Annotated in this window: 50 protein-coding genes and 1 pseudogene (1 of these 51 cut by a window edge); 25 read left to right on the top strand and 26 right to left on the bottom strand. The window is 66.4% G+C overall.

Annotated elements, in window-relative coordinates:
- Positions 1-78: 78 nt before the first annotated feature.
- A pseudogene (locus tag BDI24065_RS25325) lies at positions 79-510 on the bottom strand (GntR family transcriptional regulator); the annotation flags it as partial.
- 218 nt (positions 511-728) lie between these two features.
- Here BDI24065_RS25325 and glcD point away from each other — a divergent pair.
- The 8 genes from glcD (at position 729) to BDI24065_RS25365 (ending at position 11,534) form a co-directional block, all read left to right on the top strand.
- Positions 729-2,228 (top strand): glycolate oxidase subunit GlcD, encoded by a 1,500-nt coding sequence (gene glcD, locus BDI24065_RS25330; RefSeq protein ID WP_175033561.1) that lies wholly within the window; start codon positions 729-731, stop codon positions 2,226-2,228.
- Complete coding sequence (gene glcE / locus BDI24065_RS25335; RefSeq protein WP_175033562.1) at positions 2,228-3,304, top strand: glycolate oxidase subunit GlcE; 1,077 nt, start codon at positions 2,228-2,230, stop codon at positions 3,302-3,304. Before glcD ends, glcE begins: the two co-directional genes overlap by 1 nt.
- A 24-nt stretch (positions 3,305-3,328) precedes the next feature.
- Positions 3,329-4,549, top strand: a complete 1,221-nt coding sequence (gene glcF, locus BDI24065_RS25340; RefSeq protein ID WP_175033563.1) for a glycolate oxidase subunit GlcF — start codon at positions 3,329-3,331, stop codon at positions 4,547-4,549.
- 20 nt (positions 4,550-4,569) lie between these two features.
- Positions 4,570-4,974, top strand: coding sequence for a GlcG/HbpS family heme-binding protein (locus tag BDI24065_RS25345; RefSeq protein WP_175014904.1), 405 nt, complete (start codon positions 4,570-4,572; stop codon positions 4,972-4,974).
- 42 nt (positions 4,975-5,016) lie between these two features.
- Positions 5,017-7,191: a malate synthase G gene (locus tag BDI24065_RS25350; RefSeq protein ID WP_175033564.1), complete on the top strand. Its 2,175-nt coding sequence runs from the start codon at positions 5,017-5,019 to the stop codon at positions 7,189-7,191.
- 563 nt (positions 7,192-7,754) lie between these two features.
- Complete coding sequence (locus BDI24065_RS25355; protein WP_175033565.1) at positions 7,755-9,317, top strand: sensor domain-containing diguanylate cyclase; 1,563 nt, start codon at positions 7,755-7,757, stop codon at positions 9,315-9,317.
- Positions 9,318-9,474: 157 nt separating this feature from the next.
- Positions 9,475-10,860 carry a cache domain-containing protein gene (locus BDI24065_RS25360; protein WP_175033566.1) on the top strand — a complete coding sequence of 462 codons (1,386 nt, stop codon included), beginning with the start codon at positions 9,475-9,477 and terminating at the stop codon, positions 10,858-10,860.
- 29 nt (positions 10,861-10,889) lie between these two features.
- Positions 10,890-11,534 carry a response regulator gene (locus tag BDI24065_RS25365; protein ID WP_175033567.1) on the top strand — a complete coding sequence of 215 codons (645 nt, stop codon included), beginning with the start codon at positions 10,890-10,892 and terminating at the stop codon, positions 11,532-11,534.
- A 54-nt stretch (positions 11,535-11,588) separates the two neighbouring features.
- Here BDI24065_RS25365 and BDI24065_RS25370 read toward each other — a convergent pair whose 3' ends face one another.
- Positions 11,589-13,112 carry an MFS transporter gene (locus BDI24065_RS25370; protein ID WP_175033568.1) on the bottom strand — a complete coding sequence of 508 codons (1,524 nt, stop codon included), beginning with the start codon at positions 13,110-13,112 and terminating at the stop codon, positions 11,589-11,591.
- Between the two features lie 144 nt (positions 13,113-13,256).
- On the opposite strand from BDI24065_RS25370, the gene BDI24065_RS25375 reads away from it, so the two are divergent.
- Positions 13,257-13,895 (top strand): TetR/AcrR family transcriptional regulator, encoded by a 639-nt coding sequence (locus BDI24065_RS25375; protein ID WP_175033569.1) that lies wholly within the window; start codon positions 13,257-13,259, stop codon positions 13,893-13,895.
- A gap of 82 nt (positions 13,896-13,977) precedes the next feature.
- Here BDI24065_RS25375 and BDI24065_RS25380 read toward each other — a convergent pair whose 3' ends face one another.
- Positions 13,978-14,574 carry an MlaC/ttg2D family ABC transporter substrate-binding protein gene (locus BDI24065_RS25380; RefSeq protein ID WP_175033570.1) on the bottom strand — a complete coding sequence of 199 codons (597 nt, stop codon included), beginning with the start codon at positions 14,572-14,574 and terminating at the stop codon, positions 13,978-13,980.
- Positions 14,575-14,896: 322 nt separating this feature from the next.
- Between BDI24065_RS25380 and BDI24065_RS25385 the strand changes: the two genes are divergently transcribed.
- Entirely contained in the window at positions 14,897-17,530 is a 2,634-nt protein-coding gene (locus BDI24065_RS25385) for an MMPL family transporter (protein ID WP_175033571.1), read from the top strand.
- Entirely contained in the window at positions 17,523-18,497 is a 975-nt protein-coding gene (locus BDI24065_RS25390; protein ID WP_175033572.1) for an MlaA family lipoprotein, read from the top strand. Before BDI24065_RS25385 ends, BDI24065_RS25390 begins: the two co-directional genes overlap by 8 nt.
- A gap of 115 nt (positions 18,498-18,612) precedes the next feature.
- Here BDI24065_RS25390 and BDI24065_RS25395 read toward each other — a convergent pair whose 3' ends face one another.
- The 5 genes from BDI24065_RS25395 to BDI24065_RS25415 form a co-directional block, all read right to left on the bottom strand.
- Positions 18,613-19,269 (bottom strand): phosphorylase, encoded by a 657-nt coding sequence (locus BDI24065_RS25395; RefSeq protein ID WP_254609866.1) that lies wholly within the window; start codon positions 19,267-19,269, stop codon positions 18,613-18,615.
- A 51-nt stretch (positions 19,270-19,320) separates the two neighbouring features.
- Positions 19,321-21,294: a squalene--hopene cyclase gene (shc, locus tag BDI24065_RS25400; protein WP_175033574.1), complete on the bottom strand. Its 1,974-nt coding sequence runs from the start codon at positions 21,292-21,294 to the stop codon at positions 19,321-19,323.
- Positions 21,295-21,305: 11 nt separating this feature from the next.
- The gene (hpnE, locus tag BDI24065_RS25405; RefSeq protein WP_175033575.1) at positions 21,306-22,559 is read right to left on the bottom strand and encodes a hydroxysqualene dehydroxylase HpnE; all 1,254 of its coding nucleotides are present in this window, start codon (positions 22,557-22,559) and stop codon (positions 21,306-21,308) included.
- A 13-nt stretch (positions 22,560-22,572) separates the two neighbouring features.
- Positions 22,573-23,421 carry a presqualene diphosphate synthase HpnD gene (gene hpnD / locus BDI24065_RS25410; RefSeq protein WP_166891082.1) on the bottom strand — a complete coding sequence of 283 codons (849 nt, stop codon included), beginning with the start codon at positions 23,419-23,421 and terminating at the stop codon, positions 22,573-22,575.
- Positions 23,422-23,680: 259 nt separating this feature from the next.
- Positions 23,681-24,013 carry a hypothetical protein gene (locus BDI24065_RS25415; protein WP_174954320.1) on the bottom strand — a complete coding sequence of 111 codons (333 nt, stop codon included), beginning with the start codon at positions 24,011-24,013 and terminating at the stop codon, positions 23,681-23,683.
- A 175-nt stretch (positions 24,014-24,188) separates the two neighbouring features.
- On the opposite strand from BDI24065_RS25415, the gene BDI24065_RS25420 reads away from it, so the two are divergent.
- Positions 24,189-25,073 carry an alpha/beta fold hydrolase gene (locus BDI24065_RS25420; RefSeq protein ID WP_175033576.1) on the top strand — a complete coding sequence of 295 codons (885 nt, stop codon included), beginning with the start codon at positions 24,189-24,191 and terminating at the stop codon, positions 25,071-25,073.
- An 11-nt stretch (positions 25,074-25,084) separates the two neighbouring features.
- On the opposite strand, the gene BDI24065_RS25425 is transcribed toward BDI24065_RS25420, so the two are convergent.
- The 3 genes from BDI24065_RS25425 to BDI24065_RS25435 are packed head-to-tail and all read right to left on the bottom strand — an operon-like array spanning position 25,085 to position 27,007.
- Entirely contained in the window at positions 25,085-26,023 is a 939-nt protein-coding gene (locus tag BDI24065_RS25425) for a GGDEF domain-containing protein (RefSeq protein ID WP_175033577.1), read from the bottom strand.
- Positions 26,020-26,646 carry a chemotaxis protein CheC gene (locus BDI24065_RS25430; RefSeq protein ID WP_175033578.1) on the bottom strand — a complete coding sequence of 209 codons (627 nt, stop codon included), beginning with the start codon at positions 26,644-26,646 and terminating at the stop codon, positions 26,020-26,022. The genes BDI24065_RS25425 and BDI24065_RS25430 overlap by 4 nt, the downstream gene beginning before the upstream one ends.
- A complete protein-coding gene (locus BDI24065_RS25435) occupies positions 26,639-27,007 on the bottom strand; it encodes a response regulator (RefSeq protein WP_039344648.1) in 369 nt (122 codons plus the stop codon). Before BDI24065_RS25435 ends, BDI24065_RS25430 begins: the two co-directional genes overlap by 8 nt.
- Positions 27,008-27,477: 470 nt before the next feature.
- Here BDI24065_RS25435 and BDI24065_RS25440 point away from each other — a divergent pair, with 470 nt between their 5' ends.
- Positions 27,478-29,736, top strand: coding sequence for a hybrid sensor histidine kinase/response regulator (locus BDI24065_RS25440; RefSeq protein WP_175033579.1), 2,259 nt, complete (start codon positions 27,478-27,480; stop codon positions 29,734-29,736).
- 55 nt (positions 29,737-29,791) lie between these two features.
- Here BDI24065_RS25440 and BDI24065_RS25445 read toward each other — a convergent pair whose 3' ends face one another.
- Positions 29,792-30,346: an NADPH-dependent FMN reductase gene (locus BDI24065_RS25445; protein WP_175033580.1), complete on the bottom strand. Its 555-nt coding sequence runs from the start codon at positions 30,344-30,346 to the stop codon at positions 29,792-29,794.
- 367 nt (positions 30,347-30,713) lie between these two features.
- Here BDI24065_RS25445 and BDI24065_RS25450 point away from each other — a divergent pair, with 367 nt between their 5' ends.
- Together BDI24065_RS25450 and BDI24065_RS25455 are read left to right on the top strand one after the other, a co-directional pair.
- Entirely contained in the window at positions 30,714-31,313 is a 600-nt protein-coding gene (locus tag BDI24065_RS25450; protein WP_175033581.1) for an RNA polymerase factor sigma-70, read from the top strand.
- The gene (locus BDI24065_RS25455) at positions 31,291-31,512 is read left to right on the top strand and encodes a zf-HC2 domain-containing protein (protein ID WP_175033582.1); all 222 of its coding nucleotides are present in this window, start codon (positions 31,291-31,293) and stop codon (positions 31,510-31,512) included. Before BDI24065_RS25450 ends, BDI24065_RS25455 begins: the two co-directional genes overlap by 23 nt.
- Before the next feature lie 143 nt (positions 31,513-31,655).
- Here the strand turns inward: BDI24065_RS25455 and arsC are convergent, their stop codons facing one another.
- Positions 31,656-32,012: an arsenate reductase (glutaredoxin) gene (gene arsC / locus BDI24065_RS25460; protein ID WP_175033655.1), complete on the bottom strand. Its 357-nt coding sequence runs from the start codon at positions 32,010-32,012 to the stop codon at positions 31,656-31,658.
- A gap of 1,002 nt (positions 32,013-33,014) precedes the next feature.
- Here arsC and parA point away from each other — a divergent pair.
- Both parA and BDI24065_RS25470 read left to right on the top strand, forming a co-directional pair.
- On the top strand, positions 33,015-33,677 hold the full coding sequence (gene parA / locus BDI24065_RS25465; protein ID WP_085038179.1) for a ParA family partition ATPase: 663 nt from the start codon (positions 33,015-33,017) through the stop codon (positions 33,675-33,677).
- A gap of 23 nt (positions 33,678-33,700) precedes the next feature.
- Positions 33,701-34,762, top strand: a complete 1,062-nt coding sequence (locus tag BDI24065_RS25470) for a ParB/RepB/Spo0J family partition protein (protein WP_175033583.1) — start codon at positions 33,701-33,703, stop codon at positions 34,760-34,762.
- 90 nt (positions 34,763-34,852) lie between these two features.
- On the opposite strand, the gene BDI24065_RS25475 is transcribed toward BDI24065_RS25470, so the two are convergent.
- Positions 34,853-36,220, bottom strand: a complete 1,368-nt coding sequence (locus BDI24065_RS25475; RefSeq protein WP_175010598.1) for a replication initiation protein — start codon at positions 36,218-36,220, stop codon at positions 34,853-34,855.
- Between the two features lie 1,821 nt (positions 36,221-38,041).
- Between BDI24065_RS25475 and BDI24065_RS25480 the strand changes: the two genes are divergently transcribed.
- Positions 38,042-39,223: a DNA-binding protein gene (locus BDI24065_RS25480; RefSeq protein WP_175033584.1), complete on the top strand. Its 1,182-nt coding sequence runs from the start codon at positions 38,042-38,044 to the stop codon at positions 39,221-39,223.
- Between the two features lie 136 nt (positions 39,224-39,359).
- Here BDI24065_RS25480 and BDI24065_RS25485 read toward each other — a convergent pair whose 3' ends face one another.
- The 3 genes from BDI24065_RS25485 to BDI24065_RS25495 form a co-directional block, all read right to left on the bottom strand.
- Positions 39,360-40,379 (bottom strand): tyrosine-type recombinase/integrase, encoded by a 1,020-nt coding sequence (locus tag BDI24065_RS25485; protein ID WP_175033656.1) that lies wholly within the window; start codon positions 40,377-40,379, stop codon positions 39,360-39,362.
- 103 nt (positions 40,380-40,482) lie between these two features.
- A complete protein-coding gene (locus tag BDI24065_RS25490; protein ID WP_175033585.1) occupies positions 40,483-40,860 on the bottom strand; it encodes a DUF2471 family protein in 378 nt (125 codons plus the stop codon).
- A 148-nt stretch (positions 40,861-41,008) separates the two neighbouring features.
- Positions 41,009-41,620, bottom strand: a complete 612-nt coding sequence (locus BDI24065_RS25495; RefSeq protein ID WP_174917979.1) for a helix-turn-helix domain-containing protein — start codon at positions 41,618-41,620, stop codon at positions 41,009-41,011.
- A gap of 161 nt (positions 41,621-41,781) precedes the next feature.
- Here BDI24065_RS25495 and BDI24065_RS25500 point away from each other — a divergent pair, with 161 nt between their 5' ends.
- Entirely contained in the window at positions 41,782-42,981 is a 1,200-nt protein-coding gene (locus BDI24065_RS25500) for a glycine C-acetyltransferase (RefSeq protein WP_175033586.1), read from the top strand.
- 13 nt (positions 42,982-42,994) lie between these two features.
- Complete coding sequence (gene tdh / locus BDI24065_RS25505) at positions 42,995-44,023, top strand: L-threonine 3-dehydrogenase (RefSeq protein ID WP_175033587.1); 1,029 nt, start codon at positions 42,995-42,997, stop codon at positions 44,021-44,023.
- Positions 44,024-44,420: 397 nt separating this feature from the next.
- Here the strand turns inward: tdh and BDI24065_RS25510 are convergent, their stop codons facing one another.
- The gene (locus tag BDI24065_RS25510) at positions 44,421-44,837 is read right to left on the bottom strand and encodes a hypothetical protein (protein ID WP_175033588.1); all 417 of its coding nucleotides are present in this window, start codon (positions 44,835-44,837) and stop codon (positions 44,421-44,423) included.
- Positions 44,834-45,472: a GNAT family N-acetyltransferase gene (locus BDI24065_RS25515; protein WP_175033589.1), complete on the bottom strand. Its 639-nt coding sequence runs from the start codon at positions 45,470-45,472 to the stop codon at positions 44,834-44,836. Before BDI24065_RS25515 ends, BDI24065_RS25510 begins: the two co-directional genes overlap by 4 nt.
- 182 nt (positions 45,473-45,654) lie before the next feature.
- Here BDI24065_RS25515 and BDI24065_RS25520 point away from each other — a divergent pair, with 182 nt between their 5' ends.
- Together BDI24065_RS25520 and BDI24065_RS25525 are read left to right on the top strand one after the other, a co-directional pair.
- Positions 45,655-46,260 carry a TetR/AcrR family transcriptional regulator gene (locus tag BDI24065_RS25520; RefSeq protein WP_175033590.1) on the top strand — a complete coding sequence of 202 codons (606 nt, stop codon included), beginning with the start codon at positions 45,655-45,657 and terminating at the stop codon, positions 46,258-46,260.
- A 63-nt stretch (positions 46,261-46,323) separates the two neighbouring features.
- A complete protein-coding gene (locus BDI24065_RS25525) occupies positions 46,324-46,803 on the top strand; it encodes a DUF1348 family protein (RefSeq protein WP_175033591.1) in 480 nt (159 codons plus the stop codon).
- A gap of 566 nt (positions 46,804-47,369) precedes the next feature.
- On the opposite strand, the gene BDI24065_RS25530 is transcribed toward BDI24065_RS25525, so the two are convergent.
- The gene (locus tag BDI24065_RS25530; RefSeq protein WP_175033592.1) at positions 47,370-48,455 is read right to left on the bottom strand and encodes a tartrate dehydrogenase; all 1,086 of its coding nucleotides are present in this window, start codon (positions 48,453-48,455) and stop codon (positions 47,370-47,372) included.
- Between the two features lie 116 nt (positions 48,456-48,571).
- On the opposite strand from BDI24065_RS25530, the gene BDI24065_RS25535 reads away from it, so the two are divergent.
- Positions 48,572-49,495 (top strand): LysR substrate-binding domain-containing protein, encoded by a 924-nt coding sequence (locus BDI24065_RS25535; RefSeq protein WP_175033593.1) that lies wholly within the window; start codon positions 48,572-48,574, stop codon positions 49,493-49,495.
- Between the two features lie 158 nt (positions 49,496-49,653).
- Here the strand turns inward: BDI24065_RS25535 and argC are convergent, their stop codons facing one another.
- Positions 49,654-50,601: an N-acetyl-gamma-glutamyl-phosphate reductase gene (argC, locus tag BDI24065_RS25540; protein WP_175033594.1), complete on the bottom strand. Its 948-nt coding sequence runs from the start codon at positions 50,599-50,601 to the stop codon at positions 49,654-49,656.
- Positions 50,602-50,721: 120 nt separating this feature from the next.
- On the opposite strand from argC, the gene BDI24065_RS25545 reads away from it, so the two are divergent.
- On the top strand, positions 50,722-51,606 hold the full coding sequence (locus tag BDI24065_RS25545) for a LysR family transcriptional regulator (RefSeq protein WP_175033595.1): 885 nt from the start codon (positions 50,722-50,724) through the stop codon (positions 51,604-51,606).
- Between the two features lie 73 nt (positions 51,607-51,679).
- Here BDI24065_RS25545 and BDI24065_RS25550 read toward each other — a convergent pair whose 3' ends face one another.
- The 4 genes from BDI24065_RS25550 to BDI24065_RS25565 all read right to left on the bottom strand — a co-directional run bounded on the left by BDI24065_RS25550 (position 51,680) and on the right by BDI24065_RS25565 (position 55,130).
- Positions 51,680-52,144 (bottom strand): hypothetical protein, encoded by a 465-nt coding sequence (locus BDI24065_RS25550; protein WP_175033596.1) that lies wholly within the window; start codon positions 52,142-52,144, stop codon positions 51,680-51,682.
- Positions 52,145-52,204: 60 nt separating this feature from the next.
- Positions 52,205-53,422, bottom strand: coding sequence for a patatin-like phospholipase family protein (locus BDI24065_RS25555; RefSeq protein WP_175033597.1), 1,218 nt, complete (start codon positions 53,420-53,422; stop codon positions 52,205-52,207).
- A gap of 129 nt (positions 53,423-53,551) precedes the next feature.
- Entirely contained in the window at positions 53,552-54,337 is a 786-nt protein-coding gene (locus tag BDI24065_RS25560; protein WP_089451531.1) for a 3-hydroxybutyrate dehydrogenase, read from the bottom strand.
- Between the two features lie 52 nt (positions 54,338-54,389).
- Complete coding sequence (locus BDI24065_RS25565; protein ID WP_122948379.1) at positions 54,390-55,130, bottom strand: acetoacetate decarboxylase; 741 nt, start codon at positions 55,128-55,130, stop codon at positions 54,390-54,392.
- A 443-nt stretch (positions 55,131-55,573) separates the two neighbouring features.
- On the opposite strand from BDI24065_RS25565, the gene BDI24065_RS25570 reads away from it, so the two are divergent.
- On the top strand, positions 55,574-56,155 hold the full coding sequence (locus BDI24065_RS25570) for an undecaprenyl-diphosphatase (RefSeq protein ID WP_175033598.1): 582 nt from the start codon (positions 55,574-55,576) through the stop codon (positions 56,153-56,155).
- 26 nt (positions 56,156-56,181) lie between these two features.
- Here BDI24065_RS25570 and BDI24065_RS25575 read toward each other — a convergent pair whose 3' ends face one another.
- Positions 56,182-56,404, bottom strand: the 3' portion of a protein-coding gene (locus tag BDI24065_RS25575; RefSeq protein WP_175033599.1) for a hypothetical protein. It continues 2 nt past the right edge of the window; 223 of the gene's 225 nt are visible here — the last part of the coding sequence; only part of the start codon is in view: it crosses the right edge, with 1 base visible at position 56,404; it ends in the stop codon at positions 56,182-56,184.

Below are 56,404 nucleotides of genomic sequence, written 5' to 3' on the forward strand. Positions count from 1 at the left end.
CTCAAGGTCATGAACACGATATCTCTAACGCACCGCTCGCAAAGCCCGTTTACACCGTTCCCAAATTCAACAGCCTGCTAGATCCTGCGCATCGGCCGCGGTCATCTCCTCATAGCGGCGCTTGATCAGGATGAAATCGGCCGGCGTACCGCGCAGCGCGGCGAGCCGCGCGGCCTCCGTCTCGAGCATCCCGCGCACCTCGAACAGGTCGTACAGCGTGCGCGGCTGCGAGCCGAGCAGATGCATCATCGGCGTGATCTCGCGTTGCGGGGTCAGGCTCGCAACGAACGAGCCCTTGCCGTGCGTGGTGTCGATGATCCCGCGCGCCCGCAGCAGCTTCATCCCTTCACGCACTGCGGTGCGCGACACGCCGAGCTTCTCGGTCAGCCGCCGTTCGGACGGCAACGCCTGCCCGGCCTTCAGCACGCCGTCGACGATCAGCTTCTCGATGCGCTCGGCGACGACGTCGGCCACGTTCCGCGCCGGGCCCGCCTGTTCCTGCATTTCCATACTGGTATGACCACTTCGGAAGGATATCGGCGATTCTCCCACAAACCCTTGTTGCCATTCGGTTTTATGGCAGTCGGTACAGCCGCTTTCCGGCCCGTATCCAAAAACTGGTATGACCACGTTCACCACGTCTGGACACACGCGCGCCGCCCGCCAAGAATCCCTCCCTTCAGGCGTGCCGCGCATCGCGCAGCCGCCCGCATGGTGGAGACAACCCGATGAGTTTCATCTACGACGAACGGATCGACGGCCCGCTGGCGACCGTCGGCCGCGACACGCTCGTTGCCGCGCTCCACGCGGCGGCGCCCGGCCTCGACGTGCTGCACGAACGCGAGGCACTCAAACCGTTCGAATGCGACGGCCTCGCCGCGTACCGCACGGTGCCGCTCGCGGTCGTGCTGCCCGACACGGTCGAGCAGGTGCGCGCGGTGCTGCGCGTCGCGGCCGCGCTCGGCGTGCCGGTGGTCGCGCGCGGCGCGGGCACGGGCCTGTCGGGCGGCGCGATGCCGCTCGAAAAGGGCCTCCTGCTCGTGATGGCGAAGTTCAACAGGATTCTCGACATCGACCCCGATGCCGGCATCGCACGCGTACAGCCCGGCGTGCGCAACCTCGCGATCTCGCAGGCGGCTGCGCCACACGGCCTCTACTACGCACCCGATCCGTCGTCGCAGATCGCCTGCTCGATCGGCGGCAACGTCGCCGAGAACGCGGGCGGCGTGCACTGCCTGAAGTACGGGCTCACGGTGCACAACATCCTGAAGGTCGAGATCCTGACGATCGACGGCGATACGCTCACGCTCGGCGCCGACGCGCTCGACGCACCCGGTTTCGACCTGCTCGCGCTGTTCACCGGCTCGGAAGGGATGCTCGGCATCGTCACGGAAGTCACCGTGAAGCTGCTGCCGAAGCCGCCGAGCGTGAAGGTGCTGATGGCGAGCTTCGACGACGTCGCGGAAGCCGGCGCCGCGGTCGCGCGCATCATCGGCGCGGGGGTGATCCCCGGCGGCCTCGAGATGATGGACAACCTCGCGATCCGCGCGGCCGAGGATTTCATCCACGCGGGCTACCCGGTCGACGCGCAGGCGATCCTGCTGTGCGAGCTCGACGGCTCGCCGACCGATGTCGACGAAGACGTCGAACGCGTCGCCGCGCTGTTGCGCGACGCGGGCGCAACCGACATCCGCGTCGCACGCGACGAAGCCGAGCGCCAGCGCTTCTGGGCCGGCCGCAAGAACGCATTCCCGGCGGTCGGCCGCATGTCGCCCGACTACTACTGCATGGACGGCACGATCCCGCGCCGCGAGCTGCCGCGCGTGCTCGAAGGCATCGCCGCGCTGTCCGCCGAATACGGTCTGCCGGTCGCGAACGTGTTCCACGCGGGCGACGGCAACATGCACCCGCTGATCCTGTTCGACGCGAACCGGCCCGGCGAACTCGACCGCGCGGAAGCGCTCGGCGGAAAGATCCTGGAGCTGTGCGTCGCGGCGGGCGGCAGCATCACCGGCGAGCACGGCGTCGGGCGCGAGAAGATCAACCAGATGTGCGTGCAGTTCAACGCCGACGAAATCACGTTCTTCCACGCGGTGAAGGCCGCGTTCGATCCGCAGGGCCTGCTCAATCCCGGCAAGAACATCCCGACGCTGCACCGTTGCGCCGAATTCGGCGCGATGCACGTCCATCACGGCAAGCTGCCGTTTCCCGACCTGGAGCGCTTCTGATGCGACGCGACATCGAATCGATCGACGACAGCGCGGCGCTCGTCGCGCAGGTCGACGCGGCGATCCACGATCGCCAGCCGCTGCACATCCGCGGCGCCGGCACGAAGGCGTTCCTCGGCCGCCCCGTCGAAGGCCGCACGCTCGACGTGCGCACGCATCGCGGCGTCGTGTCGTACGACCCGACCGAACTCGTCGTCACCGCGCGCACGGGCACGCCGCTCGCCGATCTCGAAGCGATGCTCGACGCGGCCGGCCAGATGCTGCCGTGCGAGCCGCCGACGTTCAGCGGTGCGGCAACCGTCGGCGGCATGTTCGCGGCGGCGCTGTCGGGCCCGCGCCGCCCGTGGGCCGGCGCGGTGCGCGACTTCGTACTCGGCTGCCGCGTGATCACCGGCCACGCGAAACACCTGCGCTTCGGCGGCGAGGTGATGAAGAACGTCGCGGGCTACGACGTGTCGCGACTGCTCGCGGGCAGCTTCGGGTGTCTCGGCGTCGTGACCGAGGTATCGCTGAAGGTGCTGCCGAAGCCGCGTGCGACGGGCGACCTCGCATTGCCGCTTGCCGTGGACGAAGCCGTGCAGCGCATCGCCGCGTGGCGGCGCGCGGGGCTGCCGCTCGCGGGCGCATGCCACGCGGACGGCGTGCTGCGCGTGCGGATCGAAGGCGGCGAGGGCTCGGTGAAGGCCGCGCGCGACACGATCGGCGGCGAGCGCATGGACGATCGCGACGATGCGTTCTGGGCACGGCTGCGCGACCTCGCGCTGCCGTTCTTCGACGATCCGCGCCCGCTGTGGCGCGTGTCGGTGCCGGCCTCTGCACCGCTCGATGCACTGCCCGGCGCGCAGCTCGCCGACTGGGGCGGTGCACAGCGCTGGCTGAAGAGCGATGCCGCGCCGGACGACGTGCAGCGGTTCGCCGCGCAATGGGGCGGCCACGCGACCTGCTTCACGCCGGGCACGACGCGCGAGCCGTTCCAGCCGCTGCCGCCCGCGTTGTTGCGCGTGCACCGGCAGCTCAAGGCGCAGCTCGACCCGCATGCGATTTTCAATCCCGGCCGCCTGTACGCCGATTTCTGACGCGAACCCGATCCCGATCCGCCGATGCAAACCAATCTCAGCGAAGCAAGCAAGGCCCTTGCCCGGGCCGACGAAGCGGAAGCGATCCTGCGCGCATGCGTGCACTGCGGCTTCTGCAACGCGACCTGCCCGACCTACCAGGTGCTCGGCAACGAGCTCGACGGGCCGCGCGGGCGCATCTACCTGATCAAGCAGTTGCTCGAAGGCGAGCCGTGCGGCGAGCGCACCCAGCAGCATCTCGACCGCTGCCTGACGTGCCGCAACTGCGAGACGACCTGCCCGTCCGGCGTGCGCTATCACACGCTGCTCGACATCGGCCGCGCGGAGGCCGAGAAGCGTGTGCAGCGGCCGGCACGCGAGCGCCTGCTGCGTGCCGGGCTGCGTCACGTCGTGCCACGCCCGGCGACGTTCGCCGCGCTGCTGAAGGCCGGCCGCGCGCTGCGCCCGCTGCTGCCCGGCATGCTGCAGGACAAGATCCCGGCCGCCGTCCCCGCGGCCGCGCCGCGTCCGCCCGTACGTCACGCACGGCGCGTGCTGATGCTCGAAGGCTGCGTGCAACCGTCGCTGTCGCCGAACACCAATGCGGCCGCCGCGCGCGTGCTCGACCGGCTCGGCATCAGCGTGAGCCCGGCCCGCGAAGCCGGCTGCTGCGGCGCGACCGAATATCACCTGAACGCGCAGGACGCGGGCCTCGCCCGCGCACACCGCAACATCGACGCATGGTGGCCCGCGATCGAGGCCGGCGCGGAAGCGATCGTGCTGACGGCGAGCGGTTGCGGCGCGTTCGTCAAGGAATACGGCGACCTGCTGCGCTCCGACCCCGTCTATGCGGAGAAGGCGCGGCGCGTCAGCGCGCTCGCACGCGATCTCGCCGAGGTGATCGCGGCCGAGCCGCTCGACGCACTGGCCGGTTCGACCCCGCGCCGCATCGCGGTGCACTGCCCGTGCACGCTGCAGCACGCACAGCGCCTCGGCGGCGCGGTCGAGCGCATCCTGACGCAGCTCGGCTTCGATCTGACGAATGTCGCCGACGGCCATCTGTGCTGCGGCTCGGCCGGCACGTATTCGCTGACGCAGCCCGAGCTCGCGACGAAACTGCGCGACAACCGGCTCGATGCGCTCGAAGCCGCGCGGCCGGACCTGATTGTCACGGCCAACGTCGGCTGCCAGACTCACCTGAACGGCGCGGGCCGCACGCCCGTGCGCCACTGGATCGAGCTCGTCGACAACCATCTCGTCAACTGACCTGATTCCGGAGGAATGCCATGCAGACGAAACCCGAACTCGAACTCGCCGATGCCGACCGCATGCTCGCCGCCGCCCGCGCGGAAGCGGAACGCCACGGCTGGGCCGTATCGATCGCCGTCGTCGACGACGGCGGCCACCTGCTCGCGTTCGCGCGGCTGAACGGCGCGTCGCCGGCCAGCACCTACATCGCGCAGGACAAGGCGCGTGCGGCGGCGCTCGGCCGGCGCGAGACGAAGGCGTATGAGGATATGATCAACGGTGGCCGCACCGCGTTTCTCAGCGTGCCGCTGACGGGGTTGCTCGAAGGCGGCGTGCCGGTCACGGTCGGCGGCCGGATCGCGGGCGCGATCGGCGTGTCTGGCGTAAAGTCCGAACAGGACGCGCAGATCGCCCGCGCCGGCACACAAAGCGTCGCAGCGTAACCAGCCAAGCCGCGCGCGATTTTTTCCCCGGGAGGATTAACGATGATCGACCAAGCAGGACTGCAAGTCGCGCCAGCGCTGAGCCAGTTCATTGAAAACGAAGCGCTGCCGGGCACCGGCATCGACAAGGCCGCGTTCTGGAGCGGTTTCTCGGCCCTGGTGCACGACCTGGCGCCGCGCAACCGCGAACTGCTCGCGGAACGCGACCGCCTGCAGCAGGAACTCGACACCTGGCACCGCGCGCACCCCGGCCCCGTGCGCGACCACGCCGCGTATCGCGCGTTCCTCGAACAGATCGGCTACCTCGTGCCGGTCCCGTCGAACGTCGCGGCAGCCACCGCGAACGTCGACAGCGAGATCGCCACGCAGGCCGGCCCGCAACTCGTCGTGCCGCTGTCGAACGCGCGCTATGCGCTGAACGCCGCGAACGCGCGCTGGGGCAGCCTGTATGACGCGCTGTACGGCACCGATGCGCTGCCTGAAGACGGCGGCGCCGAACGCACCGCGACCTACAACCCGACGCGCGGCCAGCGCGTGATCGACTACGCGCGCAACGTGCTCGACAACGCGGCGCCGCTCGCGAGCGGTTCGCACCGCGACGCGCTGCGCTACCGCGTGCAGGACGGCCAGCTCGCCGTCGAAACCGCGAAGGGTGTCGTGCATCTCGCGCAGCCGGCGCTGTTCGTCGGCTACCAGGGCGCAGCCGATGCGCCGTCCGCGATCCTGCTGAAGCACAACGGCCTGCACCTCGAGATCCAGATCGACGCATCGACGCCGATCGGCCGCGCCGATCTCGCGAACGTGAAGGACGTCGTGCTCGAAGCCGCGGTCAGCACGATCATCGACTGCGAGGATTCGGTCGCGGCGGTGGACGCCGACGACAAGGTCCAGCTCTACCGCAACTGGCTCGGCCTGATGCAGGGCACGCTGGTCGAGGAAGTCGCGAAGGGCGGCAAGACCTTCACGCGCCGCCTGAACGCCGACCGCGAATACACCACGCCCGCCGGCGGCACGCTGTCGCTGCACGGCCGCTCGCTGCTGTTCGTGCGCAACGTGGGCCACCTGATGACCAACGGCGCGGTGCTCGACCGTGACGGCAACGAGATTCCGGAAGGCATCCTCGACGGCGTCGTCACGGTGCTGTGCTCGCTGCACGACCTGAAGGCGAAGCGCAACTCGCGCACCGGCTCGATCTACATCGTGAAGCCGAAGATGCACGGCCCGGTCGAAGTCGCGTTCGCCGATACGCTGTTCGCGCGCATCGAGGACCTGTACAACCTGCCGCGCAACACGCTGAAGATGGGCATCATGGACGAGGAGCGCCGCACCAGCGTGAACCTCGCCGCGTGTATCGCCGCAGCCGCCGCACGCGTGGCGTTCATCAACACCGGCTTCCTCGACCGCACCGGCGACGAGATGCACACCGCGATGGAAGCGGGCCCGATGATCCGCAAGGGCGACATGAAGTCGTCGGCGTGGATCCAGTCGTACGAGCGCAACAACGTGCTCGCCGGGCTGTCGGCCGGCCTGCGCGGCCGTGCGCAGATCGGCAAGGGCATGTGGGCGATGCCGGACCTGATGCACGCGATGCTCGAGCAGAAGATCGCGCATCCGCGCGCCGGCGCGAACACCGCCTGGGTGCCGTCGCCGACCGCCGCGACGCTGCACGCGCTGCACTACCACCTGGTCGACGTGCAGGCCGTCCAGCAAGAACTCGAAAAGACGCCGTACGCAAGCGAACGCGACACGCTGCTCGAAGGGCTGCTGACCGTGCCGGTCGTCGAGCGCGCCGCGTGGAGCGAGGCCGAGATCCTGAGCGAAGTCGAGAACAACGCGCAGGGCATCCTCGGCTACGTCGTGCGCTGGGTCGAACAGGGCGTCGGCTGCTCGAAGGTGCCCGACATCCACGACGTCGGCCTGATGGAAGATCGCGCGACGCTGCGCATTTCGAGCCAGCACATCGCGAACTGGCTGCGCCACGGCGTGATCACCGAGGCATTCGTGCTCGACGTGTTCAAGCGGATGGCGCGTGTCGTCGACCAGCAGAACGCCGGCGACCCGAACTATCGCCCGATGGCGCCCGGCTATGACCAGTCGACCGCGTTCAAGGCCGCGTGCGCACTCGCGCTGCAGGGCACGTCGCAGCCGAGCGGCTATACCGAGCCGCTGCTGCACCGGTTCCGGCTCGCGTTCAAGGCGCAACAGCACGGCGGATAAGCATGGGCGTGCGGGCTTCCGGCATACCGGAAGCCAGTATCCCTGCATCGCGAAACGGGCGGCCGCAACGGCCGCCCGTTTTCATTTTCGCGTTTGCCCGACCGTTGAAACGGATAATCGGCGCATATCGTTTGCGTTCATTTTTCGCGTTCGCGTGCCGTTAACCGGATGGAGTCGGCGGCAGCGTGCCGCGCGCAACGGCCCTTCGTCCCGCGAAGCCTTGCGCCACAACGCTCTGCCCGATATTCGCAAGCCCGGGAATGCACTGTAATTTGATCCGGATCAATGGTCTGCAACATTTTCCGCGCGTGCGGACGCGCGCGCTATACTCCGTTGAATTCGCGCCACCCGATTCGCCGAATCGTCGAATCGGCGCAGATGTCACCAGTGAATACTTGATTTACCGGTTTATCTGGCCGCGATTACCGATAATCGGTGTCCATTTTCTTCGCCGGCCGGCAGGAGGGCGTCGAAATGACCGCGTAACGAATCGCGGCCGGCAAGTCATACGAACAATCGCATCGGCCCGCCTCCCGGCGGCAATGCCCATCGATCCACCGACCATGGCAGAAACCGACTACGCAATGCCCAGCGAATCCGGCCTGACGCGCCGTGTCGCCGCTCATCTGCGCCGGTTCCTGCTGCCGCACCTGATCTTCTACACCGGGCTGCTGATCGCGCTGGTCCTGCTGCTCCTGTGCGGGATCGTGCTGTACCAGGGCCGGATCGACGCACGCGACCGCTCGGCCGCGATGCAGCAGAATCTCGCGCTGATGGCGTCATGGGACATCGAGCGCAACATCGAAATCTATTCGCTGTCGCTGCAGGCCGTCGTCGAAGGCGAGAACGACCCCGAGGTCGTCAAGCTGCCGATGCCGCTGCGCCGCCAGGTGCTGTTCGACCGCGCGACGACGGCGAAGTACCTCGGCGGCATCTACGTACTCGACGCGAAGGGCGACATCGAGGTCGACGGCAAGAGCGACGTGCCGCGCAAGGCCAACTTCGGCAACGAGCCGTACTTCACCGTGCACCGCGATCACCCTGACGTCGGCCTGTACGTCAGCCCGCCGTATCATTCGCGGCTGCGCGGCGGCTCGCCGAGCATCGCGCTCAGCCGGCGGATCACGCGGCCCGACGGATCGTTCGGCGGCGTCGCCGTGATGTCGATCCGGCTCGAATATTTCCAGAACCTGTTCTCGCGCCTGTCGCTGGGCGATCGCGGCTCGATCGCGCTGATCAACACCGATGGCAAGATGCTCGCCCGCGAGCCGTACGACCCGAAGATCGTCGGGCGCGACATCAGCCGCGCCAGCACGTTCCGGCGCTTCATGACCGCCAGCGAAGGCAGCTTCGCCGATACCGCGTCGATCGACGGCGTGCGGCGCCTGTACGTGTTCCGGCACCTCGACCACCTGCCGCTCATCATCATGATCGCGCGCTCGGAAGCGGATACCTACGCCGCGTGGTACGACCGTGCGATTCCGATCGGCTCCGCGATGGCGGCGCTCGCGATCGGCTTCGTCGGCCTGTCGCTGCTGCTCGACGTGCAGCTGCGCAAGCGCCATCGCGCGGAAACCGAGCTGCAGGCACTCGCGCGCACGGACGGCCTCACGGGCCTCGACAACCGCCGGATGCTCGACGTCACGCTCGCGCGCGAATGGCGCCGTGCCGCGCGCTCGCAGCACGCGCTGTCGCTGCTGTTCATCGACGTCGACTACTTCAAGCGCTACAACGACACGCAAGGGCACCAGGCCGGCGACGACGCGCTAGCCGCGGTCGGCCACTGCATCGCGGGCTGCCTGCGCCGCCCGGCCGACTACGCAGCGCGCTACGGCGGCGAAGAGTTCGTCGTGGTGCTGCCCGACATCGACACGGACGGCGCGGTGACGATCGCCGAGGCGATCCGCACGGGCATCCTCGATCTCGGCATCCGGCACGACGCCGGCACGTCCGGCCGCCTGACGGTGAGCATCGGCGTGACGACCAGCTATCCCGAACACGACGACGACATGCAGGGCGCGCTGAAGCTCGCCGACGACGCGCTGTATCGCGCGAAGGAAGGCGGGCGCAACCGCATCGTCGTGCACACGGCCGCGTCCGGCGGCCTCACGGCACGGCAGGCCTGAGCGGCCGGAAGCCCACGCCCCCGAGCAGCGGCAGGGCGGCCGCCGGGCCGCCATCGCCGCCCGTGCGCAAAATCGCCGACAATGTCGCCTCGACTCGCCTCCGCACGGCTGACGCGCCCGGCCGCCCCGCGCGGGTGCGCGGCCGCTTCGCACCACCATGAGACTCAAGGCAAAGATCTTCCTTCTGGCCATCGTGCCGTTCCTGCTCGCGATCGCCGGCATCGGCTTCGGCGTGCGCCAGCAGGCGACGTCCCTCGCGCGCACCCAGCACGCGACGATCCAGGCCGCGTACCTGTCGAGCAAGGAAGTCGAGCTGAAGCACTACGTCGAGCTCGCGACGAGCGCGATCATGCCGCTCTACGACGCGAGCGGCCGCAACGCGCGCGACGACGCGATGCTGCGCATGCAGGCGCTCGCGATGCTGCAGAAGATGGATTTCGGCCCGGACGGCTATTTCTTCGTGTACGACCTGCACGGCAATTCGCTGATGCATCCGCGCGAGCCCGAGCGCGTCGGCCACAACTACTGGTCGATGCGCGACCCGCAGGGCGCGCTGACGATCCAGAAGCTGATCGGCGCGGCGTCGAGCGGCGGCGGCTACGTGCGCTACGCATGGCAGCGGCCGTCCACGGGCCGCGTCGCGCCGAAGCTCGGCTACGTCGTCGCGCTCGAACGCTGGGGCTGGATGGTCGGCACCGGCATCTATCTCGACGACGTCGACACCGCGCTGCAGCGCATCGACGCGCGCGCGTCCGCGAACATCGAACGCACGATGAGCTGGCTCACCGCGATCGCGCTCACCGGCGCGGCGGCGATCGTCGTGTGCGCGCTGGTGCTGAACGTCAGCGAGTCGCGCAGCGCCGACGCGAAGCTCAAGCTGCTCGCGCAGCGCGTGGTCGAGTCGCAGGAACAGGAGCGGGCGCGGCTGTCGCGCGAGCTGCATGACGGGATCAGCCAGATGATGGTGTCGGCGAAGCTGATGCTCGAATCCGCGCTCGCACGCTTCGAACGCGGCACGGCGCGCATGCCCGAGGCCGAGCAGGCGCTGACATCGGGCGTCGTGCGGCTCGGCGACACGCTGCGCGAAGTGCGGCGCATCTCGCATGCGCTGCGTCCCGCGATGCTCGACGATCTCGGCCTCGCGGCCGCACTCGAACAACTGGTCCGCGAGCTCGGCGCCGAAAGCGGCATCGATATCGGCTATACGCAGGTCGCGCACAGCGGCACCCGGCCGCTGCCCGCGGCGGTCAACACCGCGCTGTTCCGGATCGCGCAGGAAGCGCTCAGCAACATCGTGCATCATGCGCAGGCGTCGCGCGCGGCCGTCACGCTCGACGTCGGCGCGCACGCCGTCACGCTGACCATCGCCGACAACGGCTGCGGCTTCGACGCCGAACGCTCGCAGGCCGACGCGCGCCGCGGCATCGGCCTGCGCAACATGCGCGAGCGCCTCGACGCGCTCGGCGGCATGCTGACGATCACGTCGCAGGTCGGCCACACGATCGTCGCCGCGCGCGTGCCGCTGCCCGGCACCGCGTCATGACGCGCCCCACAACAGGAGACCTTTCACGCATGAGCGCCCCCGACACCGCCCGGTCCGTCGCCCGACTGCTGCTCGTCGACGATCACCCGCTCGTGCGCGACGGCTTGCGGATGCGGCTCGAAGCGGCCGACCTGTCCGTGGTCGGCGAAGCCGGCAACGCCGACGAAGCGCTCGCGCTCGCCGCGTCGCTCGAACCCGATCTCGCGCTGATGGACGTCGGCATGAACGGGATGAACGGCATCACGCTCGCGGGCGTGTTCCACGAACGCTTTCCGGGCATCCGCGTGCTGATGCTGTCGATGCACGACAACATCGAATACGTGACGCAGGCCGTGCGTGCCGGCGCGAGCGGCTACCTGCTGAAGGATTCGCCCGCGAGCGAGATCGTGCGTGCGATCGGCGTGGTGCTGGCCGGCCAGACGTTCTTCAGCGAAGGGCTCGCCGCGCGGATGATCCATGCGAGCGCAACCGCGTCGCCGCTCGACCGGTTGACGCCGCGCGAACGCGACATCCTCGATGCGCTGGCCGAGGGCCTGTCGAGCAAGCAGATCGCGCAGCAGACGGGGCTGTCGGTGCGCACGGTCGAGACGCACCGGCTCAACTTGAAGCGCAAGCTGGAGATCGAAGGGCAGGCCGAGCTGATCAAGTTCGCGGTGGAGCATCGGCGAAAGTAGGCACACCCGACGGACGCCGCGATCCGCTGCGCAACGCGCGTCCGGCGCGCCACATCATTCCGGCTGCGAAGCCGTCACGCATGTCGCCGTTGCATGCCCCGCTTGCTGCTTCGTCTCACGCCGCGTCATCAACATCGCCGCGATCGCAATACTGAGGATTCCGGAACACAAGACCGCGATCGAAAACCCGTGCGCCATCGCATCCCGATACGCACCGAGCAGCGTCGGTTGCCCCGCCGCAAAGACATGTTCCATCACCGCCTGCCGCGCGAGCGTATCCGCCTGCGCGCTGCCGGCCGCCTGCATCACGGCCGTCATCCGGTGCAGCGCACCGACGCTCATCATGCTGCCGAGCACGGCGATGCCCATGCTCATCCCGGTCTGGCGCAACGCGTTCATCGTCGCCGACGCCATGCCCGCGCGTTCGGCCGGCGCCAGCTCCATCACGGTCATGCCGGTCGCGGGCACCGCGAGCCCCATGCCGACCCCGAGCACCGCCAGCGCGATGCCGACCGGCACATACGGCGTGCCCGCGCCGAAGCCGGCCATGACCGCGAGCATCGCGCCGATCAGGCCGTACCCGGCCACCATCAGCGTGTGCAACGGCATGCGCGCCGCGATGCGCCCGAACAGCATCGACGTGATCGCCGTCATCACGAACTGCGGCATCAGTTGCCAGCCGGCCTCGGCGGGCGTGCGCCCCTGCGCCTGCTGCAGGAACAGCGACAGGAAGAACAGGCTGCTGTACCCCGAGAACCCGAGCACGAACGACGCAAGATTGGCGCGCACCAGCCGCCGGTCGCGAAACAGCCAGACCGGCAGCAGCGGCCGCTCGACACGCGTCTCGACCCGCACGAACGCGACGAACGCCACCGCGGCGCCCGCCAGCGGCGCGAGCACCTTCACGGGCGACGCGCCGGCTTCGCCGATGCCGATCAATCCGTACGTGAGCAACCCGAGCCAGACCACGCTCAGCGCCTGGCCGAGCGGATCGAACGCCGCATGCTGCGGATGCCGGCGCTCCGGAATGCCCCATGCGCCGAGCAGCACGGCCACAATGCCGATCGGTACGTTGACGAGGAAGATGTTCTGCCATCCGCCATGCTCGACGAGCAAGCCGCCCGCGAGCGGCCCGAGGATCAGCGCGAGTGCGCTGAACGCCGACCATCCGCCGATCGCGCGGGCGCGCTCGCGTGCATCGGGAAACGCATGCGTGAGGATCGGCATCGCGCCCGGTATCAGCAAGGCACCGGCGAGCCCCTGGATCGCGCGCCCGATCAGCAACGGCTCGATGCCGCCCGCGCATGCGCAGACCACCGACCCGGCCGTGAACAGGATCACGCTGGCGAGCCACACGCGCTTGTGCCCGTAGCGATCGCCGAGCGGCCCGGCCGACAGCATGAATGCGGACAACGCGAGCGCATACGCATTGACGACCCACTGAAGGCCGCCGATATCGGTATCGAGCGCCGTCTGCAGCGTCGGCAACGCGACGTTGACGATGCTGATGTCGAGCGTGGCGAGAAAGGTGCCGAGACAGGCGGCCAGGACGAGTGCGGCGCGACGGTAGCGAGGCATGGAGGTCAGCCCTTCACGGGCATCGAGATGAGAATGATTCTCATCATATATATTGACTGACCGTCGGTCAATGGATTGCGTTGGCCGTGAGCAGGGTGCTGGCCTAAACTGCGGGCTTTGCACGAACGGGCGTCGAGCCGCGCGATGACGGACAGGACCAAGGCAGGACTCAGGACAGTGAAAGACGACGCGCCGGCAGGCAAGCCGCGCACGAAGCCGGCGGAAGTGCGCCTCGAGGAACTGATGGCGGCAGCCGAGACGCTGTTCCTCGCGCAGGGCGTGGAAGCGACGACCATCAGCGAGATCGTCGAGCACGCGCAGGTCGCGAAAGGCACGTTCTATCACTACTTCGAATCGAAGTCCGACATGCTCGCCGCGCTCGCGCAGCGCTACACGTCGTCGTTCCTCGAGCGCCTGCAGCACGCGGTGGACGCGTGCGGCACCGACGACTGGCTCGCTCGCCTGCGCGCGTGGATCCGCGCCAACATCGAAACCTATGCGGCGACCTACCGCACGCACGACATCGTCTACACGAACCACCATCACCACGATCGCGCGAATGCCGACAAGAACGCGATCCTCGAGCAGCTCGGCGCGATTCTCGACGGCGGGGCACGGGCCGGTACCTGGCGGCTCGCGCACCCGCAAGTCACCGCACTGCTGATCTATGCAGGCGTACACGGCGCGACCGATCACATCATCGCGGCGCCGGACACGGATCGCGCCGCGTTCGTCGACGCGGTGGTCGACGATTGCCTGCGGATGCTCGGCGTCGGCACATGAAGCACGCCGTCAACGCACGGCCATGAAAAAGGGCGCCCGAGGGCGCCCTTCGTGCATCCGGACTGCAGCCTGGCAGCGGCCGTCAGTTCGTCCGCGAATTGTGCTTCTGCAGGTACGCGATCAGCCCGTCGATCCCGCCCGATGTGAGCTGGCTCTTGAACTGCCCCTGGTAGACCTGGATCAGCCAGGCACCCGACATGTCGATGTCGTAGATCTTCCAGTCGTTGCCGACCTTGCCGAGACGATAGCCGACCGACTGGCTGTCGCCCGGCGTCGTGACCGTCGACTGCACCAGCGCGTCGGCGCCCGACGCGCCGCCGGCCTTGAACGAGAACTTCGCGTCCTGGCTGCCGAGCTGCGCGAGCGACGCCGCGTAGGTGCGCGTCATCAGCAGCTTGAACTGCTTGTACAGCTCCTGCTGCTGTTGCGGCGTGGCCTGCTTCCATGCGTCGCCGACCGCGATGCGGGTCGTGCGCTCGAAGTTGGTCGCGGGCAGGAAGCGCTGCTCGACGACCTGCGTGACTTTCGCCATGTCACCGCCGCGTGCGGCCGGATCGGCCTTCATCGCGGTAACGGTGCCCTCGACCGCATTGCGGACGATATCGACCGGCGCGCTCTGCGCGAAAGCGGAAACCGACACGGCGGCCGCCGCGACGAAAGCAAACAGATGACGTTTCATACGAATATCGCTCGATGAGAAAAAACGACCGGTTCATTGCACCGGCCGACGATGCAAAGTATACCGGGCCTGACGCCTCGGTGTGCCGCCGTGACCGACTGTTACCTTTCAGCTTCCTTTGTCACAGGCGTGCAGGGCGCGTCGAAGCAGCGCGGCGCCGATTATGTAAATATCCCCTTACCAACCCGCCGGCCATCGGTATCGATTCCGCCGCTGCGAACAAATCTCCTTCCCTCCCCAAAACCCCCAACGTCACGACCGCCGCCACGCCGCGCCGGTATACTTGGCTACTTTGCCCTTGCCAGCCGCTCCCCACCGCCACATGGTGACATCTCTCATCGTCCGACTCGTTGCATGGTCGGTGCGACGCCCCGTTTGGGTCGTCGTCCTGTCGCTCGTCATCGCCGCGCTCAGCGGCGTCTATGTCGCGCAGCATTTCAAGATCAACACCGATATCAGCAAGCTCGTCGACGCGGAACCGCAGTTTGCCGCGCTCGGCCAGGCCGTCGATAAAGCGTTCCCGCAACGCAACGGCACGATCCTCGCGGTCGTCGAAGCCCCTGCGCCCGAATTCGCGAATGCCGCCGCGCAGGCGCTGACCGAAGCACTGCAGAAGGATGCCGACGCCGGCCGCATCGGCCAGGTCGCCGAGCCCGGCGGCGGGCCGTTCTTCGAGCACAACGGGCTGCTGTTCCTGTCGCCGCAGGAAGTCACCGATACGACCTCGCAGCTCGCGAGCGCGCGCCCGCTCGTCAACGAACTCGCGAAGAACCCGAGCCTGACCGGGCTCGCGACCACGCTGTCCACCACGCTCGGCCAGCCGCTGCTGACCGGCCAGGTGAAACTGTCCACGATGGCGAAGCTGCTCTCGCGCAGTGCCGCGACGGTCGACGACGTGCTGGCCGGCAAGCCGGCCGCGTTCTCGTGGCGTGCGCTGGTCGACAACGATGCGGCGCGGCAGCCCGCGCGCGCGTTCGTCACCGTGCAGCCCGTGGTCAACTACGGCGCGCTGAAGGCCGGTGCGGAAACCAGCCAGGTGATCCGCGACGCGGCCCGTTCGATCGATCTCGAGAAGCGCTACGGCGCGGTCGTGCGCCTGACCGGCGAACAGCCGCTCGCCGACGACGAATTCGCGTCGGTCGAGGATGGCGCGGCGCTCAACGGCGTCTTCACGCTGCTCGCCGTGCTCGTCATCCTGTGGCTGGCGCTGCGCTCGAAGCGGATGATCGGCTCGGTGCTCGTCACGCTGTTCGTCGGCCTCGTCGTGACCGCCGCGCTCGGCCTCGCGATGGTCGGCTCGCTGAACATGATCTCGGTCGCGTTCATGGTGCTGTTCGTCGGCCTCGGCGTCGACTTCTCGATCCAGTACGGCGTGAAGTACCGCGAGGAGCGCTTCCGCGATCCGCGTATCGACCACGCGCTGATCGGCGCCGCGCACTCGATGGGCATGCCGCTCGCGCTGGCCACCGCGGCCGTCGCGGCGAGCTTCTTCTCGTTCATCCCCACCGCCTATCGCGGCGTGTCCGAGCTCGGCCTGATCGCGGGCGTCGGGATGTTCGTCGCGCTGCTCACCACGCTCACGCTGCTGCCCGCGCTGCTGCGCCTGTTCGCGCCGCCGGGCGAATCGAAGACGCCGGGCTTCCCGTGGCTCGCGCCGGTCGACGATTACCTCGATCGCCATCGCAAGCCGATCCTGATCGGCACGCTCGTGGTCGTGGTCGGCGCGCTGCCGCTGCTCGCGTTCCTGCGCTTCGACTTCAACCCGCTGCACCTGAAGGATCCGAACAGCGAATCGATGGCGACGCTGCTCGCGCTGAAGGATTCGCCGGAAGCCGCCGTCAACGACGTCACGCTGCTCGCGCCGTCGCTCGCGGAGGCCGACGCGGCCGCGAAGCGCCTCGACGCGCTGCCCGAAGTCGGCCGCACGACCACGCTGTCGACCTTCATCCCCGCCGACCAGCCGGCCAAGCGCGCGGCGATCGCCGCGGCCGCGAGCGACCTGCTGCCCGCGCTGACGCAGCCGCCCGCGCCGCCCGCGACCGACGCGCAGCGCGTCGCCGCACTCAAGCGCGTGTCGGACCTGCTGAGCTACGCGGCAGAAGATCATCCGGGCCCGGGCGCGGCCGCCGCACAGCACCTGTCCGCGTCGCTCGCGAAGCTCGCCGCCGCGGACGCCGCGACGCGCGACCGTGCCGAGCGTGCGTTCTCCGATACGCTGCGCATCGCGCTCAACCAGCTTGCGTCGCTGCTGCAGCCGCAGGACATCACGCGCGAATCGCTGCCGCCGCAGCTCGTGCGCGACTGGGTCGCGCCGGACGGCCATGCGCTCGTGCAGATTTCGCCGAAGGTGCCGAAGGGCGTCGACCCGAACGACGACACGATGCTGCGCCGCTTCGCGAAGACCGTGAAGGCCGCGGAGCCGGGCACGACCGGCGGGCCGATCTCGATCCTGCATTCGGCCGACACGATCATCAACGCGTTCCTGCATGCGGCGCTGTGGTCGATCATCTCGATCACGATCCTGCTGTGGATCACGCTGCGCCGCTTCGGCGACGTGCTGCGCACGCTGGTGCCGCTGCTCGTGTCGGGCGTCGTGACGCTCGAACTGTGCGTCGTGCTCGGCATGCCGCTCAACTTCGCGAACATCATCGCGCTGCCGCTGATGCTCGGCGTCGGCGTCGCGTTCAAGGTGTATTTCGTGATGGCGTGGCGCGCGGGGCAAACCGGGTTGCTGCACTCGAGCCTCACGCATGCCGTCCTGTTCAGCGCCGCGACGACGGCGACCGCATTCGGCAGCCTGTGGCTGTCGCACCACCCGGGCACGTCGAGCATGGGCAAGCTGCTCGCGCTGGCCCTGACCTGCACGCTGATCGGCGCCGTGGTGTTCCAGCCCGTCCTGATGGGCAAACCGCGCGTCAAACGCGCCAAGAACCAATCGCAAGGAATCAATGAATAAGGTGCGAATCATTGCGGCGACCGTTGCCGCCAGCGCAGCGCTGTCCGGCTGCGCGACGGGACCGAACCGCAACCCCAACGACCCGCTCGAGCCGATGAACCGGGCGATGTACAAGTTCAACGACACCGTCGACACGAACATCGCGCAGCCGATCGCGAAGGGGTACCAGAAGGTCACGCCGACGCCCGTGCGCACCGCGATCAGCAACTTCTTCTCGAACCTCGGCGACCTCGGCAACATCGCGAACAACCTGCTGCAGCTGCGCATCACCGATGCCACCGAGGATCTGATGCGCGTGGCGATGAACTCGGTGTTCGGCGTCGCCGGCCTGATCGACATCGCGACGCCGGCCGGGCTGCCGAAGCATCACCAGGACTTCGGCCTGACGATGGCGCGCTGGGGCGTGCCGTCGGGCCCGTACCTCGTGCTGCCCGTGTTCGGGCCGAGCACGATCCGCGACGGCGTCGGCCGCGCGGTGGACGTGCGCTTCAACCTGCTGAACTACATCGAGCCGGCCGCGCGCAATCCGATGTACATCGCGCAGTTCATCAGCGCGCGCTCGGACCTGCTCGGCGCGACCGACCTGCTGAAGCAGGCCGCGCTCGATCCGTATTCGTTCGTGCGCGACGCGTACCTGCAGCAGCGCAAGTCGCTGACGTATCGCAGCCAGTCGTCGTCGGCCACGCTGCCGACTTACAACGAACCGGGTGAATCGGGCGCCGTGCCGGCCACGACGCCGGCCGTGCCGGGGTTGCCGAACTACGAGGATCCGGGCGACTCGGGCGGCGCTTCGGGCACCACGCCGAACAACGCGCCGGCCGCGCCGGGGCTGCCGCAGTACGACGATCCGGGCGCGGACAACGCGATGCCCGCGAGCGCGCCTGCTGCGGCTTCGGCCGCTGCGCCGGCTGCGGCATCGGCCGCTGCACCCGCGACGCCTGCGAGCGCTCCGGCCGCGCAGAAGTAACGCTGCAACGGCCGTCGCCGCAAAGACAAAGAGCGCTGCAGATGCAGCGCTCTTTTTTTGTCCGCGAGAAGCGGAAAGCCAGGAAGGGAAGGGCGAGAAAGGCGGCGTGTGCCGCTCAGGCGATCCGCATCGCGCCGGCACGCTCGAACGCGTGCCGCGCCTGGATCAGCGTCGTGCGCGCCGCGCGCGCGTCGCTCGCGACCTGCAGCAGCGGGCCGAGCTGCGACGGCTGCTTCAACAGCTCACGCAGGATCGGCAGGATCGCCGTGCTGCCGTCGTCGCGCAGGCCGGCCGTCGCCGCGCGCGGCAGCGTGCGCCACGCCGGATCGACGATCGCGCGGCACACCGCGAACGGTACGCCGCGCGCGGCCGCGAAGGCCGCCGCGATATGCGACTCCATGTCGACGGCGAGCGCGCCCTTCGCGCGATGCAGCGACGTCTTGTCCTGTTCGCTGATGACCGGTGCGCCGACGGCCGCGATCGTGCCGCGCGTGACGCGCGCCCAGACCGGCGTGTCGTGCAGCGCGGCGACGAGCCGTGCGCTCCAGCCCGTATCGGTCTCGACGCGCCCGAACGGCCCGTCGATCGCGCTCGCGATCACGAGTGCGCCGGGTGCCAGATCGGGTGCGAGCCCGCCTGCCGTGCCGAAGCTCACGATGCCCGCGCAACCGCGCGCGGTCGCCTCGGTCAGCGCGCGTTCGAGCCGGTCGGCCCGCGCGGCAAAGACGGCTTCGACGCCGTCGCCGCGCGCGATACGTGCCTCGAACGCCATCCCCGTCACGGCGATGACGGGCAACGTGCCGGTAGGTTTCGGTGCCACGCGTTACAGCCCGAACGTCACGCGCGTGGTGTTGTCGCGCTTCAGGTTGCGATAGCGCGCGAGCGCCCACAGCGGGAAGAACTTGCGATAGCCGTGGTAGCGCAGGTAGAACACGCGCGGGAAACCCGTCGCCGTGAAGCGCGTCTCGTCCCACAAGCCCTCTTCGTTCTGCTCGGCGATCAGGTAGTCGATGCCGCGCGCCACCGCCGGGTTGTTCACCTCGCCGGCCGCCATCAGGCCGAGCAGCGCCCATGCGGTTTGCGACGCGGTGCTCGGCGCCTGCTCGAAGCCGCGATAGTTGAGCTTGTAGCTGTCGCCGTCCTCGCCCCAGCCGCCGTCCTTGTTCTGGATCGACAGCAGCCACTGCGCGCCGCGCTTCATGCGCGGATCGTCCGCCGTCAGGCCGGCCGCGTTCAGCGAGCACAGCGCGGTCCACGTGCCGTACACGTAGTTCATCCCCCAGCGGCCGTACCAGCTGCCGTCCGGTTCCTGCTCCTTGAGCATGTAGTCGAGCGCACGACGCGCCGGCTCGCTGTTCAGCGGCGTCTCGCCGAGCTGCGACAGCATCGACAGGCAGCGGCCCGACACGTCGGCCGTCGGCGGATCGAGCAGCGCGCCGTGATCCGAGAACGGGATGTTGTTCAGGTAGTACTGCGTGTTTTCCGGTTCGAACGCGCCCCAGCCGCCGTCGCTGCTCTGCATCCCGACGACCCACTCGCGCGCACGCGCGATCGAATCGCGATACGCGTCGTTCTGCTTGAGTTGCTGCGCGCGCTCCATCGCCACCGCGACCACCGCCGTATCGTCGACGTCCGGGTAGTGCGCGTTCGCGTACTGGAACGCCCAGCCGCCGGGCCGCACGTGCGGACGGCGCGAGATCCAGTCGCCGCGCACGTCGAGGATCTGCAGCGGGCGCAGCCATTCGAGGCCGCGGATCGCGGCATCCTCGGCACGCGCGTCGCCCGTTTCGAGCAGCGCATGCGCGGCGAGCGACGTGTCCCACACCGGCGACAGGCACGGCTGGCAATACGCTTCGTCGTCCTGCACGACGAGCAGCTTCTCGATCGACTTGCGCGCGATCGCGCGGTTCGGGTGATCTTCCGCGTAGCCGAGCACGTCGTACATCATCACCGCGTTGGCCATCGCCGGATAGATCGCGCCGAGGCCGTCCTCGCCGTTCAGGCGCTCGTCGACGAACGACACGGCCTGGCGGATCGCGCGTTCGCGCGTGTAGTTCGGGAACAGGCCGTCGGCCGCGCGCAGCGCATGGTCGACCACGCGGAAGAACGCGAACCAGCCGGCGCTCTGGTGGCCCTGGCGCGGCAGCAGCCCGGCGTTGACGGGCGGATCGATGAACAGCTCGTCGATGCGCACGCCGCGCGGATTCTTCGCGAGCGGGCGCTTCGCGTTCAGCACGAGCAGCGGCACGATCACGGTGCGCGCCCAGTACGACACCTTCGACAGATGGAACGGGAACCACTGCGGCAGCAGCATGATCTCGACCGGCATCATCGGCACCGCGCGCCACGGAATCGCACCGTACAGCGCAAGCTGGATGCGCGTGAACACGTTCGACATCTCGGCGCCGCCCATCGCGTGGATCGCGCGGCGCGCGCGCTGCATGTGCTCGGCGTTCTCGTCGTCGCCGATCACCTTCAGCGCGAAATACGCCTTCACGCTCGCGCTGATGTTCGGCGCGCCGTCGGTGAACAGCGGCCAGCCGCCGTCGGCCTGCTGGATGCGGCGCAGATACTTGCCGATCTTCTGTTCGAGCTCGAGGTTCGGCGTCTCGCCGAGATAGTGGACGAGCAGCACGTATTCGGCGGGAATCGTCGAATCGGCTTCGAGTTCGTAGACCCAGTGTCCGTCCGCATTCTGCGCGGCCAGCAGCGCGTCGGTCGCACGCGCGACGGCCGTGTCGATGCCGGCCGGCACGGTGCCGGCGGACAGGGTAGCCATTTCGGTGAGATCGTTCATCGGTCCCTCGCTTATTGTGTCTGGAGCACGTCCGCGGCCAGTTGGCCGGAACGGATCGCGCCCTCGATCGTGGCGGGCAAGCCGGTGGCAATCCAGTCGCCCGCCAGTACAAGATTGGTCCAGCGCGTACGCACGGCCGGACGCTTCATTTCCTGCGACGGCACCGCCGCAAAGCCCGCGCGCGGCTCGACGACGAGCTGCCACGCGGGGATGGTTTCCGGGTTCGCGCCCGTCACGCGCGCGACGTCTTCCCAGATGCGCCGCGCGAGCGTGTCGCGCGGCGTGTCGAGCCAGCGGCCCGCGTCGCGGATCGTCGCCGCGAGCTGGCCGCCGCCGGTGCGCACCGCATCGACGACCCCATTCACGACGGCCGTCTGCAGCGGATTGCCGGCCGGCATGTCGACCGCGAAATACGCGGTCACGACCGCGCTGAACGTGTCGGGCGCGGTGAGTTCGGGCACGAGCGGCTGCGCGACCTCGGGCGGCACGGCCAGCACCACGGCGTCGCCTGGCGCGAGATCGATCCGCTCGCCGCCGACCGAGACCGCATCGACCGCATTGCCGTGCGCGCCGAATTCGAACGCGTCGAGCCGCGCGTTCAGCCGGATCTGCGCGCCGCCGTGCTGCAGCATCCGCAGCGCCGGTTCGACGAAGGCGCTGCCGAGGCCGTGGCGCGCGACGAGCGGACGGCAGCCGGGGCCGCCCGCGGCAAACGTGCCGTACAGCGCGGCGCGCGCGAGTTCGGCGCTCGCGTGACGCGGCTCGACGTTCAGCACACCGAGGAAATACGGCCGCAGCCAACGTTCCCACAGCATGCCGTCGCATCGCATCGTCTGTGCGAGTGAGCGACCCATGCGCGCGAACGCGAGCGGGGCGAGCGCGAGGTAGTCGAGCGGCGTCGTGCCCGGCGCGCGCGACGCGGCATCGAACAGCCACGACGGCCAGCGCCCGTTGCCGAAGCGCAGCGTCCAGCGCTGCTGCGACGCGACGTCGACGACCGGGAATTCAGGCAGCGCGGGCCCCGCGAGCTGGTCGGCCGCGCCGATCGCGCGCAGGTAGCGCTGCGTCGCGGGCTGTCCCGCGAACACCGTGTGCAGCCCGCTGTCGAGCGTCGTGTTCAGCGTCCCGTCGAACCACGAGCGGCAGCGGCCGCCCGCATGCGCGTGCGCGTCGTGCAGCACGATGCGTCGCCCGCGGCGTTGCAGCTCGACCGCGGCCGACAGGCCGGCAACGCCGGCGCCGATCACGTGGACGGTCCTGGGCATCGACTCGGTCGGCTCAGAACAGCGCGTAGCGCGCGGCGATCATCAGCATGCGCGCTTTCGGCTTGCGCAGCGGCGCGCGTGGGAAAGCAAAGCCACGTGCGATCGCGGCTTCGAGAATGCAGCGATACGCGCCCGACATGATGCGCGGCGCCTTCACCTGCGCACGCGCGCAGGTATCCATCACCGCGTCGGCCTGGCGGAAGTGCTCGAGCGCGCGCTCGACCAGCGTCGCACACACGCGCGGCAGCGCCGGATCGCGCACGATCGTCGCCGGGTCGGTAATCGCGATGCCTTCGCGCGCGAGCAGTTCGCGCGGCAGGTAGCAACGGTTGATCGCCGCATCGTCGTCGATGTCGCGCAGGATGTTCGTCAGTTGCAGCGCGCGGCCGAGGTGATGCGACAGCTTGATCCCTTCGGCTTCAGGCATCCCGAAAATCCTCACCGACAGCCGGCCGGCCGCGCTCGCCACGCGATCGCAGAAGAGGTCGAGCGTCGGTTCGTCGGGCGCGCAGATGTCTTCGACCGCATCCATCGCCATCCCGTCGATCATCGCGTGGAAATCGTCGCGCTGCAGGTTGAATGCGCGGATCTCGCGGTCGAGCGCGGCCAGGTGGCGCGGCGGACGGCCGGCGAAGCACGCGTCGATGTCCGCGCGCCAGCGATCGAGGCCCGCGTTGCGCTCGGCGCGCGGCAGGTCGCTGTCGGCGATGTCGTCGACCGCGCGGCAAAACGCGTAGACCTGGAACATCGCATCGCGCTGCACGGCCGGCAGGATGCGCATCGCAAGATAGAAGGAACTGCCCGATGTGACGGCAGCGGCGTCGGTTTCTTGTTCGTCCACGACGGAATTGGAAACGGCCAAGACGAGCTCCACGGAGACACCCACGCGGGGCGATTGAAGAAGCCATGCCCGGCTGGGATGGTCAGGGTGTCAAATGCGTGCGAGATATGCGAACGATCGACGCAGACAGGCACAAATTACCGGCCGGAAGCCGGAATTGGGCGAAAGTATAGCAATCTTTGAAGTTCGATGGCGGACACGCGCCGTGTGCGGCGGCATGCCGGAAGCCGTTGACAGGCAAGCGCGCCCGGCCCGGGCGGGACCCGGCGCCACCGGCGCGTCAGCCGTAGACGATGTCGCGCTGCAGGTCGAGCGCAATGAGCCCCATTTCGCGGGTGAGCTGCAACATCGAGCGGCGCTCGAGGCGCGAGCCCATGAAGCTCGTCACGCCGCCGTCGGGCTCCGCGGTGAACTGGAATGTCGCGCCGCCCGTGCCGAACCACGCACCCGGCACATCGGGCGATTCCTGCCAGTCGATCTGCGCGAACACGCGTGCGATGCCCGCGCGCACCAGGTCGCCCGGGCCGATCGGCGGCGCGATGTCGCCGAGGTCGTCGAGCGAATAGGGGCCGGGTTTGTCCGGTCGCCGGTAGAAGAGATAGTCGACGTTCATGGGGCGCAATCGCAGGCAAAGCAACAAATTAGCGTGCTTCGGGATAAATTCAAATCGGATACGGACGAAATGTGGCCTGTACGAGACAAGAGGGACAGATCGAAGTCGGTCAGTCTGGGCGCTCGCGGGTTCGTCTAAGATGACACCTTTCTCAAAATATGAAGACCCGGACACCATGGAGACGAACGCAAGCGCCACCCCGCAGTCCGATCATCCCGTTTTCGTGCTCGTGCACGGCGCTTGGCACGGCGCGTGGTGCTACGCGCATGTCGCGGCCGCGCTGGCCGCACGCGGGCACCTGTCGATCGCGCGTGACCTGCCCGCGCACGGCATCAATGCCCGCTTTCCCGCTTCCTACTTCGCCCGCCCGCTCGACAAGGACGCGTTCGGCGCCGAGCCGTCGCCGGTCGCGAACACGACGCTCGACGATTACGCCACGCAGGTGATGCAGGCGGTCGACGACGCGTACGCGCTCGGCCACGGCAAGGTCGTGCTCGTCGGGCACAGCATGGGCGGCCTCGCGATCACGGCGGCGGCGGAACGCGCGCCGGAAAAGATCGCGAAGATCGTCTATCTCGCGGCCTTCATGCCCGCGTCGGGCGTGCCGGGTCTCGACTACGTTCGCGCACCGGAAAACAAGGGTGAAATGCTCGGCCCGCTGATGCTGGCGAGCCCGCGCGTCGCCGGTGCGCTGCGCATCGATCCGCGCAGCGGCGACGCCGCGTATCGCGAGCTCGCGAAGCGCGCGCTGTACGACGACGTGCCGCAGGCCGACTTCGAGGCCGTCGCGAACCTGATGACCTGCGACGTGCCGGCCGCGCCGTTCGCGACCGCGATCCCGACGACCGCCGCACGCTGGGGCGCGATCGACCGTCACTACATCAAGTGCCTGCAGGATCGCGTGATCCTGCCCGCACTGCAGCAGCGCTTCATCGACGAAGCCGACGCGTTCGCGCCCGGCAATCCGACCCACGTGCACCAGCTCGACAGCAGCCATTCGCCGTTCATGTCGCAGCCGGCCGTCCTCGCCGGCGTGCTGGCCGACATCGCGAAAAGCTGAGCGCGGCGCGCCTACGCGTAGGCGACCGAGCGATCGCGCCCGAGCCGCTTCGCGCGATAGAGCGCGGCGTCGGCCTCGTTGACGAGCACGTCGCAGGTCGGCGCGCCCGTCTTCGCACACGCGCCGCCGACGCTCGCCGTCACCGGCACGCTGACGCCCTCGGCATCGACCGGCATGCTGCCGATCGCATCGCGCACCTTGTCGGCCACCAGCATCGCCTCGTCGAGATTCGTGCACGGCAGCAGCAGCGCGAATTCCTCGCCGCCGAAGCGGCCGAACGTATCCTGCGCGCGCACGATCGACGCGACGCGGCGCGCCGTCTCGCGCAGCACGGCATCGCCGGCCGCGTGCCCGAAACGGTCGTTGATCGTCTTGAAGTGGTCGAGGTCGAACAGCAGCACCGACATGTCGCCGCCGTAGCGCTGCCAGCGCGCGAATTCGTCGCCGAGCCGCGCCTCGAAAAAGCGCCGGTTCGCGATGCCGGTCAGGCCGTCGCGATTCGCGTGTTCGCGCAGCTTCGCGACCGCTTCCTCGCGCTCGCGCTGCATCACGCTCACATGCGTGACGTCCGAGATCGTCACGCACACGGCTTCGACGTCGCGACCGCGCGTGAGCGGCATGAACGTGCAGTCCTGCTGCATGTAGTCGACGCCGCCCGTGATCGGCCGGTCGTGCTCGAAGCGGAACAGGTAGGGCCGCTGCTCCCACGAGCTGAACGCGAAGCTGCCGAGCTGGAACACGCTCTCTAGCTTGCGCGACAGCCACGCGCGCGGCAGGTCGGGAAAGCGGTCGAACAGGTTGCGGCCGATCACGTCGGCGGCCGGGATGCCGCTGTGGTCCTGCATGAAGCGATTCCACATCAGCACGGTCATCGAGCGGTCGAGCACGAACAGGCCGAAGCCCACCCGCTCGATCACGAGGTCGCTCAGCGACGGGGTGGCGGCCGTCATAGCGCGGACAGCAACGCGTCGAGCGCGTCGCCCATCAGCCGGATCGAATCCTCGGCCATCAGCATCACGAAGTGGGCGCGGAACGCGTGGTTCTCGAGCCCGAAGTTCACTTCCAGCAGCAATGCCACGCTCCATGCCAGCTCGGTCGGCTGGAATACGTTGTCGAACGACACGTTCGCGCCGAGCAATCCCGGCGGAAAGAACACGGGCTTGCGGCCGAGTTCGTCGAGGATCGACGCGACGCACGCGCCCATCAGCACGTTCGCGACGTCGAACACGACTTCGTCGGGCGTCGCCATCCCGCCGTACACGCCGTCGCCGAACGTACGGTCGACGACCGACATGAGCCGCGCGATGCTCGCGGTACGGCACAGCACGATCGCTTCGCCCTTGATGTCGGAACGGAAGCCCTGGCGCACGGCGGTCACGTTGTCGTGAATGCCCGTCATCTCGCGCAGCGCGTCGCCCGCGTCGGTCGCTTTCACGACCCGCACGCGCGGCACCGACAGCTCGATGAAGTGCCCGAGCAGCAACGCGAGCCGCGCGGCGGCGCGGCCCATTGCGAGGTTGGCGATCTCCTGCAACGCGTCGCGTTGCTCCGCCGTGAACACCGAGTCAGGCATACAACCCATACTCCTTGAGAATGGGCAGCAATGCCTCCGACGTCACGGGTTTGGCTACGAATGCGATCGCGCCCAATTCGCGCACGCGTGCTTGCGCCTGCGGCTGGATATCGGCGGATACCACGATCACGAACGTGTTCAGATCTTCGTGGCGCAGTGTCTCCAGGACCTGATATCCGCTCATGTCGGGCATCGTCAGGTCCAGAAACATTACGGAAGCTTTGCCGTCACGATAGAGCGCCAAGGCCTCTCGACCATTCGCGGCATACGCGACTTCGACGTCCCAGCCTCCCGGCAGCGCCTTTGTCAGAAGTTTGCGAGCGAGCAGCGAATCGTCGGCAATTACAATCGGCAAAGGCATGGAGCGAAGCGGTATACGGAATGGTCTCTCTCGCGTTAACGACCGCGCGGCGCACTTCTTTAGGCGCCATGCGTTCGGGTGCGGGCAACCGTCTTGCGGCCGCGCGCGGGCGACGCGACGCGGGTGCGCGCGACGCACCGCGCGGCGAACGCCGGCGGGCGCATATATCTGTCATAGGGAAAGCAAGGCGCGATTCTCGGAGTAAACCGGAGGCGATGCAACTCGCCATTTTCACCATTTCGAACAGAATTGGTCCGAACGGACGTCATTCCGAAAACAGTCGCGACCATTTTCGAGATAAGCACGCAAAATTTTTCCTTGTGTACGTTTGCGCTGCCGGATTCGTCGCGTTTTCAATCTGACAGTTTCCCCCTGTCGGAATCGACAGGATTGCGTGCGTCCGGGGCCGTGCGGCGGGCCGTCGCAACTCGTTTATGATGGCAGGCACCTCCGCCTCACCCGCTTCCTCGATGACGTCCGACCGGCCCGCCGATTCCCACGCTCCCGCCTCCCCACCCGCCGACGACTGGCAGGACGACGGCAACTACGCGTCCGGTGCGCCCGAGCACGATTTCGCGGTGCGCCGCGTGACGCTGATCGTGCTGCTCGTCGCGGCGATCGTGCTGCCGTGCATCTACGTCGTGGTGATGGCGTACAACGACCTGAAGACGCGCGAGGCCGCCGCGAGCGACGTGACGATGCGCACCGTGCGGGTGGCCGAGGAGCACGCGCTCAAGGTGTTCGACCTGAGCGAAACGCTCGATGCGCGCATCGTCGATCTCGTGCAGGACATGGACGACGCGACCGTACGCAACCGGGAGTCCGATATCCACGAAGCGCTGAACACGATCGGCGGCGGCTATCCGCAGGTGGCTGCCGTATCGATCTTCGGCGCGAGCGGGATGCTGCTCGCGAACAGCCTCTACTATCCGGCGCCCTATGCGTCGATCGCGAACCGCGACGACTTCGCCGGCATCCGCGACGGCAAGGTCATCGAACACATCTCGCGGCTGATGATGGGGCCGCTCAAGCTCGAGAACATTCCCGTGTTCAACACGGGCGTCGCGCGGCGCCATAGCGACGGCTCGTTCGCCGGGATGGTGTCGATCGCGCTGAAGTCATCGTATTTCAACGCGTTCTACCGCGACCTGCTCGGCGGTGCGAGCACGCCGATGACGATGGCGCTCGCGCGCTCGGACGGCGCGGTGATCGCGTCGTACCCGCCGCCGCCGGCACTCGCGCACACCGATCGCGCGGTCACGTTCGGCGACGCGCGCAACGATCCGCGCGCCGGTGTCGTGCGCGTGCGCCACGACGGCGCGAGCAGCGAGATCGTCGCGTATCGCCAGGTCGGCAGCTATCCCGTCTACGTGACGTGCGCGTACCGCACGTCGGCGATCTGGCATGAATGGTACGAACACCTGAGCGTACTGTTCATCTCGATGTTCGCGCCGTCGGTCGCGCTGTGGTCCGTGATCTGGCTGTCGCTCAAGCGATTGAAGGCGGAAGAGGAGGCGTGGGATCGCTGGCAGGCCGAAGCGTCGATGCGGCGCTCGATCGAATCGGCGTACCGGCAGTCGCGCAAGATGCAGGCGCTCGGCAACCTCGTCGGCAGCGTCGCGCACGACTTCAACAACCTGCTGATGATCATCTCGAGCAACGTGCAGATCGTGCGACGGCGCGGGGTCCAGCATCTCGACAAGGAACTCGGCGCGATCGAGCGCGCGCTGAAGAACGGGCAGTCGCTCACGCGCCAGCTCCTCGGCGTCGCGCGCAAGCAGCCGCTGCACAACGAGACGATCGACGTCGGGCAATGGGTCGGCACGTGCCGCGAACTGCTGAAGACGTCGCTCGGTTCGAAATCGTCACTGGTCGTCGCGATCGAGCCCGGCGTCTGGCCGATCCGCGTCGACGTCGCGGAGCTCGAGCTCGCGGTGATCAACCTCGCGGTCAACGCGCGCGACGCGATGGCGGTCGGCGGCCGCTTCACGGTCGGCGCGCGCAACGTGACGCTGCGTCGCGAGGACGGCTTTCCGCTGACCGGCGATTTCGTGCAGATCTCGCTCGACGATACGGGTTCGGGCATGGCGCCCGACGTGCTCGCGCGCGCGTTCGAACCGCTGTTCACGACGAAGGCGCAGGGGATGGGGACGGGGCTCGGCCTGCCGCAGGTGTTCGCGTTCTGCGAACGCTCGGGCGGCCTCGCGACGATCGACAGCGCGGTCGGCGCCGGCACGTCGGTGCGCCTCTACCTGCCGCGCGCACGCGCCGAGGACGTCGTCGCACGGGCGCCGGCGATCGCGCACGACACGGGGGCGGGCGCGCTCGCCGGCCTGCACGTGCTGCTCGTCGAGGACAACAGCGAAGTCGCGGCCGGCACCGAAGCGCTGCTGTCGCTGCTCGGGCACCGCGTGACCTACGCGCCCACCGCCGACGACGCGTTGCGCCTGATCGAAGGCGCGGCCGCGAACGACGCGTTCGACCTCGTGATTTCGGATATCCACATGCCGGGCCGCCTGAACGGCATCGACCTCGCCGAAGCGGTCGAAAAGCGGCCGGAGAAACTGCCCGTGATTCTCGTCACGGGTTACGCGGAGGAGCTCGACCGCACGCGGACCGTCAACGTCCGTGTGCTGTCGAAGCCGTTCGACATCGCGCTGCTCGACGAGATCCTGCTGGGCATCCGCGAAGCGCGCGACGCGCGGCACGCACGGCACGCCGGCACGTGACCCGCTGCGTGCGGGCCGGCGCCGGCGCTGGCCGCATGAAGAACGGGGGTGACGCTCAGGCCGATTTCAGCAGACGCACCCAGTTCGTGTAGCGATCGACAAAGCCCTGCAGGAACTTGCGGGTGTCCTCGCTGACGATCTGACCCTGGTCGTCGATGCGCGCCGGATCGTGCTTGATGAACATCTCGGGCTGCCCGAGCATCTTCACATCGAGATACGCGAGCACGTTGCGCAGGTGCTGCTGCGCGAGGGCAGTGCCCGTCGCGCCCGGCGACGTGCCGAGCACCGCACCCGGCTTGCCCGACCACGAGTTGGAACCCCACGGGCGCGAGCCCCAGTCGAGCGCATTCTTCAGCACGCCCGGAATCGAGCGGTTGTACTCGGGCGTGACGAACAGCAGCGCGTCGGCGGCTTCGATCGACTGCTTGAAGCGCTTCGCGACTTCCGGGAAATCCGCGTCGTAGTCCTGGCTGTACAGCGGCAGCTCGCCGATCTCGACGAACTCGAACGAGAAATCGGCGGGGGCGAGCGAGATCACGGCATGCGCGAGCGCGCGGTTCCACGAAGCGCGACGCAGGCTGCCGACGACCACAGCAATGCGATAGGACATGGCATTCTCCTTCCGGTGAGTGAGGAATCGGACCGATTGCTTCCGAACGGGCGACAAAGGTCTGTTTATAGGCAAGCCAGCCCGCGAACCGCCCCACGGGGCCGGCCGGCCGACTTTCCACAAGGTTTTCCACAGAAATTGTGGATAACTCGGTCGTTATGTTCTGACGTTACAGACTGCCCGTCGCGCATCGTCGCCGACACGCGACACAGGGTTCGGCAAGCATAGCGCAGCGCACCTGCCGGTTTCGTGAATTCGTGACGGAACATGCATTGCAGGGTCGCGGTGCGCCCAGTAAGCTGCTCGCACTGCGACGCGCCCGTCCTGGGGCGCACGCGCGATCGTTTCGAGACCCCGCAACCCAGACATGCCGTCCGCCTACGACGATCCCGTTTATCTCGCGCAACTGCGACGCGACCTGCTGCGCTTCGCGCGACTCCAGCTCCGCGACGCCGACGCGGCCGAAGACGCCGTGCAGGAAGCGCTCGCCGCCGCGTGGTCGCATGCGGGCGATTTCGCCGGAATGTCGGCGCACAAGACCTGGGTGTTCGGCATCCTGCGCAACAAGCTGATCGACGTGCTGCGAGCGCGGCAGCGGACGGTGAGCCTGTCCGCGCTCGATTCGGAGCTCGACGGCGAATCGGTGCTCGATCGCGAGCTGTTCAAGGAAAACGGGCATTGGGCCGCCCATGCGAAGCCGCGACCGTGGCCGCGCCCCGAAACGCTGTTGCAGCAACAGCAGTTCTGGACGCTGTTCCAGACCTGCCTCGATCACCTGCCGGAGCAGATCGGGCGCGTATTCATGATGCGCGAATTCCTCGACGTGGAAATTACGGACATCTGCAGCGAATTGACGCTGACGACGAATCATTGCAGCGTGCTGCTGTATCGGGCGCGCACGCGCCTGCGAACCTGCCTGAGCGAACAAGGACTGACGACCGAAGATGCTGCCGGGGAAATGTACTGACGTGACGCGACTGCTGTCGGATGCGCTCGACCGGCATCTGACCCTGCATGAGCGCCTGCGGGTGCGCGTACACCTGCCGACCTGCAGCGGCTGCAGGGCCTATCGCGGGCAAATCGCGCTGCTGCGGACGGCCGCGAAAGCGGCGGCGGGGCGGGGGCCTGCCCCGGATGATGACGGTGCGTCGTCCGGGGAAGGCTAGACCTGGATCGCGTGACTGCGATCGTCAGGGCGATGGTGGCGTGCAGCCCGGTGATCTCGGTGATCGGGCCGGCTTCGATTGCCGGTGCTTGCCCTGGTACCTGCGCCGGGCTGACGCAATCAGAAAAATACGGCGGACAAGAATTATTCGAACAACGCCTGCACCAACTCGGGTGGCCGACCGATGGCTGCCTTGCCTTGATAAACGACGATGGGCCGCTGCAGCAGAATCGGATGAGCGGCAATTGCTGCGTAGGCTTCCGCATCGGTCAGGTCGGCGCGGGCCAGATTCAACGCCTTGTACGGCTCCTCGCCGTCGCGCAGCATGTCGCGAACCGGGCGGCCAAGCTGCCGATGCAGCGCTTCCAGTTCGTCGACCGTCGGCGGCGTCTTCAGGTACTCGACGACATTCAACGGTGCACCGGTGGTATTCAGCGACTCGACCAACGCAAGCGTCTCGCGCGACTTCGAGCATCGGGGGTTGTGGTAGATCGTGATCATCATTCAGGCCTGAAGGGTAGAGCCCTGTATTGTAGCCAGTCTGCATCGGGGGCCTGGTGGGGTGGTCGACGCGGGATCGGGCTCGGATCCGCTGCTTCGTAGAAGGCGGTCGGGGAGATGCTGCTACGAACCACAAGAGGGGAGTGCTGCCCGGGATGCGATTCAAGGCATCGATGGGTTTATGCGCATAAAGGCGGGCGACGCTATATCGCGGGATGACCGATAAAGGTCCCACACGGCAGATCAATGCGGTGGGTGCTTCGGACAGTAAAGGATGCGGGTGGGTGCGTCGCAGGTCGATTGGTTTATGCGCATAAAGCGTGCGATTGCCGGGTGAGGTATCCCTCGATTCACGGCAGGAGGGTGTGGGCACTTCGGCGCGTCGGTGTGGTGCCTGCTCGGTGTGGTGCCTGCTCGGTGTGGTGCCTGCTCGGTGTGGTGCCTGCTCGGTGTGGTGCCTCGAAGGTGAGATCGCCGAGCACTGGAATCCGCGCGGTCGAGGCGCCGCTCGCAGTCCATCGCTCGCGGTTTATGCGCATAAACGTGACGCCCGCACGCCCGTTGTGTCGACGTCGCTCGGTTCAGCGACACATCTCTACGCTGCGTCCTCTGCGAGAACCTGTCACTCACAACCCACGCTCAAAGCGCCTTCTCTCCAGTCGCACGGCACGATCGACCACCTCTGCTTCCGCGGAGTTTATGCGCACAAACTCCCGGCTCTCTGGCAAGACGCCCCATCGAACGAAAGGGCAGTGCGCACGATCCCGCGGCCGCTTGTTGCTCACACCGACGACGGACGCCAAACGTGATGACTCAAACCCCGAGTCGCTCATTGACATCAGGTATCCACCACACCATCCAATCGCGCCACCAACCATCGCCGGTTCGTTTATGCGCATAAACCGATAGCCCGAACGGCCAATGCGTAGTTGTCAAACGACAATTTCATTGAAATTCAAATATCGTCCTGTAGAATTCCAACGACCAAAATAGGAGTGAAAATTGGCCGCGGAAATCATTGCAGTCACTCAACAAAAAGGTGGCGTCGGCAAAAGCACGATTGCCATGCACCTCGGTGCCGCGTTCCATGAAAAAGGGAAGCGCGTCCTCGTCATCGACGCAGACCGTCAAAACACACTGGTTCACTGGTCGAGCGCATCCGGCGACAGCGACACCGGCATTCCATTTCCGGTCGTCAACCTGGCCGAAGCCGATGGCCAGATCCATCGCGAGATCAAGAAGTTCATCAACGACTACGACATCATCGTCGTGGACTGCCCGCCGTCGATCACCGAGAAAGTATCGGGCGTCGTCCTGCTGGCCGCATCGATTGCAGTGATCCCGACGTCGTCGTCGCCGGCCGATTACTGGTCGAGCGTCGGGCTGGTCAAACTGATCCAGCAGGCGCAGGTCATGAACGAAGATCTCCGCGCCGTCTTCCTGCTGAACAAGACCGAAGAGAAGCGCATGCTGACCCGCGAGCTCAAGCGCGCGCTCGAGGAGCTCGGCTTCCCGTTGCTGAGAACGCAGATCCCGACCCGGGAGGCGTACAAGCAGGCGATGGCTCTCGGTCAGACCGTGCTGCAGATGAACGATCGCGGCGGCAAGCTGGCCGCCGCAGAAATTCGCGCATGTGCCGACGAAATCGTCGCCATGCTGCCCTGACTTTATGCGCACAAAGGAGTCACATGAAACCCTCCCAATTTGCCAAAGGATTCCAAGCGCGCCCGGATATCACGACGAGCGAGAAGCGCACGGCGCTCGATCGACTCAATGCGATCGACGGCATCGTGAAGTCCGAGACGCCCACCCCGGCGCCGACCAAATCCGCGAAGAAAGACATCGCGCCGCCGCCCGCTCCCGAGCTCACGCTCGATCCGTCGATCGATGAATCGGCGCAATATCGCGCGTGGCGTCTCGAGAACCGCTATGCACCGGGGCAGGTGATCGAGCTGTCGCTGAAGGCGATCAAGCACAGCCCGTTCAATCCGCGTCACTTCTATCTGAAATCGTCGATTGCCGAACTCGCGGTCAACCTCGCGAAGCAAGGGCAACAACAGGCGATCCACGTGATTCCGGATTACGACACCCCGGGCACGTATTTCGTCAGCGACGGCGGCCGCCGCGTGCGAGCACTGAAGGAAGCGAACAAGGAATCGGTCAAGGCGATCGTGATCGACGTGCCGATCGGCATCCAGAGCTACAAGCTCGGCTACGATCTCAACGTCCAGCGCGATTCGCAGACGGTGTTCGACAACGCTGTCGTGTGGCGTCGATTCCTCGACGACAAGCATTTCCAGAGCCAGAAGGAGCTCTCCGAGCACCTCGGCCTCGACGAGTCGACGGTGGCCGTCGCGCTGTCGATCGGCAAGCTGCCGGAAGCGATCATGCAGGAAATGGTCGCGCGCCCCGATCGCTTCGGTTCGAACATGGCGTATCAGGTCGGTCGCTATCACAACGCGCGCGGCACCGAGGCCACGCTGCGGCTGATCAACAAGATCGTATCGGACGATCTCAGCACGCGTCAGGTGTCTGACATCGTCAAGGGTCGTGTCGCGGCGCAGGAGACGCCGAAGGCTGCGGGACGTCAGCGCTATGCGCAGCGTCTCGAGATCAAGCTCGGCGGCAAGTCGGTCGGTGACCTGAAGTCGTATGGCGAAGATCGCATCGAATTGCGCCTGCGCGGTCTCCCGAAGGACAAGCGCGACGCAATCCTCGAGCAGCTCGAGCGGATGCTGTTGTCGGAGTGAGGAGAACGGCCGGCAGGGCCTGGTGAGGACGCCGGGCCCGCCAACTGAGGGCGGGGCCGGCGGCGGCCCGTCAGCGGGCCTGAGCGGGCCTCAGGCGGCCCGCGACTGGTTCAGCGTGAATGACAGCAGGTCGCCGTCCGTCGGCTCGCCCCAGGTCTTCTGGGCCAGCCAGTCGAAAAAGGCCGTCTCGGCCAGCTTGGAATCGAGGCCGCGCTTGCGCCAGTCATCGCGCAGATGCGTGCCCATCGTCGGCAGCGCCTCCGATTCGAACGACTCGCGCGCCACTTCGCGCTCCGCGTCGCCCTGCTCCTCGTACAGCACCTTCGCTTCCTTGCGGCGGAACGCCGCGAACTCGCTCAGCAGGCGTGCCTTCAGATCGTCCGGCTGGGCCGCTGCAATCTTCGGAGACGGCGTGCCGGCAGGCAGCGCATCAACCGATTCGACCGGCGGGGCATAACCCTTCTTCAGTGCGTCCTTGAACAACGCCGGCGCGCTGCGCACCGGCGGCAGCGTCGTGCTGCGCATCCGCTGCTCGGTCATCTGCAGTGCTGCACGAATGCGATTCTCCTCGCTGTCCGCATAGAGCGTCTGCGCTTCCTTCAGCGGGATCCCGAGCTTCACCATCCGGTCGACCAGCGTGCTGTCGAACACGTTCGGGTGTTCGTCGAGTGCGAGCATCGGCTGCTTGCGCTCGGTCACGCGGAACTGGATCTCCGCGACCCGGCGCCCTTCGCGGTGCTCGATCAGTTCGACAAAGATGTTGGTGACCGCGTTGACTTCCGCGATCGCGGGGCGCAGATAGTCGCGCTTGAAGTACTTGTACTCGCGCTTCGCCTCGTCGCCGGCCTCGGTATCGGGCGTGCCCGACAGGATCGGCCGCCACCATTCCCACGGCTCGCGCATCGTCAGATGGCTCGGGTTCGTCAGGTAGCGCACGCAGATTTCGTACAGTGCGAGACCGGCGCTGCTGCGCAGCTGGCTCTGGAACTGCAGGCTCAGGCGCGCATACTGGACCGGGTCGAGCAGCTTCTTCTTGATCTTCGGCGCGAACGAGAATTCGACCCACACGCGGCGAGTCGCCGGATCCTCGAGAATTTCGGCGTCGGCGATCAGCGTCGAGATCCCCCACTTGCGGCCCGGCTTCTGGCTCGACGTCCCCGTGCTCCATTCGACCTGCACCGACACCATGCGGCGCAGGTGTTCCTTCACCAGTGCGGTGTCGTTCGAATCGAAGGCGGAGTTGGCGACGATGTCCGACAGCAGCGCGCGATACGTATCGCCCGAGTCGTCGGCCTGCTGGGCCACGGCCAGCAGGACATTGAACAGCTTGCGAGTGAGGAGCGTGATCTTGCCGCTCTTCGGCTGAATTGCGATCGCCTCGACGGCCTTCCGCAATTCGGCTGAACTGGCACTCACCACATCCACATCGGTTTTCTTGGCGCGCTTCGTCGTGGCCATACGTCGGGTCGGAGGAGAAGTTTTCCGGAAGGATAGCGCCTGTGGTGATGTGCGTCCAGAACGACATGCTCACCATAGCGGGTGAAGTGCGCGTGCAAAACGGCACTCACCCCAGGCACTCCCGAAAACCCTCACCAGTCCGGATTTGCAGCGTTCCGGACTCGTCCAGACGTGCTGCGGGATGCGCCGATTCACAGAATTTCACCTGTGCACGATACGTGCGAAATGCGCTCCCGTATCGGCTCACCTTTCGATTTGTCGTAATTTTACGACTGCGCAGCTGTGAGTTCGGCACAGCGTCGCGATCCCACTTCACCACGCTTCCCGATCGACCCGCATTGCCCTGTATGCATGTACAGGCGTGACTCACCGGGACATCGCGATCGGGTCCGGCATCCCGGAAAACGCCTGCGAAACCGGCCGGCACGGCCCGATCGGGCCTGCTTTGCCGGCCCGGGCGCGCATTGTACAGCGCACAAACCGTATCGGGTCCCGAAAATACTCACCTCGGGCACAGTGTGTTCATTCGTCTGGATGTCGACGAATGCCCGACACACGCGGGATTCGCTACGAGAGTCTCCCGAAAAGTCTCACCTTACTGGAAAACCGCTGTGCCACTGTGGGCACGGGAATGGCTCCCGAATAATCTCACCGTAACTGCCGCGGTATCAAAAATCCCAATGTGTTCCGATACTTATGCACAGAAGGCATTTGGCTGTGCGTCTCCGACATCCCCCGAAAAGCCTCACCTTTCGACAGAAATCCTTCATACGACAACCTTATGTCAGCCCCCGAAAAATCTCACCTGTGCCAAAAAGTGGCACAGCAAAAACGAGATTTCTTCCAGTTCCGACGGGCTTTTCCACGAATTCGACGGCTCACAGGTCCCGAAAAGCCTCACCTGTGACCATTTTTCAGGCAAATTCCATTCCCGAAAAGTCTCACCTGTAGCTGGAATCACAGACTGTGACCCAGGCCCCGAAAAAGCTCACCTCAATGGGTTGCAGGCAGGAAAACCCCGATTTCCCTCCCGAAAAACCTCACCTTTAGGGCTTCACAGGCCCCCGAGAGCACTTTTGCTGTGCAAAATGGCGTTCGTTTCCCGGAAATCCTCACACCAAACACCCGTAGAGTCCCGTGAAACCTCACCTTTCGGAAAAACTGCCTAAAAGATGGGCAGAATCGGGGCGCGAAGAAGGTCCCGCAAATTCTCACCTATGTCTGCACAGGCAGAAAACTGTGCAGTCAGGCACTGTGCGGGTTCTGTGGCTGTGAGGCCCCGAAAAGCCTCACCTTTGGGAAATCTCGTGTTTCACTGTGATCCCGAATCCGCTCACGATCTTTCCCGCAACGGCTCACGCTGCTCCCTGAACCCCATCACGTCAGCTCCCGCAGAAGATCACCTTAGCTCCCGTAAAACTTCACCTTGTCGGCCGGAAAGCCTTGCAGCATAAGGCTGTGCCGTGGCGTTAACGTTTTTAACTAAGGGTTCAAGGGTGTTTACTTCTAATACTCTCAAGACATTGCCTGAAGAGTTTTCCACAGACACCCCAACCCCTGAACACCCACAGGCAATCGGATCCGCTGTCATGTGAAACAAATGCCGAAATTCGGGGTCTGCAGGAAAATGCTTGTGAGACAAGGACTTGGCTGACTTTCCTCGCTTTGTTTCACGGAATCCTGGACCACAGTCGTCCGGATTGGCTCACAGACCCGATTTCTGTGCAAAACGACGTAAATTCACAACGTCGACTCAAAACAAGTATCGATAGATACGTATTTCGTTATGATTGCCACACTTTAATGTCTGTGAGCACAGCGATGACCCTGGACGAAATCCGCCAAGCTATTCGGGACGAACTGGAATCGCTGCGAGCAAGCGGTGCGCGACGGCAGGAATTGTCGCTACACGCATGCAAGCGGTTGTTCTTCGATCTCGGCATTCGGCCGTCGGCTGCCAACGTCCGCGATCTCACCCAAACCGGTAGCGCCAGCGATATTCCGAAAGACATCGACCATTTCTGGGAGCGCATCCGTTCTGCGTCCAAGGTCAGGCTCGACGGTGCGGCAATTCCGAAGGCAGTCGAGGAAAAAGCCGGTGCGTTGCTCGGCGCACTTTATGAAGAAGCGCTGAAAGCCGCGCAGGACAGCCTGGATGGCGATCGGGAACAGGTTCGCGCCGGCGTTGCCGACGCCGAACAGCGGTTGCGCGACGCAACCGTCCGCCAGGAGACGCTCGAGGGCGCACTCGCGCGGGGTGAAGCGAAAAACGAGCAATTGCAGGCTCGCGTGACTGAACTCGAGGTCCAGCTTGCATCGCAGACGACGCACGGTTCGGCCAGCGAAGCGACGTTGCTCACCACAGTCGCTCGACTGGAAAAGGAACTGGCCGCGGCCGCCGGCCGCGTCGACGCCGAGCAGGCGCAAAATGCGACGCTGCGCGACCGCATCGATGTGCTCCAGGCTGAACTGCAGCAGCGCACCGAACACTATGCGCAGCAAATCAAGGACGCGGTGGCCGAAGCCGAACGCCGCGTCAAGCCGATGCTGGTCGAGCTGGATTCGTTGCGCAGCATGGCGTCGTCTTATCAGAGCGGTCTGCGTGACGTTCAGCGCAAGGAGTTCGACTTCCTGCAGCAACTGAGCTCGGCCAAGGCGCGGGCCGACCGGCTCGAAAAACAGTTGCGCAGCCAGGGAGACGAACTGGAACGTGCGACGCGCGATGTGAGTTCGCTGCGCGCGAGCCGCGGCATGAATCCGGAAATTGCCGCGCTGATCCGTCGCCTGGCCGATGCGGGACAACTGGATGCGGACGCGTTTGCCGCGATCGGCACCTCGCTGGATCAAGAGATTCCGGTGCCCGCCCATTGTCCGCATTGCGATGGCGAGCCGGAGCTGTCACACGGAGAAGAAGGGTTTGAAGTGGCCTGCCCCGAGTGCGAACACGCTTCGGGCGCATGGCCATCCCGATTCGAAGCCGTCGCGCGCTTTGCGCATACGTGACGCAAGGATCGGCCGCACCGCACAGGTGAGAGGATCCGGGGCGCTTGAGGTGAGGTTTTTCGGGAGCTGTGAAACGGTGAGGCTGCGCCACACAAGGCTGCTCACGGATCGCGTCGCGTGAGCAGCCAAAGAGCGATCAGTGAGTTTCGTCGCTGTCGGACGCGTCACCGTTGCTGTCCGTCAGACCGTCGCGCCAGTTTTTCCATGCGCGATGCAGGCGGTTCGACGAGATCGGCCGCATGAAGCCCAGCCATTTGCCGACCCGTTCGGGCGGCACGTCGTGTTCGAACAGTTCGGCCGCATAGGTATTGCGCAGCGTTTGCGGGCTCGCGCGCGCGGTGCGCGACGACGTGAGCCCGGCGGATTCGACGATCGCGTCGATCGCGCGGAGCATCGTCGCCTTGTGCATCGGCCGCCCGGCATGGGAGGCCGGGAACACGAGCTCCCCCGGGATTTCCTGTCGCTTGCGTTCGGTGAGCCAGGCTTCGAGCAGGGCGATCGCGAACGATGCCAGGTGGGTTTCGCGTGCGAAATCCGGATGCGTCGACTCGATCTGCAGCGATGTTCCACTCGTATTGATGCAACTAATCGTGAGCGCGCGGGCTTCGCCGGTTTTAATGCCGGCGCCGAGAAACGCCGCAACGAGCGCGCGGTCGCGCCGCTCTTTCCAGTACGCGGAACCCGATACGCCGATGGGCGAAAACAGGTACGCGAGCAACGTCGCGCGTTCGGCCGGCGTGAGGAAGCCGGTGGGTTCGTTGTCGCGCGCCTTTCGCCAGTTCGCTTCGCCATCCTGAGCAATGAACCGGGCCGGGTTGGTCGATGCGTATTCGGTGCGCCGGATGTGGTCGAGCACACGCTCGATCAGCCGCAAATAGCGCATTCGCTGGGTTTTCCGGATCGGCAGTTCGCCGACGAAATTCGCGATGGTCGCGGTATCGACCGTTGCCAGATTCTTCTGATGCGCACGCATCCAGGTGAGAAACGCGCCCCATTGCGCACGATAGACGTCGGCCGACGAGCGGCGATAGTCCTGCATGGCGAGCCATGCATCGAAGGCGGCTTCGGGCGAGAGGATCCAGTCGGATGCGCCACGGTCGAACAGATCTGTTTCTTCCGGGCGTGCTGGTGTATCGGGGGAGGCGGGAAGAGACATTTGATTTATTCCGTTAGTTGCGTATATGGTAGCCCTTTCCGCAACGTCTCGGGCTGCAAGAGGCTTGATAAGGTCGCCATGAGAGGCGACCCGTGGTGGGCAATCAGTCGCCCCATGCCTTGGCCGGACGGTGCGCACGCGCGTGAGGCGCCGTGTCGTGCGACGTTGCCGCCGCTTCGTACGCGAGAACCGCGAACGAAAAAACGGCGGGCAGCGCGTTCGAGCGCCCGAAGTCGATCGGATCGTCCGTTTCGGGAAACGTCATGTCCAACTGCCGTTCGAACAATTGACGCATGCCGGCCTCGTGCCGGCTGGCAAAGCCGAGATCGGCGAGTGCCTCGGCCTCGATGGCGTGCAGCAGGCGCCACGTCAGCGGGACGCGCTGGTGGATGTAGCGCCCGGCGATATGCCGGACGATCAGCTCGAGGTCGTGCGCGGCAGCCTTGAAGCTGAGCGCGGCCAAATCTTGTTCTTCTGTCATTGCAGGCTCCTGTCGACCGGGCGGGCGCCTCGGTGCGCCGGCTCCGGCCCATGCATGGCGGAATGTCCGTATACTGTACAAACATACAGTACTTTCCGCAACTGGCCTGCAACAGACCCTTTGGCTTTTTGGCCAGCTACCCGCGCTGTCAGCGATGTATCACGATCAGCAGTGCCCGCGCCTCGGCCTTGCCGGGATTGCGGATCGCGTGCGGCTCGTCGGCCGGGTAGCGCGCGGTGTCGCCCACCTTCAGGCGCCGGCTGGCCGCTGCGGCTTCGATTTCCATTGCGCCTTGCAGCACGGTGAGGTGCTCGCGCGTGCCGGGCTCGTGTGCGTTCGATATCAGTGCGCCGCCGCCCGGCAGCGTCAGTTCGTACCACTCGAACTTGCCGGCGAGGTCGATCGGGCCCCACACGCGCAACTGGTAGCGGCCGTCATGGCCGGCGAGCGTCGGGATGTCGTGGGGGCCGTCTACGCGGATCGTCTCGGGTGCCTTCGGCTGCGAGAACAGTTCGTCGAGCGTGATGCCGAGCGCGTTCGTCAGCCGCCACGCAACGGCGATCGTCGGGTTGGCCTTGTCGCGTTCGATCTCGGAGAGCATCGATTTCGATACGCCGGCCGCGCGCGACAGGTCGTCGAGCGTCAGCTTGCGTTCGGTGCGCAGCCGCTGGATCTGCTCGCCGACACGCGGCGGCGTTGCGGCCGGCGGTTGCGGTGCGGCGCTGGCAGGCGTGCGCCGCGAACCGGAGGAACTTGCCATTTGGATTCCGTTCGCTTAGAGTTGTTCGATATTTCGAATTCTAGTTCGGAATATCGGATAAATGCGGTCAACCGAACGACCGACTATAACAGTAGCAGGCCGTTGCGCTGCCGCCACGAGTGGCGCGTTGCGGAATGCGAAACCCTGTCAGGAGCTTTGCGATGCGTGATGCCTTTCTCGCCCAGGTGCGCGGGACGCTGGACCAGATCCGTGCGGACGGTTTTTACAAGACCGAGCGCGAGATCGCGAGTCCCCAGGCGGCGGACGTGCGGCTCGCCGGCGGTGCCGGCGTGCTCAATTTCTGCGCGAACAACTATCTGGGTCTGGCGAACGATTCGCGCCTGATCGACGCGGCGAAGGCCGGCCTCGACCAGGACGGCTTCGGCATGGCATCGGTGCGCTTCATCTGCGGCACGCAAACCGTGCACAAGCAACTGGAAAGCGCGTTGGCCACGTTTCTCGGCACCGACGACAGCATCCTCTATTCGAGCTGCTTCGACGCGAACGGCGGGCTGTTCGAGACGCTGCTCGACGAGAATGACGCGGTGATCAGCGACGAGCTGAACCACGCGAGCATCATCGACGGCGTTCGCCTCTGCAAGGCGAAGCGTTTCCGCTACAAGAACAACGACCTGGCCGACCTCGAGGCGAAGCTCAAGGAAGCCGATGCTGCCGGCGCGCGCCACAAGCTGATCGCGACCGACGGCGTGTTCTCGATGGACGGCATCATCGCCGACCTCAAAGGCATCTGCGATCTCGCCGATCGCTACGGCGCGATCGTGATGGTCGACGATTCGCACGCGGTCGGCTTCATCGGCACGCACGGCCGCGGCACGCCCGAGCATTGCGGCGTCGAAGGCCGGGTCGACATCATCACGGGCACGCTCGGCAAGGCGCTCGGCGGCGCATCGGGCGGCTATGTCGCCGCGCGCCGCGAGGTCGTCGAACTGCTGCGCCAGCGCTCGCGCCCGTATCTGTTCTCGAACACGCTCACGCCGAGCATCGCCGCGGCATCGCTGAAGGTGCTGGAACTGCTTGGCAGCGATGAAGGCGCGAAGCTGCGCGAACGCGTGCGCGAGAACGGCGCGCGGTTCCGCAAGCAGATGACCGAAGCCGGCTTCACGCTCGTGCCGGGCGCGCATCCGATCATCCCGGTGATGCTCGGCGACGCGCAGCTCGCGACGAACATGGCCGACAAGCTGCTCGACGAAGGCGTCTACGTGATCGGCTTCTCGTTCCCCGTCGTGCCGCGCGGCCGCGCGCGCATCCGTACGCAGATGAGCGCCGCGCATACGCCTGAGCAGGTCGACCGGTCGGTCGCCGCGTTCGTGCGCGTCGGCAAGTCGCTCGGCATCATCTGACGGAGGCGCGACCATGAAAGCACTGGCAAAGCTCGAACGCGGCCCCGGCCTCACGCTCACGCGCGTGAAGCGTCCCGAAGTCGGCCACAACGACGTGCTGATCAAGATCCGCCGCACGGCGATCTGCGGTACCGACATCCACATCTGGAAGTGGGACGACTGGGCGCAGAAGACGATTCCCGTGCCGATGCACGTCGGTCACGAATATGTCGGCGAGATCGTCGAGATGGGACAGGAAGTGCGCGGCTTCGCGATCGGCGATCGCGTGTCCGGCGAAGGCCACATCACGTGCGGCTTCTGCCGCAACTGTCGCGCGGGGCGCCGGCATCTGTGCCGCAACACGGTCGGCGTCGGCGTGAACCGCGAAGGCGCGTTTGCAGAGTATCTGGCGATTCCGGCATTCAACGCGTTCAAGATCCCGCCGGAGATCTCCGACGATCTCGCGTCGATCTTCGATCCGTTCGGCAACGCGACGCACGCGGCGCTGTCGTTCAACCTCGTCGGCGAAGACGTGCTGATCACCGGCGCGGGCCCGATCGGCATCATGGCCGTCGCGATTGCGAAGCACGTCGGCGCGCGCAACGTCGTGATCACCGACATCAACGACTACCGGCTGGAACTCGCGCGCAAGATGGGCGCGACGCGCGCGGTGAACGTCGCACGCGAATCGCTGCGCGACGTGATGTCCGACCTGCACATGACCGAAGGCTTCGACGTCGGCCTCGAAATGTCGGGCGTGCCGAGCGCGTTCACGAGCATGCTCGAGGCGATGAACCACGGCGGCAAGGTTGCACTGCTCGGCATTCCGCCTGCGCAGACGGCGATCGACTGGAACCAGGTGATCTTCAAGGGGCTCGAGATCAAGGGCATCTATGGCCGCGAGATGTTCGAGACCTGGTACAAGATGGTCGCGATGCTGCAGAGCGGCCTCGACCTGTCGCCGATCATCACGCATCGCTTTGCGGCCGACGATTACGAGAAAGGCTTCGCCGCGATGTTGTCCGGCGAAAGCGGCAAGGTGATTCTCGACTGGACGGCCTGAGTGCCGCAGGGGCAGCGCGGCGTGTTCGCCGCCTGCCCCGCTTTTGTTTACGTCTGCGTTTTCGAGGCCGAAACGCGCGAATCCGGGCTCAAGGTGAGATTATTCGGGAGCTGTGTTCGCGCGCCGAATCGCGACGCGATCGCATATCGGTGACCTGCATTCGCACGTTCACTTCACCTGTCAGCAGTCGCGTCACTTCTCCCCATCACGCCGTTCGGCACCGGCTCCCCGCTCTTCCAGACACTTCCCCGCCTGGCTTGCCGCGCGGTCGTTCGCTACGCACGCCATGCGATGCCGCGCCGAACCGCACCATCAACCGTGAGCCTTCACGCGTCGTTGCGACTCACTCATGCGCGAGGCGATCGACGTCAATCGACATCGATCGGTGCGCAGACCCCTACTTGATCCGTTCACCGTTCATCCCGCGCGGATCGAGCTGAAGACTCAACACGACGAGCCAGCGTTTCGGGCATTGCGGCGCAACGTCGGCCGGATCGCCGTGCGCGCCGGGCGTGGTGACGAACCCGTGTTGCGCCGCGTATTGATACGCGCGCAACGCGTCCGCCTGCAGCCAGAAGCTGACGAGCGCGCACGACACGAAGCGGAACAGCAGCACCGTCGCGGCATCCGGTGCGAAACCGGCCATCACCAGCAGGCTCTCGAACGCGAACGCGAGCGCTTGTGCGACCGCGATCGTGAGAATCGTCAGCTTCAACACACCGCGCAGCCGCAGCGCCGCGCGCACGCGTGCCTGCCGGACGTCCAGCCGGGTGTGATCGTTGCCGCCATCGCGTTTCGGCATATCGTGTTTCATGATGCCGCACCGACCTGCCGCGCGACGTCGAATTGCGTCGTATCGCCGGCAACGATGCGACCATTCGCGATGCCGACGGCTTTGCACAGGATCGTGCTGTCGTAGTTGTGTCCCGGAAACCGCATCACGTCGACCGGTTGAAATCCTTCGCGGCGATAGAAATCGATGAGCCGGATCGCCGCATACGGGGCGTCGAGCGCGAGGTGCGTCGCGCCGCGCGCGGCGGCCCGTCGTTGCGCGAACGCGAGCAGCGAACGGCCGATGCCGCGATCCTGCCAGACGGGATCGACAGCAAGTTGGCCGAGCGTCGCGACGTGCCGGCTGCGGTACGGATCGCAGCGGGAATCGGGATCGTGCGAACGCATCGTCATCGTCGCGACCAGGTGCGCATTACCGAGCGCGACGAAGCACTCGCCGGTGAGCACGCGTTCGCGTGTCGCCGAGGCCAGCTGATCGACGCCCGGGCAGTTGAAACCCAATGCGCCGAGCGGCGCGAACGCGCGATGCAGCAGCGCGGTCAACGTGTCGTACGAATCGCTGCGCGGGTCGAAGCGCCGTACGACGACGCGGCCGTCGAGCCGTTTGGCATAAGCCGCATAGGCGCGCGCGGGGCGCGCGGATTCCGGTCGCTGCATGATGTCCTTTCGCCCAGACAGGGTGACCGAAGTGTAGTGAGCGTCGCGCGTCCCCTTCAAGAAAAAATGTCGTAAACGCGTCGGGCGGCGTTGTGCGGCCAGGTCGCGATTCAGCCCTCTCGTCGACAGGGATTTTTCACGCGGATGTTGACGGAGGAGAACGATCGTTCTACCGTAAACGCATGAACACACCTCACGACCCCTCCGGCGAACCGGGCGTTCGCGACCGGCTGCTCGATGCGGCCGAAGCGCTGATCTATTCGGGCGGCATCCATGCAACCGGTGTCGACGCGATCGTCAAGCGATCCGGCGCGGCACGAAAGAGCTTTTATTCGCATTTCGAATCGAAAGAGGCGCTGGTCGTGGCCGCGCTGGCGCGCCGAGACGAGCGCTGGATGCGCTGGTTCGTCGATGCAACGCTGGCGCGCGGCAAGGCGCCGCGCGCGCAATTGCTCGGCATGTTCGACGTGCTGCGCGACTGGTTCGGGCAGACCGACTTTCACGGCTGCGCGTTCCTGAACGCATCGGGCGAGATTGCCGACGCGAATGATCCCGTGCGCGTGGTTGCGCGTGAGCACAAGGCGCGCCTGCTGGCATTCGTGCGCGAGCGGTTCGATGTGTATGCCGACGAAACCGGCATCGAGCGCCGCGGGCTCGCGCGTCTGGCGCGCCAATGGCTCGTGCTGATCGACGGCGCGATCGGCGTCGCGCTCGTGACCGGCGATGCAAACGCTGCGCGCGATGCGCGCGCAACGGCCGAACTGCTGCTCGATGCGGTGCCCCGCTAGTCGAAGCAGCGAATCCGAACCGGCCGCGGTCTTCCGTGGCCAAAACCTGAACAGGAGCAACCCATGTCCGCTTCCCCCGAAGTCCGTCCGCCCGTTCCGCCCTTTACGCTCGAAACGGCGCGCCAGAAGGTGCGCGCCGCCGAGGACGGGTGGAACACGCGCGACCCGCAGCGCGTATCGCTCGCCTATACGCCGCAAAGCCGATGGCGCAATCGTGCGGAATTCGTGACGGGCCGCGACGAGATCGTCGGGCTGCTGCAGCGAAAGTGGGCGCGCGAGCTCGACTACCGGCTGATCAAGGAGCTGTGGGCGTTCGACGGCAATCGCATCGCGGTGCGCTTCGCATACGAATGGCATGACGACGCCGGCAACTGGTTCCGTTCGTACGGCAACGAAAACTGGGAGTTCGACGAAAACGGCCTGATGGCGCATCGTCACGCGAGCATCAACGACCTGCCGATTCGCGAGCAGGATCGTCTCTTTCACTGGCCGCTCGGCCGTCGTCCGGACGATCATCCGGGGCTGTCCGATCTCGGGCTGTGACGCGCGCGCCGACTCGACGGTGAGGAAATTCGGGAGTCGATGCGCGTAAGGTGAGATTTTTCGGGACGAAGGAAAATGTCGCGTCGGACTGTGTGTTTCGAGCCGTTCGACGCGATCCCGCCGCCGGCAAAGCGGGCATGTCGCACACGCAGGGAGCACGCGACGCACGTGTCGGCATGCAACGGTGTGCTTCACTGCATGATGCAACTCACCGATCGCACAGGGTTGGCAGTGGATTGGCGATCGGTGTGCACGCTAGCGATGTGCAACTCACCGATGGTGTCGACGTCGACGACGGATCCCGCGAGCCGTGCGCGTTGCAGTGTGACGTTGCTCACCGCTCGACTTCACCATGCAGGCATCGGAAGGCGCACGAGTGCGCAAACGCATGACGTGTTGCTCACCGCTCACCGCTCACCGCACACCGCACACCGCACACCGCACACCGCACACCGCACACCGCACACCGCACACCGCACACCGCACACCGCTCACCGCTCACCGCTCACCGCACGCGGATTCGTGCAGTCACGACCCGGCGCGTGCGATCGCGCCGGGCGTGATCGTCAGCCCGCGATGCGCGCGGCGATCGCCTCACCCACTTCCTGCGTCCCCGCGTTGCCGCCGAGATCGCGCGTACGCGGCCCCGTGCGCAGCACGTCCTCGATCGCGGCGACGATCGCATCGTGCGCCTCGCGCTCACGGCCCGCGCCGTTGCCGAGGAAGTCGAGCATCAGGGCCGCCGACCAGATCATCGCGACCGGATTCGCGATGGACTGCCCCGCGATGTCGGGCGCGGAGCCGTGCACGGGTTCGAACAGCGACGGAAACTTGCGGTCGGGGTTCAGGTTCGCCGACGGTGCGATACCGATCGTGCCCGTACAGGCCGGCCCGAGATCCGACAGGATGTCGCCGAACAGGTTCGACGCGACGACGACGTCGAAGCGGTCCGGCTGCAGCACGAAGCGCGCACACAGGATGTCGATGTGCTGCTTGTCGACGGCGATGTCGGGATAGCGTTCGGCCATCTCGGCCGTGCGCGCGTCCCACCACGGCATGCTGATCGCGATGCCGTTGCTCTTCGTCGCGACGGTGAGGCGCTTCGCGCGGCGCTGCGCGAGTTCGAATGCGAATTTCAGCACGCGCTCGGTGCCGTGACGCGTGAAGATCGACTGCTGCATCACGATCTCGCGCTCGGTGCCTTCGAACATCGTGCCGCCGACCGACGAATATTCGCCCTCGGTGTTCTCGCGCACGATCATGAAATCGATGTCGCCCGCGCGGCGGCCGGCGAGCGGCGACGGCACGCCGTCGAACAGGCGTGCGGGCCGCAGGTTGATGTACTGGTCGAATTCGCGGCGGAATTTCAGCAGCGAGCCCCACAGCGAAATGTGATCGGGCACCGTCGCGGGCCAGCCGACCGCGCCGAACAGGATCGCATCCATGCCCGACAGTTGCGCCTTCCAGTCGTCCGGCATCATCTTGCCGTGCTGCGCGTAGTAGTCGCAGCTCGCCCAGTCGATCTGGACGAAGTCGAAGCGGACGCCGAAGCGCGCGGTCACGGCATCGAGTGCGCGCAGGCCCTCGGGCATCACTTCACGGCCGATGCCGTCGCCGGGGATCACGGCAATCCTGTAAGTCCTGTCGGTCATGCAAATCTCCTTGGCTGAGGGGCCGGCTGCGGGAGAGGCAGCGGCGCGTCACACCATTCTATTTATTTCCATCTGGATTAAAATCGCGCGAAAGGTTAATCGACTTTCCACGAATCGTGAATAAATCGCCGAATCTCGACGACCTGCGCGTGTTCAGCCTGGTCGTCCGCCTGACCAGCTTCAGCGCGGCCGCCGAGCAGCTCGCGGTGTCGCCCGCCTATGTCAGCAAGCGCATCGCGTTGCTCGAGGCGCAGCTCGGCACGCGCCTGCTGCATCGCTCGACGCGCCGCGTGACGGTCACGGAAGCCGGTGAGCGCGTGTTCGCGCGCGCCGAGAAGATCCTCGACGACGTCGATCATCTCGTCGAGGACGTGTCGACCACGCGCACGGTGCCGCGCGGCACGCTGCGCATTTCGAGCAGCTTCGGCTTCGGCCGGCACATCGTTGCGCCGGCGTTGCTCGACTTCACCGCGCGCTATCCGCAGCTGAACGTGCGGCTCGATCTGTTCGACCGGCTCGTCGATGTCGCGGGTGAAGGCTACGACCTCGACGTGCGCATCGGCGACGAGATCGCCGATCACCTGATCGCGCGCCGCCTCGCCGCGAACTACCGCGTGCTGTGTGCATCGCCCGACTATCTCGCGCGGCGCGGGTCACCGCGCTCGCTTGCGGATCTCGCGTCGCACGACTGTCTTGCCATCAAGGAGCGCGATCACCCGTTCGGCGTGTGGCGGCTGAACGTGCGCGGCGAAACGGCAACGGTGAAGGTCGGCGGCGCGCTGTCGACGAACCATGGCGAGGTGGCCGTGCAATGGGCACTGGCCGGGCGCGGCATCGTGTTGCGCTCGATCTGGGAAGCCGCGCCGTTGATCGAACGCGGCGCATTGTGTCGCGTGCTGCCGGACGCGATTCAGCCCGCGAACATCTGGGCCGTGTATCCGGAACGCGTCGCGGCGTCGGCGAAAGTGCGCGTGTGCGTGGATTTCCTGGTGGAGACGCTGGCCGGGTTGAATGCCGCAGCGGGCGACGAGACGGCCTGAAATCGGCTAAGGGTGAGCTTTTACGGGGGCGTGTGCGGAACATCGGCAAACCCCGTTTCCGGCTCGCAAGCGCGTCGCGAGCCGGTAGCGTCGAACTGTCACCGACGCATCGCGGCCACGATGTGCCGGGCCGGCCGACGCTGGTGCCCGCCCGCGGCTTACGCCGCTTTCGCCGCGCCTGCCGCACCGAGCATCAGGTCGAGATTCTGCACGGCTGCGCCGGATGCCCCTTTGCCGAGATTGTCGAACACGGCGGACAGCAGCACCTGGCCGTGATCCGCATTGACGAACACGCCGAGCCGCAGGTCATTGGTGCCGTTCAGCGCTTGCGGGTCGAGATGCGTGATCGCTTGCGTCTCCGCGAGCGGCGTGACGTCGACGTGACGCGCGCCGGCGTAATGGTGCGCGAGACACGCATGCAGCTGCTCACCGGTCACGCCGGCAGGGAGCAGGCGCAACTCGATCGGTATGGTGAGCACGATGCCTTGCCGGTAGGCACCGTACGCCGGCACGAACAACGGGCGGTGCGCGAGACCGGCATGCAGCTGGATCTCGGGCGCATGCTTGTGCGCGAGGGCGAGGCCGTAGATCTGCAGCGGTTTCGCGTGCGACGCGCCTTCCGATTCGAATGCGTCGACGGCAGCTCGCCCGCCGCCCGAGTAACCGGAGACGGCATGAATGCTCACCGGGTAGTCGCGCGGCAGCAGGCCGGCCTGTTGCAGCGGCCGCAGCAGCCCGATCGCGCCGGTCGGGTAGCAGCCCGGATTAGTGACGCGCCGCGCGTGCGCGATCGTCTGCGCGTGCCCGTCGGCCATCTCGGGAAAGCCGTAGACCCATTCCTGCTGCGTGCGATGGGCCGAACTCGCGTCGATCACGCGTACCGCCGGATTGCGGATGAAACCGACCGCTTCGCGCGCGGCCGCATCGGGCAGGCACAGGATCGCGATGTCGGTTGCATTGATCGCGTCGGCGCGCCGCACGGGATCCTTGCGCTCGGCATCCGGCAGCGTGACGAGCTGCAGGTCGGTACGCCCGCGCAGGCGCTCGTGGATCAGCAATCCGGTCGTGCCTTGATCGCCGTCGATATAGACAATGGGCTGGCTCATGATGGTCGCGTTCCTTCGGTTCGGTCGTCGGGAAAGCCGTATCGTCCGCCGAACGCCTAGAATAGGAAAAGTTGAATTTACTGACTGCCAGATTCAGTTTTCTTGAACGAGAGGTAGGGAATGCGCGAGATCAGCCTGGACCGCCTGCGCACGCTGGTCGCCATCGCCGACCACGGGTCCTTTGTCGCTGCGGCGCAATGGCTACATCTCGCGCCACCGACCGTCAGCCTTCACATTGCGGAACTGGAAAGCCGCGTCGGCGCGCCGTTGCTGTCCCGTACGCGTGGAAACGTGCGGCCGTCGCCCATCGGTGAAGTGCTGGTGGAGCGGGCGCGCCGCCTGCTGGCCGAGGTCGAATCCACGCTGGACGATGTGCAGCGGCAGGTGCAGGGGTTGACCGGGCGCGTACGCCTGGGCGCATCGACCGGGGCGATCGCGCACCTGTTGCCGCAGGCGGTGGCCCGGTTGCGCGAGCAGCATCCGGACATCGACGTGCAGATCGCGGTGCTCACGTCGCACGACACGCTGGCGCGTATTGCGCAGGGCACGCTCGATATCGGACTGGTGGCGCTGCCGCAGACGGCAGTCGCGGGGCTGTCGATCCGCGCGTGGCGGCGCGATCCGGTGATGGCGTTTCTGCCGGCGGACTGGCCGCTTCCGGCGCGCGTGACGCCCGGCTATCTGGCCGCCCGCCCGCTGATTCTCAACGATGCGACCACTCGGCTGTCACGGCTCACGACGGAATGGTTCGCGCTCGGCGGCCACCGGCCGGAGCCGCGGATCGAACTCAACTACAACGATGCGATCAAGAGCCTGGTCGCCGCGGGTTACGGCGCGACGCTGCTGCCGCACGAGGCGGGTGCGCCGCTACCCGACGCACGCATTGTCATGCGGGCATTGCGCCCGGCGTTGTGGCGAGAACTGGGTATTGCCCATCGGGCGGGGCCGGTCGAGCGGGCGACGCAGCACGTGCTCGATGCGTTGTGGGCGTTGAAGGCGCGATAGCGCGCCGGCATGCGGGAACGGCGTTGCGGCTGTTCGTTCGTGCCGGGCGCACCGGCATCCGCCGCATGGCGCCTTAAAGCCGGTTGTCCTTCGCGAGCGTCAGCACGCGTGCCCAGCGTTGCGCATCGCGCTTGTCCATCATCGGCAGCGTCCATTCGCTGCGCACGGCATCGCGCACACGCACGACGAGATGCCAGCGGCCGCCGATCGGCGCGGCCTGACAACCGTCGAGTTGCGACAGCGTATAGCGGCCGTCCGCGCCATCGTGCGACAGCCACAGCAGCCCTTGCGTTGCTGATACGCGCAACTCGCCCCACGCGCGATGCACGATGTGGGTCCAGCCTTCTTCCTTCGTATTCGGTGCGATGTCGCGGCGGCGCTTGATCCACCACGCGACCAGCGCGATCAGGATCGCGGCGGCGAGCACGGCGGCCACGATCGCGACCGGCTGGCCGAATTGCGCGGCGATGACGTGAAACAGGTGGACCGCGCCCCATCCGAGAGCGATGAGCGCGAACAGTGCAATGAAAATCGGCATGTCTGATCGGAGAAGAGGACGGACCGGCGCATGCATCGCGCCGATCCGTCGCGCGCGGCATTACCGTTTGCGGTGAATGTCGTGCGTCACGAAGCCCGAGTCGTTGTTGGGCAGCGCGAGGCCGTCCTTGACTGCGAGCGTCTTGCGGATGTCGTCGAGACCCGCGGACCAGTGGTCGCGCATCGTCGACAGACCGAACTGATAGTCCTTGTAGTGATGCTCGTACGCCTTCTGCTGGTAGATCAGGTGCTGGATGTTGTACTTCTTGCTGCACGACATCGCATCGGCTTCGACGCACCACGGATCCGCCTTGCGCTGCTCTTCCGGCACCTGGTCGAGCACGTGGCGCAGCACGTTGCGGTAGCGCTGTTCGCGCTGCAGCGTGTCGGTGACGAAACGCGTGCGGCTCGAATACTGCACGTCCTTCGTGCGTTCGGCGACATCGGCCATCGAGCGCGGCAGCGGCCCGCGCGCGCTCCACAGATCGACCTGGAACGCGAGCGTGTCGCGGCGCGGCCGGGCGCGCAGCACTTCCATCAGCGGCGTGTTCGACACGACGCCGCCGTCCCAGTAGTACTCGCCGTCGATCTCGACCGGCGGGAACGCGGGCGGCAGCGCGCCGGACGCCATGAAGTGCTCGGGCGCGAGGCGGGTGCGCGTGTTGTCGAAGTACACGAAGTTGCCGGTGCCGACGTTGACCGCACCGACCGACACGCGCGTCTCGCCCGAGTTGATCCGGTCGAAATCGCACAGCTTCAGCAGCGTCGCGCGCAGTTGCGACGTGTCGTACCAGCTGATCTTCTCCGGATGATCGGACACGCCCGGCACCGGCGGCGGAAAGCGCGGCACGAAGAAGCCCTGCTGGCCCTGCATCATCGCGCTCGCGGCCTGCGACGCGGTGAAGAACGTGCGGATCTGGTCGATGCTGTTGAACAGCGCGAATTCGAATGCGGCCGGAACCGTCGGGAAAAACGCCGGCTTGCAGATCGTTTCCCAGAACTCGCGCAGCCGCTCGACACGATGCTCGGGCGCATTGCCCGCGATCAGCGCGGTGTTGAGTGCGCCGATCGAGATGCCCGCGATCCAGTCGAGCGGAACGCCCGCCTCGTGCAGCCCTTCGAACACGCCGGCCTGGTACGCGCCGAGCGCGCCGCCGCCTTGCAGCACGAGCGCGATCGTCTCGTACGGCAGCGTGCGCGCGGCGGCCGGTGCGCCGGCCTCGTGATGCAGGTCCGCCGCATCGACGGCCTGTTTTTCTGTTCGGGCGTGCGGTTTCATCAGTTCTCCGAGAAATCCCGCCTTCGATGGCGGAGATGGATGGCGTGACGTCGACGGACGGCACGCCATCGTGAGTAGTGAGAATAGGCGGTGGTGCGGGAATCGCCTCCTTTCACGGAGGCGGGGGCGTTACTGCATGAACCAGCCGTGGCTGACGATGAACGACTGGCCCGTGAGCGCGGCGCTCGGGAAAGCCGACAGGAACAGCACCGTCTGCGCGACGTCCTGGACGGTCGTGAACACGCCGTCGACCGTATTGCCGAGCATCACCTTCTTGATCACTTCCTCTTCGCTGATGCCGAGCTCCTTCGCCTGCTCCGGAATCTGCTTGTCGACCAGCGGCGTGCGCACGAAACCCGGACACACGACGTGCGAGCGCACGTTGTGCTTCGCGCCTTCCTTGGCCAGCACACGAGCGAGACCGAGCAGGCCGTGCTTGGCCGTCACGTAGGCCGACTTCAGCGGCGACGCTTCGTGCGAGTGCACCGAACCCATGTAGATCACGACACCGCCGCGATCGTCCTTGTACATGTGCTTGAGCGCAGCCTTGGTGGTCAGGAATGCGCCGTCGACGTGGATCGCCTGCATCTTCTTCCAGTCGGAGAACGAGTAGTTCTCGATCGGATTGACGATCTGGATGCCTGCGTTCGACACGAGGATGTCGATCGAACCGAACGCTTCGGCCACCTTGTCGATCCCGCTGTTCACGGCTTCCTCGTTCGTCACGTCCATCGCGACGCCGATCGCCTTGCCGCCGGCCTTGACGATCTCGTCGGCAACGGCGTTCGCGCCGTCCTGGTTCAGGTCGGCGATCGCGACGGCCGCGCCCGCTTTCGCGAGCTCGAGTGCGATTTCCTTGCCGATGCCGCTCGCGGCGCCCGTGACGACTGCGGTCTTGCCATTCAGGTTGCTCATGTTCGAATTCCCGTGGTGAAAGGATTGACAGGGAGAAAGGACTGCGGACGTGTTACTGAGCCAGGTAATCGTAGACGACTTCGCCAAGGCCGAGTGTCAAATCCGCGACGATGTGGCGGGCTTCGACGATCTCGAGCACCGGCAGGTCGGCCACCGGCGCGAGCGCGTGCGGCGCCAGCTCGAGCGATGCGGGGCCCGTCCACGCGCCCTTCATCTTGATGTCCTGCATGTAGTAGCGCACCAGTTCGCAGACGCGCGCGGTACCGTCGACGTGCGGGATGATCTTCAGCAGGAAGTTCGGGCCGGCGAGACGCTTGGTCTGCTCGTCGATGTCGAGTTCCTTGTGCTTGTAGCCCATCGTGCCGGTGGCGACGCGCACCTTGCCGTAGTCGAGCGTGCCGAGGAGGTGGTCGGTGTTCACGTGCAGCGTGGGTGACGCGAGCTTCTTCGGGAAGCCCCACAGTTCGCGGCCGCCGGCGATCGGCGGGTGGTCGTCGAGATACATCGCGAGCGTATAGCCGCCCGGCTGGCCGTTGTATTCGACAGGAATCACCTGGCCGCTTTCGGTGTAGTCGCCGAAGCCGGTCGAATCGGCCATGCGAATGAATTCGTAATGCACGAGCGGCTCGGTGATCTGCAGCGGCTCGGGGACGATTTCGCGGAGACGGTCCGGATCGGTGCGATACGTGATGATCAGAAACTCACGATCGACGAAACGGTAAGGGCCCATCGGGAAGGCAGGGCTGGTCAACGGCATCGCAAACGCTTTCGATCGGACATCGCTGGGTTTCATGCGGACTCCTTGTTGTTGATCGCTTCGTGGATGAGTGCTCGTAAGCTCGTAATCCTATGCCTGTGCGTTACCGTTGTGCGATGCCGCATTTGGAATTAATTGTTGCCGATTTCGAAGAATTCGCAGCGTAAATATTGAGATGAATGACGCAAACGGTCTGGACGGCACCCGGCGTCCCGATGTTCGCACCCGTCGATGACGTCACGATGTGAAAAAGGTGAGCCTTTTCGGGAGGTTGGGTGAGCCTTTGCGGGAGACAGTCGCGCGGGAGTATGACAATTGTGTGAACTTGTGTTGCAGTGCAGGCTCTAAGTGCGTTCGCCGCAGCAGGCTTCGTCCGTTGCGGCTGCCGCATTAAGCATCGCTTAAGCGGGTGCGCCTTAGCATCGTTCGTATCAGGCCGGGCAACCGGCCGATTTTTTACGCCCCACGCAACCGGATTCATGCAGACCCTCAATCTCACCCTCTTTTCCGCCATCAACGCCGGGGTTGCGCCGCAGCCGGGCGTTGCCCGCCTCGCCGTCTTCGCCGCCGATTGGCTCGTCTACGCGTTGCCCGCGATGTTGCTGCTGACCTGGATCTTCGGTGCGCGCCCGACGCGGCGCCAGGCGATCGAAGCCGGCGTCGGCGTGTGCGTGGCGCTTGCCCTCGCGCAGGTCATCGGCCATTTCTGGTTCTCGCCGCGCCCGTTCATGGCCGGCGTCGGCACGCAGCTGATTCCGCACGCGCCGGACAGCTCGTTTCCGAGCGATCACATGACGTTCGCGTGGAGCATGGCGGCCGGGTTGATGCTCGGCGGCACGACCCGGCTCACCGGGTTCGTGATGGCCGCGATGGCCGCGGCGATTGCATGGGGACGGATCTACGCGGGTGTGCACTGGCCGTTCGACATGGCGGGCGGCGTGCTGGTCGGTACCGCCGGCGCGCTGGCCGCGCACCTGTACGGGCAACGCGTGACCGCACTGCTCGAACGGCTCGGCGATTCGGTGCATGCGGTCGTGATGGGCCGCCGGCACGCGCCGTAAGCGGCAGGCGATCGGGCAGGACGCCGTCAGCCGGGTGTCTTGGCCGATTCGGCCGATGTGGACGGGCCACCGCCCGCATCGTGCAGTTCGGGTGTATCGGCCGGGTGTTGAGCGGCATCGCGGTCGAGTGCGCTTTCCTTCAGGATCGCGCACATCGCGACGAACAGCGCGAGTACCACCGCGGCAAGGCCGCAATAGCCGGCGATCTTCAGGTTGCGAAGGAAAGGCGAAGCGTGGCTTTCTTTTGTC

Origin of the sequence: Burkholderia lata, from assembly GCF_902499025.1 — a bacterium.
In the GTDB taxonomy this organism is placed as follows: domain Bacteria; phylum Pseudomonadota; class Gammaproteobacteria; order Burkholderiales; family Burkholderiaceae; genus Burkholderia; species Burkholderia lata_C.

What these genes read in the sequence shown, in the direction of transcription:
- glcD (WP_175033561.1), top strand. Translation starts at nt 729, where the DNA reads ATGAGTTTCATCTACGACGAACGGATCGACGGCCCGCTGGCGACCGTC.
- glcE (WP_175033562.1), top strand. Translation starts at nt 2,228, where the DNA reads ATGCGACGCGACATCGAATCGATCGACGACAGCGCGGCGCTCGTCGCG.
- glcF (WP_175033563.1), top strand. Translation starts at nt 3,329, where the DNA reads ATGCAAACCAATCTCAGCGAAGCAAGCAAGGCCCTTGCCCGGGCCGAC.
- BDI24065_RS25345 (WP_175014904.1), top strand. Translation starts at nt 4,570, where the DNA reads ATGCAGACGAAACCCGAACTCGAACTCGCCGATGCCGACCGCATGCTC.
- BDI24065_RS25350 (WP_175033564.1), top strand. Translation starts at nt 5,017, where the DNA reads ATGATCGACCAAGCAGGACTGCAAGTCGCGCCAGCGCTGAGCCAGTTC.
- BDI24065_RS25355 (WP_175033565.1), top strand. Translation starts at nt 7,755, where the DNA reads ATGGCAGAAACCGACTACGCAATGCCCAGCGAATCCGGCCTGACGCGC.
- BDI24065_RS25360 (WP_175033566.1), top strand. Translation starts at nt 9,475, where the DNA reads ATGAGACTCAAGGCAAAGATCTTCCTTCTGGCCATCGTGCCGTTCCTG.
- BDI24065_RS25365 (WP_175033567.1), top strand. Translation starts at nt 10,890, where the DNA reads ATGAGCGCCCCCGACACCGCCCGGTCCGTCGCCCGACTGCTGCTCGTC.
- BDI24065_RS25370 (WP_175033568.1), bottom strand. Translation starts at nt 13,112, where the DNA reads ATGCCTCGCTACCGTCGCGCCGCACTCGTCCTGGCCGCCTGTCTCGGC.
- BDI24065_RS25375 (WP_175033569.1), top strand. Translation starts at nt 13,257, where the DNA reads ATGACGGACAGGACCAAGGCAGGACTCAGGACAGTGAAAGACGACGCG.
- BDI24065_RS25380 (WP_175033570.1), bottom strand. Translation starts at nt 14,574, where the DNA reads ATGAAACGTCATCTGTTTGCTTTCGTCGCGGCGGCCGCCGTGTCGGTT.
- BDI24065_RS25385 (WP_175033571.1), top strand. Translation starts at nt 14,897, where the DNA reads ATGGTGACATCTCTCATCGTCCGACTCGTTGCATGGTCGGTGCGACGC.
- BDI24065_RS25390 (WP_175033572.1), top strand. Translation starts at nt 17,523, where the DNA reads ATGAATAAGGTGCGAATCATTGCGGCGACCGTTGCCGCCAGCGCAGCG.
- BDI24065_RS25395 (WP_254609866.1), bottom strand. Translation starts at nt 19,269, where the DNA reads ATGGCGTTCGAGGCACGTATCGCGCGCGGCGACGGCGTCGAAGCCGTC.
- shc (WP_175033574.1), bottom strand. Translation starts at nt 21,294, where the DNA reads ATGAACGATCTCACCGAAATGGCTACCCTGTCCGCCGGCACCGTGCCG.
- hpnE (WP_175033575.1), bottom strand. Translation starts at nt 22,559, where the DNA reads ATGCCCAGGACCGTCCACGTGATCGGCGCCGGCGTTGCCGGCCTGTCG.
- BDI24065_RS25415 (WP_174954320.1), bottom strand. Translation starts at nt 24,013, where the DNA reads ATGAACGTCGACTATCTCTTCTACCGGCGACCGGACAAACCCGGCCCC.
- BDI24065_RS25420 (WP_175033576.1), top strand. Translation starts at nt 24,189, where the DNA reads ATGGAGACGAACGCAAGCGCCACCCCGCAGTCCGATCATCCCGTTTTC.
- BDI24065_RS25425 (WP_175033577.1), bottom strand. Translation starts at nt 26,023, where the DNA reads ATGACGGCCGCCACCCCGTCGCTGAGCGACCTCGTGATCGAGCGGGTG.
- BDI24065_RS25430 (WP_175033578.1), bottom strand. Translation starts at nt 26,646, where the DNA reads ATGCCTGACTCGGTGTTCACGGCGGAGCAACGCGACGCGTTGCAGGAG.
- BDI24065_RS25435 (WP_039344648.1), bottom strand. Translation starts at nt 27,007, where the DNA reads ATGCCTTTGCCGATTGTAATTGCCGACGATTCGCTGCTCGCTCGCAAA.
- BDI24065_RS25440 (WP_175033579.1), top strand. Translation starts at nt 27,478, where the DNA reads ATGACGTCCGACCGGCCCGCCGATTCCCACGCTCCCGCCTCCCCACCC.
- BDI24065_RS25445 (WP_175033580.1), bottom strand. Translation starts at nt 30,346, where the DNA reads ATGTCCTATCGCATTGCTGTGGTCGTCGGCAGCCTGCGTCGCGCTTCG.
- BDI24065_RS25450 (WP_175033581.1), top strand. Translation starts at nt 30,714, where the DNA reads ATGCCGTCCGCCTACGACGATCCCGTTTATCTCGCGCAACTGCGACGC.
- BDI24065_RS25455 (WP_175033582.1), top strand. Translation starts at nt 31,291, where the DNA reads ATGCTGCCGGGGAAATGTACTGACGTGACGCGACTGCTGTCGGATGCG.
- arsC (WP_175033655.1), bottom strand. Translation starts at nt 32,012, where the DNA reads ATGATCACGATCTACCACAACCCCCGATGCTCGAAGTCGCGCGAGACG.
- BDI24065_RS25470 (WP_175033583.1), top strand. Translation starts at nt 33,701, where the DNA reads ATGAAACCCTCCCAATTTGCCAAAGGATTCCAAGCGCGCCCGGATATC.
- BDI24065_RS25475 (WP_175010598.1), bottom strand. Translation starts at nt 36,220, where the DNA reads ATGGCCACGACGAAGCGCGCCAAGAAAACCGATGTGGATGTGGTGAGT.
- BDI24065_RS25480 (WP_175033584.1), top strand. Translation starts at nt 38,042, where the DNA reads ATGACCCTGGACGAAATCCGCCAAGCTATTCGGGACGAACTGGAATCG.
- BDI24065_RS25485 (WP_175033656.1), bottom strand. Translation starts at nt 40,379, where the DNA reads ATGTCTCTTCCCGCCTCCCCCGATACACCAGCACGCCCGGAAGAAACA.
- BDI24065_RS25490 (WP_175033585.1), bottom strand. Translation starts at nt 40,860, where the DNA reads ATGACAGAAGAACAAGATTTGGCCGCGCTCAGCTTCAAGGCTGCCGCG.
- BDI24065_RS25495 (WP_174917979.1), bottom strand. Translation starts at nt 41,620, where the DNA reads ATGGCAAGTTCCTCCGGTTCGCGGCGCACGCCTGCCAGCGCCGCACCG.
- BDI24065_RS25500 (WP_175033586.1), top strand. Translation starts at nt 41,782, where the DNA reads ATGCGTGATGCCTTTCTCGCCCAGGTGCGCGGGACGCTGGACCAGATC.
- tdh (WP_175033587.1), top strand. Translation starts at nt 42,995, where the DNA reads ATGAAAGCACTGGCAAAGCTCGAACGCGGCCCCGGCCTCACGCTCACG.
- BDI24065_RS25510 (WP_175033588.1), bottom strand. Translation starts at nt 44,837, where the DNA reads ATGAAACACGATATGCCGAAACGCGATGGCGGCAACGATCACACCCGG.
- BDI24065_RS25515 (WP_175033589.1), bottom strand. Translation starts at nt 45,472, where the DNA reads ATGCAGCGACCGGAATCCGCGCGCCCCGCGCGCGCCTATGCGGCTTAT.
- BDI24065_RS25520 (WP_175033590.1), top strand. Translation starts at nt 45,655, where the DNA reads ATGAACACACCTCACGACCCCTCCGGCGAACCGGGCGTTCGCGACCGG.
- BDI24065_RS25525 (WP_175033591.1), top strand. Translation starts at nt 46,324, where the DNA reads ATGTCCGCTTCCCCCGAAGTCCGTCCGCCCGTTCCGCCCTTTACGCTC.
- BDI24065_RS25530 (WP_175033592.1), bottom strand. Translation starts at nt 48,455, where the DNA reads ATGACCGACAGGACTTACAGGATTGCCGTGATCCCCGGCGACGGCATC.
- argC (WP_175033594.1), bottom strand. Translation starts at nt 50,601, where the DNA reads ATGAGCCAGCCCATTGTCTATATCGACGGCGATCAAGGCACGACCGGA.
- BDI24065_RS25545 (WP_175033595.1), top strand. Translation starts at nt 50,722, where the DNA reads ATGCGCGAGATCAGCCTGGACCGCCTGCGCACGCTGGTCGCCATCGCC.
- BDI24065_RS25550 (WP_175033596.1), bottom strand. Translation starts at nt 52,144, where the DNA reads ATGCCGATTTTCATTGCACTGTTCGCGCTCATCGCTCTCGGATGGGGC.
- BDI24065_RS25555 (WP_175033597.1), bottom strand. Translation starts at nt 53,422, where the DNA reads ATGAAACCGCACGCCCGAACAGAAAAACAGGCCGTCGATGCGGCGGAC.
- BDI24065_RS25560 (WP_089451531.1), bottom strand. Translation starts at nt 54,337, where the DNA reads ATGAGCAACCTGAATGGCAAGACCGCAGTCGTCACGGGCGCCGCGAGC.
- BDI24065_RS25565 (WP_122948379.1), bottom strand. Translation starts at nt 55,130, where the DNA reads ATGAAACCCAGCGATGTCCGATCGAAAGCGTTTGCGATGCCGTTGACC.
- BDI24065_RS25570 (WP_175033598.1), top strand. Translation starts at nt 55,574, where the DNA reads ATGCAGACCCTCAATCTCACCCTCTTTTCCGCCATCAACGCCGGGGTT.